Raw genomic sequence first — 57671 nt, forward strand, 5'->3', positions numbered from 1 at the left:
GTTTTTCAATTCCAACTTTGCCCAGGTCTCCAAAACAGCACCTTTTTCATCAGTCCAGCCGTTGGCCCTTCCATTCATTGGTTTTCTTGGTCCCAGCCCGTTGGGCTGGGCTAGGTAAACGTCCGGGGCTTTGCCCCTAAATGCAAACTCGCAACTTCAAGGCTGTCGCGTCGCGTTGTGAAAACTGCGTAACATCAAGACGTCAGGGCTATCGCGGCGGTTGTTCGGAGCTCGATTCGAGTTCTTGTCGGTTGCTACCAAAATGGTCTTCGCAATCAGGGCACACGGTATAGCGAATCTCTGGTACCGTCTGTTCTCGATACAGTCTTAGCTTGATCGCGATGTTCTCGATTTCGAGCCAGCCGGAGGGCTCAATCAGCGATCGTTTGCAGAAGCTGCACATGGTTAGAAATGCGGCGGAGCGTTGTTGGATGGGATCCAGTAGTGCTAGTCGTCGGCTTGGCACGGCTCTCAGTAAAACGCTCTCGTAGTCCAGGTGTTGCTTGTCATGCCTGGTGATCGTTAATTGCATGTAGCGCCGCAGCGTGGGGGAATCGCAGCGAAATGGCACAGTGATCGGATTGCCTGTCACCCGCACGAAACGGTGGATTTCTTTGTACAGCTTTTGAGTCGGGGAGTCGGCAATAAAACTCCACAGCGATTTTCCGACTACGGACGCTTCATCCAAATCGAGAGAGTTGTTTTCTTTGGCAAACGCCAGCCACCATTCGTCGACGGCGACAATTGTGTCCGAAGCGTCGACACGGTAGCGATAGATATGAGAAGTTTGAGTGACCACCCTACTAATTCCCGAAACGCGTGGATCGCCAAATGGCTTAGCTCTGATCCGATTAATGGTAACACTGTTTAAGCTGATATTGCCAGGAAATCGCAGTCCGTGCCCCACTTATTGGGTGTTTCCTGCCCCCGATGGCGCAATCGAGACGTAAAGTGGTCACTAGACTTGGTCTTAGCTCGCTCGATTGCCCATTTTCGCAGCGATATTTTTCATGGATTCGCAGAATTCGCAGCAGGCAGACGAAGGTCGAGACAGCGAAGGATCGCGTGATAAATGATCGCAAGCTCTTTTGGCTGCCGGTTTTCGGAAGTAGAAAATCACCTTGCTATCACCGCGTCGTCGTTCGCGATGAACTATGATATCGCTCGATATTCCCCCTCCCCGTTTCCTCAACAATCGAGAAAATTACGATGCAAATTTGCCGTCGATCCCTTGTGAAGTCGCTGTTGCTAGCAGCCTTTCTGGCTTCCCCCGTGTCCGCTCAAGAGACGTTAGTTGAGCATGATGCGATCAGACCGGTCCCGCGCGACAGTCGCTGGATGAAACGCCACGAATCAATGAATGAACGAGTCAAGCAGGGCAATGTCGACCTTGTGTTTATTGGGGATTCAATCACCCAGGGTTGGGAAGGCCGAGGCAAGAATGTGTGGGCCAAATTCTACGGTGATCGGAACGCGGTGAATTTGGGCATCGGCGGCGATCGTACTCAACACGTGATTTGGCGACTCGATAACGGCAACCTCGAAGGCATCTCGCCCAAAGTCGCCGTGATCATGATTGGCACGAACAATTCGGGCAGCAACTCGCCTGAGCAAATCGCCGAAGGGGTGACTGCGATCGTTCGCCAACTGCAGCAAAAAACGCCTGACACCGAGATCTTGCTATTGGGTACATTCCCGCGGGGTGCGGATCCATCGGACAAAAAGCGTCAAGTGAACGAGAAGAGCAACGAGATTGTCGCGAAACTTGCAGCCGACGATAATGTTCATTACTTGGATATTGGTGAAAAGTTTCTAAGTGATGATGGAAAACTTTCCAAAGAGATCATGCCTGACCTGCTGCACCTTAGCGAGCAGGGATACACCATTTGGGCCGAATCGATCGAACCCACTGTGAAAAAGTTGATGGCTAAGTAGGTCGGCTGCGGCCGCTATCACTCGCGTGCGAGTAGGACCAGCACGCAGCTGCCGTCATCGATGACATTGATTCCGGCGTCGCGAGCCGCTTGGCTTGCTTGAGCGTCTTCGGCGCCGGGTTGCATCCAAATATTCTTAACTCCCGCTGCCACCGCATCGGCAACCACTTTCCGGGTCACTTCCGGGGGCGTGATGATCGACAGCGACTCGGGGACGAGCGGCAAATCCGCGATTCGCGGGTACGCCTTGTGTCCCTCGATCTCTTCGCTGATCGGGTTCAGTGGATAGACCTCGCGGCCTGAATCGAGCAGCGCACGAAACACCTTGTTGCCATATTTGTGCCGCCGTGCCGACGCACCGGCGACGGCATAGGTTTGGGACGAGAGGAATGATTCGATCGGTTGTGACATCAGTTTTTCCTGTGAAAAGTGCAGGTGAGAACAGGGTGCGTAGACCCCCATTGGAAAGAAGTGCTAGCGAATTAGGTGCCGGTGAATTAGGTGCCGTTAGCGTAAGCGTTGGCCATTACGATGTTGGTCTCGCGGCCTTCGTTTCCGTCAACGCGAGGGGGGCGATTGTTGCGTATCGCATCGGCGAAATCGGCAATCAAGGGTTCACAAAAATTGGCCGCTGGCGGCAACGTTTCGACGGTTACTTTGCCGTCGATCTCGATGTTCAGTTTGTCGCCGTTCAGCGGGCATGCTCTGAGTCGTCCTCGCGTACCAATAATCGTAAATTCATCAGGATCTTCGGCACCAAAATGGCATTGTAACGTTCCGATTGGTCCCCGCTGGAAACGCAGTAATACGGTCGCGGTGTCTTCGACTTCGTAGTCGGCCGCGACGGTCCCGCAAATCGATTTGACCTCTGCGATTGGCCCGAACAGGTGCAGGAAAACGTTGATGCGGTGGCTGCCGACATCCATTAACGCTCCGCCGCCACTTTCGGCCATCGCTGTTCGCCAATAGCCTTCATCGCCCGATTGCATGGCAAGCGGCGTGGCCGTGACCGCGGAAATCGCCATCGGAGTGCCGATTGCATTGCTTTTTAGCAGCGTTTCGATGCGATCGATGATGGGATAAAAACGTCGATAGTAGGCGACACCAAGTTTGACATCCGCCTTGGTGCAAGCGTCAATCATTTCGTCGCACTCGGCGACATTCATGCCCATCGGTTTTTCGACCAGGACATGTTTTCCCGAACTCGCGGCCATTCGGGTTAGAGGCAGGTGTGCTCGCACCGGCGTGGCAATATAGACGGCATCGACGTCGGCGTCGTTCATCAATTCGCGGGCATCGGTGTAGCGACGAGCGATCGAGAGCGAGTCACAGAATTCCTGCAGGCGGACGGGATCGCGGCGGCAGGCGGCTACGAGCTCGTTGCCCGGAGCGTCGAGGATGGCTTGCGCGACTCGTTTTCGCGAAACGTCGCCACATCCAATCAGTCCCCAGCGAATCGTTTTCATCAATGTCTCGTTGTTAATACGTGGTAGAAAAAAAATCGGCTTTCATTAAAAACGTGGTTCGCGGTGTCAGGCAATCCAGACATGGCGATCGAAAAGCATGGCAGTCTAAAAGCGACGGGTAAACCAGTGGTCGTTGGCTTCTTGCCATCCGTCCGAGCAGCGTCCTGGCGAAAATCGTGTTTGCCAGTGATAATACGGAGCTTGGGACGTCTGCGAAGGTGTTTTTCCATTTTTACGTCCCCAATCCGTTTCCTTGCCTTCTTGTTTTGACTCTGATTTTCCTATGCCGATTAAAACGCTTTCATTGACTGTCGACGAAGAGAAGGCGGGGCGGATCGATTTGATCGTCCGCGATTTGGCGGGGGTTTCTCGCAGCCAGGTGCGGGGGATGTTTGATCACGGTTGTGTTTCCGTGAACGGACATCCTTGCAAAGGGATTGCGGGTTCGGTGAAGGTCGGTGACGTGGTTTCTTTGCGGTTTGATCCACACCAACGCTATCGCGAAAAGAAGCGAACCTGGGACGATCGCACGTTTAGCGTCGTGTTCGAAGACGAGCACCTGATCGTGGTCGACAAGGCGGCCGGCACTTTGACGGTGCCGACGGACAATGGAGAGCCGAATTCGTTGGTCGACCGTGTCTCGATTTACCTCAGCCATTCGCGAAGCCAAAAGGAAGCGTGCGTCGTCCATCGGCTTGATCGCGAAGTCAGCGGCTTGTTGGTTTTTGGAAAGCACGAAGCGATCGCGAAGCAGCTGATCGAACAGTTCAAGCAGCGAAAGCCGCAGCGTGTCTACACCGCGATTGTGGCCGGAGTGATTGCGGACGACGAAGGAACCTATCATTCCCATCTGGCGACCGGCAGCAATTTGGATCGATACGTGACCAAGCCATCGCGTGATACCGAAACGGCGATCACGCATTTTCGCGTCGTCCGGCGGATGGCTGATACCACGTTGGTCGAAGTTCAGTTGGAAACGGGAAAGCGAAACCAGATCCGCGTTCAGTTTGCTGACGCCGGTCACCCGGTTTTGGGAGATCCTCGCTATCAAGCGAAACGAGCATCGCATCCATTTTGGGTTCGCAAACGAATCGCCTTGCACGCCCGCTCGTTGGCGTTTACCCATCCCGTGACGGGCGAGGAGGTCCAGTTCGAGTCGCCGCTGCCATCGGCAATCCAGAAATTCGTCAACGCTGCCCGCTGATCACGCTGAGGACAAAGGTTCATTTGCTTCGAGCAAATATCTCGATGCCCGATCGCGGAGGTGCTGACCAGTCGGCGTGGCAATGCGGGCACGTGGCGTCGTCCACCCGTTTCCTTTTCCCACACTGGTCGCAAACCGCAGTGGCAACTCGCGAGTGTAGCGACAGCACCGCCAACGGAACCGCGACGCCGAGCAGCGGAGCGATCGCGAGCCAGCGCAGCTGATCGCGTCGGCAAAGTGAACGCCGGCGACACGCGGCTAGCGTCAGCCCGATTGCAACCAGGATATGCAAAACAGTCGCGACGATGAGCCAACCGACATAACGTTTTGTAACATGGCTGGTGTAGGTTCCCCCATTCGCTTTCGTGCGAAACATCGATTCTGCGGCTAACGCCAACTGAACCAGCGGAGGGAGGCAGCCTTGGGCCATCGCAATCGTTGGCGAATCAGCGGGGAAATTGCCAAGCATATACTGCTTGATCTCTCCTACTTTACCGTCGGGGCCGATGCGAATGGTGACTGCGCGATAAAACCAATTGCTCTTCACTAGCAGAAACCCGTCGTCACCAAAATCAACGATTTGGCCGACCGGATTACCGGGAACTTCAAACCATATCGAGGGCAGCTGAATGGTTTGGAACTTTTCCAATTCAAGTTTCGGTATGCCAAGTCGGGTTACATGGAAATACTCGTTCCGTTGTGGTGACTTCAACCACTGCGCGACATCGGCATTGGTACTGTGGATGTGGAAAAGCGACATTTCATTTCCACTGGTTACGACGGCGGTCGGACCATGGCCTGCCAAGTCGCCAAACGAGCAAACAGCATCGATGTTCTGCAACAACAGCGGATTGGCATCGAGCGGAGCATCTTGAATTTGATAAATGCCGTTGTGGTCGACAAGAACGTCGACATAGGGAATCGCGGAATTTCCCCACAGTGATGGGTCAGACGCATCAAACGGTTGCGCGCCTGATCTTATGCCGCCACGATCAAACGATCCCGCAAGTTTAGAAGTCGATCGGTTGCTTTGGTCGCTGGAATACAGCAAGAAGTATCCGTCGCCATGATAGATCCAAGTGTAGCCATAATTCAGTTGGTTATATTGTTGGTCAGAAATCGGCTGAAAAAGCAAGTGACTATTGGAATCAGGGTCCGACGCAATTTGTGTTTCCTCGATCCAAGTAAGCCCTATACCAGCCGATATCTGATCGGCTTCGGTGGGGCGAACATAGGGCGATTCAAGTGGCGCTTCGACTGCGGCCCTCGCTTGTACCACCACGTAATCGTTGCGTTGTTTTTCAGGATCCCAACGATACTCCTCCACCGTTTGATACAGATCACCGCTTGAATCCACTCGGGTTTGCCGCACGTCACCGGGGAGCTGATAGGCAAAATCACGCGAAAACGAAAAGAAGACGAAGCTGATGATTGTCCAGGCTAAGAGCACGCTAAGAGTCAGACCAATTGCCGAAATACGACTGCCGGGGCCATCGGATGCAAGTCGCGGTGACTGGTCGCTAAGTGCCACATAGGCATGATGAGCAATCGTGAGCAACGCAGCCAAGATGACTCCGACAGGTAACATCCAGTACCCGAATGTCGTCCACGTTCCTGCAAAACAAGCAGCGAAAGCTAAGCCGACGGCCAAAGCGGCAGTCAGCAACGGCAACGGGCGGGAGCCAACCCAACGGGCCCGGCGAGAAACCATCCAGATGGTGGCAGGATAAAACGAAAACCCGGCAATCCAAATGAAAACGCCTGCAGCAAGCGATATTGGTGTTGCAGGGCGTGTCTCCGGTGCAACCGAAGCGAGCCAGCCCCATGCAATTAGCATTGGAATGGCCATCGCGAGACTATGAACCGCGATCGCGGCAAATGTTTTGGCAAAGTAAATTCGCGTCCTCGAGATTGGCTGCGAAAAGAGCAGTCCGCGGACTTCACTGCGCTGTTCGGGCAAGGTCTGCATCAACCCTATGGCAATCGCATAGAGTGCCGAAACAACCATCATGGCCGAGCTGATCTGTCGTGCCAACGGAGTCAGTAAGACGTCGCCGATCGGCAAATTTATCCACAACAAAACCGCAACGGCGATCATTGCAATGGGGAGAAAGCGAACCGCTTCACGCCACTCTTTCCAGAACATCATCGCGATCGCTCCAACGTTGAAACTAAGAAATCGTTATCGATACAGTCTTTGCCGTGGTGAGTCCGCGTCACAAACGAATGCTCTGCCCGCTCGCGTGAAAGATACGCCACTACCAAATCGTCAAGCGACGTCGTCAGTCGCTCGACATCGCCATGGGCAAGCGATTTTAACTTTTCCGCAAAATCGTTCGGCGCGTCCGCGACGCAGATCAAAACATGTTTTCCGACCATCCGGGCTTCAATGATTCCCGACGCGATCGCTTGCAATTTGGATAACAGGGCGGCGGGATCTTCGTCGGGCGACACCTCCATGGCATAGCGGTCAACTCTAATTTGGAAATCGGCAAGCGACGTGTGGATCAGCAGTCGGCCTGCGATCATGACTGCGATTTCGTCGGCAATTCGCTCCACATCGTCGATCAGGTGAGTGCTCAATAGAACGGTTCTCGGTTGGCCGTCACGAGTGGTTTGACCCGCGAAATCAATCAGCGTTTCGTTCAGCGACCGGCGGCTGACCGGGTCAAGTCCAAGAGCGGGATCGTCCATGATCAACAATTCGGGATCGGCGGCCAGGGTGGCGGCAAGGCTGACGCCAGCGCGCTGACCACGACTCAATTCGCCCGCGCGTTGCCGAGCATCGATGGCAAAGTGGGCGACAATTTCCGCGAACCGCTGTTGGTCCCAGTGGTCATTGAATGAGCGAGTGAATTTCGCAATCTCGCTGACTCGCATCCATGGGTACAAGTAGTGTCCTTCGACGAGGTAGCCGATCCGCCGACGATTCTCGGGCGATAGCGACTGTGAATCGACGCCAAGCGTTTTGCAGCGTCCGCGAGTCGGCGCTAATAACCCCATCATCATGCGAATTGATGTTGTCTTTCCCGCGCCATTTAGTCCCAGCAAAGCAGTGACTTTGCCCGCAGGAACGTCAAAATCTAATTGGTTCACGACGCAGCGAAGATCAAAGTAGCGAGTTAATCCCGTCGCTGAAATCGCCGGAGCTGCTGTATCACTCATGATGTCTTTCCTTGGGGATCACTCATCACTTTTGCGAATTGCTTCTGTACCAGCGATACCAGCTCTGGTTCGGAAAAACCCAACAGCACGGCTTCGCTGACCAAAGGGGCCACCAGGGCGTTGACGCGACGCACTCGTTCCGCTTTGGTGAAAATTTCTCGTCGCTGGACGACGAAGTAGCCGCGGCCCTGCTGGCTCTCGATCACCCCATCGCGAGTCAGTTGCGAATAAGCTTTGGCGACCGTGTTGTGATTGATCACCAATTCGTTGGCCAATCCGCGAACGCTCGGTAACGGGGCTCCGGTGCGGAGTTTTCCGCCGGCGATCGCCGCTCGAATCTGTTCGACAATCTGCCGAAAGATGGGAACGTCACTGCCGGTCGTAATTTGTATGGTTAACATCGAGCCTCTCGAACTGACCTGCTGTACCGCGACATGTAGTACAGTAGACGCAGCGTGTTGGAAAAGCAAGTTTTATTTTTGCGAGTTTTTGAGCCAGCCTAGAAACGGTTCGCCAATCGGGCGGCGAATCAACCGTGGTGATGCCACTCTAGTGTTCTGCGAACCAGCGAAATCGCAGCGAAAAAGAATTATCGCGACTTGGGTCGCTTGATCGATTGGAATTTGCTTCCCAGAAAACGGGTCGCTCTGCCGAATCGGTCCACAATCGTTCGCATCGGTGTTCGGCGTGCGTGGCCGTGGCGATCGGTTTGGATTGTTTCGCCGGTCGCGGGTTCGATCGCGGTTAGGTAGCCTCCGCCGAAGCAGTAGGTATCGATGCAAACAAAGTAGCCCGAGTCCAATACGTTGCCTCCGGGCTGAGGCGTGTGCCCGAGGAAGACGCGTTTGCCGCTGCAGTGTGGTAGCGGAAGCGGAAAGTCGAGATGCTTCCAGAACATCGTCGCTTCGTCTTGCAGCGGCATTGCGACGCTGTGCACGTAATTCGCGTGAACAAAGATTGATTCTTCGACTTCGTAAAATGCTCGAAGCGAGCGAAAGAAGTCGATGTGATCGTCGGGGATTTTTTGCAGTGAACCGCCATAGCTGGCCAGCGTCGCGTGGCCGCCGCTGTTTCGCCAAATGGTATCGTCGAGTCCTGCGGTGACCCCCATTAGCATGATCTCGTGATTGCCTCGTAGGGCGATCACGCGGCAGCGGTTTTGCAGTTCCAGGATCTGGTCGATCACATTTTTGCTGTCGGGGCCGCGGTCAATGTAATCGCCCAGGAAGATCAGTTCGTCGTCCGCAGTGGGGGCAATCGTCTCGATCAGTGACCTGAGTGCCTTGGCACATCCATGGATATCACCGATCGCAAATTGTCGCATTGAGGAGGCTCGAGGATAGGATCAATTTCAGTCATACGCTCAGGTTGGATGGCCGCTGTGAGCACCCAAATTAGAGTGATTCCGCAGCGAAAAATTCCAGCAAATCCGATCGAAACGACGCTCAATTCAAATTAGGGTCACCGAAGTGCACGCCGGGGGCCATCGAGTGGAGAATGTCGTGGCCGCATCGGCGAACTGCCAGTTCCCAGGATTTGTCTGCGTCGCCAAACAGGATATCGCTATCGGGCTTGCCGACCAACCAGCCTCCGACTCGCATCTCTTCGTCGAGCTGTTGGGGGCCCCAGCCGCTGTAGTTGGCAATGTACCGCACCTTGGCATCACGGCGATGGAGCAGGATTCGCAGGTGGTCGTCGTCGCCGGTGATCCAGGCGGGCGGATTCCCCAGGTCGATCGACATGCTTCCGAATGGGTCGGCGGGGTGGTCTTCGATCGTAAACTTGGCTCCGCCGGTGACCGATTCTCCGGGGCCCAGCGGCGCACCCGGATCGGCCAACGAGACGGGGCCGCAGGGATCGCCGATCCCGGCTAGGTTGTGCAGTGCAAGCAGCGGGCCTTCGACGGGGCCGCCCCGGTAAATAAAGTCGTCCTCGCGAGGCTCGCCTCCTGCGGTGGTGCTCAGTGCCACGACGTCTCGAAACCGGTTCTCGGTGGGCCGATTGATCGCAAGTCCAAAGGCGCCCTCGGGATCATGCCGAACGATAAAAATGACCGAACGGAGGAAATTTCCATCGCCCAAATACGGTGACGCAATCAGCAGTCGCCCTGAAAGATTTTCTGGCATCGTGGATTTCTCCGTTTTGCGACAAGCGAGCAGGTCGCAAGGGTATTGAAAAAAACGGGCATTTCACGGCCCCCAGCTGAGGATGCAGGCATTGGTGCAGCGCTGGCAAGTTGCCCCGCTAATAGCATCGGGGGGTAGCGGTGTTGAGCTTGGCAAATTCAGTGGCTTGGCGAAAGCGTCTGGCCGCAGTGTGTCAGTCGAGATGCGTTTGCCGTGGCTCCCCCTCCCTCACTTGTCATTTTAGGCCGAGTAGACGTCTCGCCAAAGCCCGCCGGCCCAAGACAATCCCACTCCGAATCCTACCAGCATATTAACCGATTCTGGTTTCAATTCGCCGCGACTTCGTAGTCGATCGATCAAAATCGGCAAGGTTGACGAGACGGTGTTGCCCACATCGGCAAGTTCGATCGGGATTCGTTCGGGGGCGACGTCCATACGCCCGCGAAGTTGGTCGAGCATTTTCCAGGTCGCTTGGTGCATCAAATAGCGATCGATATCGGCATCGGTCAGCCCGTTGTCGGACAAGATTTCTGCGATCAATCGCGGAACCGCTTCGACAGTAAAATTGATCAGACTCGGGCCGTCCATATAGAGGCGGCTTTTCCAGCGTTTGCGGTGTCGTGGCTTGATCGCGTCTTCGCTTGGCCGGCTGCCGCCGTCACCGACAATCAGCATATCTCCGCCGCTGCCATCGCTACCAAACTGGAAGCCCCACAGCGATTTTTCCTCGCTGGCGGTCACCAATGTTGCTGCTGCACCGTCGCCAAAGATCGTTCGCAGGCTGCGATCATCGGCGTCGATATACTTGCTGTACGTTTCCGCCGTCAGCAGAAGGATGTTTTTGGCAACTCCGCTTTGGATCAGTCCGTCGGCCATCGCCAGGCCGTAAACAAAGCCGCTGCAGCCCAGATTGAAATCGAGGGCGCCGCAGCGAGTGGGCAAGCCGAGCCGATCTTGGATCAGACAGCAGGTGGTTGGCAGCGGGTAATCCGGCGTCTGCGTGCAGAGCATCACGAAGTCGATTGATTGGGGATCAATCGCATGTTCGGAAAAAAGTTTCGTGGCTGCTTGGATGGCTAGGTCGCTGGCGGTTTCCTTGGGCTCGGCGATATGCCGTTGATGGATACCGGTTTTTTCAGCGATCAGAGCGATGTCCCAATTGGGGAAATCGGCTTGAAGTTGTTCGTTCGTTTCGACTCGCGAAGGCAAGTGAACAGCGATCGGACCAAGTTGAGCATGCGGCACTGCGAAGGATCCACGAATGGCCGAAGGGGGAGTTGCGAGGCAAAGAAAAAAAGATAGCGGCAATCACGATAACATGAAAGTCGCCACCCGCATGAAAACTCGGATGGAAGAATCGAGTTTTAGGGGGCTTTGCGAAACGCGAAAGCAAGTGAGGGAAGATTCCACTCACGTGAAAGAAAAAGAAAGAGCGGCTGATGGGATTCGAACCCACGACAATCACGTTGGCAACGTGATGCTCTGCCAACTGAGCTACAGCCGCAAAACTTTCGACGCCAGCCAAGTTATCGATTGCAGTTTAATGTTGCAAGGTCACTCGGCGGCACTTTTTTTGTGAGGCAAAACCAACTGGCTTTGCCATCAACAGGAGCGGATTGTAGGTCTCGATCGAATTCGTTCAAGCCCAATTTGTGAAGACTTTAAAAATTGTTTTGCCGAGCGGGGATTCGGGGCCACAGGGGCGAGCGGCAGCGGGCTCATTCGAGGGTGATACGATCCCCACGGAAGCAACTTCATATTCTTCTGATTTTCCCCCATTTCCACCAAGCACCCTGACACGGTACACTACCGGGCTTGATTTATAGAAACGATGAGGCGCAGCGATCCGATGGTCGGTTTTCCTGTTTCGCCCTCACGTGCCATACGATGACGCCGTAAAGACGAGAGGTCTTACCGAAGGATGTCCACCTCCACTGAACCCGAAACAACGGAAGTTCCGGAAGAAAAGAAAACGATCCAACTGCAATCGACAGTTGAGAGCCCTTCGCCATGCGTTCGCCAGGTGATTGTGACGATCCCTCACGCTGAAGTTGAGCGGTACCTCAAAGACGCATACGACGAAATTGTGCCGGAAGCCTCCGTGCCCGGTTTTCGTGCGGGACGCGCGCCGCGAAAGTTGGTCGAAAAGCAATTCCGTGACCGTGTTCGCGAACAAGTGAAGGGCGCCCTGTTGATGGATTCGCTCTCGCAAGTGAGCGACAAAGAAGAGTTTTCCGCAATCGGCGAACCTGAGTTCGACTTCGAATCGATCGAATTGCCCGAAGACGATGGGGATTTCAAGTATCAATTCACTGTCGAGGTTCGTCCCGACTTTGAAACTCCGACTTGGAAGGGCCTCAAGCTCTCTAAGCCTGTCGAAGAAATCACCGATGCCGATGTCGATGAGTCGCTGCAACGTGTCTTGGGACGTTACGCCACGCTCGAAGCCACTGACGAAGCGGCAGCGATGGGCGACAAGTTGGTCGTGACGATTAAGTTCACCGAAAACGGCAAGCTGCTCAGCGAACTCGAAGAAGAACGAGTGACACTTAACAGTCGCCTCAGCTTCTCGGATGGTGTGATCGAAGATTTCGGCACGCTGATGACCGGTGCAATCGAAGGCGATACACGCACAGGCAAGGCTAAGATCAGCGACGGTGTTAGCAACGAAGAGACTCGTGGTAAAGAAATCGATGCTGAAATCCAAGTGATTGAAGTATTGAAATCGGAATTGCCAAAGCTGACTCCAAGCTTCTTGGAAGAGCTGGGTGATTTTGAATCCGAGCAAGAGCTTCGCGATTTCGTTCGTGATTCGCTGACTCGCCAAGCCGATTACCGCACCCAACAAGCACTTCGCCAATCGGTCGTCGATGCGTTGGCGGGTAACGCCGACTTTGAACTTCCAAAGTCTTTGGTTCAGCGTCAAACGCAACGTGAATTGCAACGTAAGGTGCTTGAGCTACGTCGTAGCGGATTCGATGAAGACAACATTCGTCGCTTCGTCAACGCTTCGCGTCAAAATGCTCAAGCGTCGACCGAAGCTGCACTTCGCGAACACTTCATCTTGGAAAAGATCGCCGAAGAAGCCGAGCTCGATGCGGAAGCTGCGGATTACGATGCCGAAGTCGCATTGATCGCTCAACAAAGCGATTCGCCAGAACGAAAAGTTCGTGCTCGCCTCGAAAAGAGCGGTCAAATGGACGCGCTTCGCAATCAAATCGTTGAGCGTAAGGTGATCGAAATGATCGTCGAAGCTGGCGAAATCAGCGAAGAAAAAGTGGAAAAGACCAAGGGTGACGACGACCAAGAGTTCGCCGTTTATCACAACATCTTGCCGACTCGTGATGACGACGCGATTCCTGCGGCCAAGTACGAAGACAACGCGCCAAAGGATGCAGAAAAGAAAGAAAAGGAATAGTTCCTTTTTGATCGGCTCGCTTCAATCATTCGACTGCCCGTTTCCACTTCTCTGTGGAAACGGGCAGTTTTTTTTTGCATTAGGCGAGGCGTCGCCCGCGAGCAGCGTGAAAAACGTTCGGATTAGACCGGGCGGCTTGTGCCGCGAGCGCTACGAAGAAAAACGTGGGGTGCCAGCGTCCATGTTCTGGCTCGCGAAATTCAAACCCCCTCGTCAGAAGCCGCTTTCATCGGACGCTGAGGCGACCGTTCGTCAAACACTAATGCGAATCTAGCACCACTGCGTAATGGCTCGGCGATACAGGTCGGTGCCTTTTTCGAGTTGTTCGATCGAAATCCATTCGTCTGCCGTGTGCGCCTGGGCAATATTGCCTGGCCCACACACCAACCGCTGATTCAATTCACCGAACAGACCGCCATCGGTGGCATAGCACTTTGTCGTGGGGACCGCACCCGCTAATTCGCACATCGTTTGGATGCACGGGGCGTTGGCATCGACCCAAATCGGATCGCAACCGATAAGGGGTTGGAATTCGAGTCCAAGTGATTGAGCGTGTCGCTGCGCTTCGTCGATCAAATCGCTGCCATCGATCTCGGGCATAGTCCGTAGACTGACCCACGCTTCACTTTTCGGTGCGGTGATGTTGATCGCGGTACCGTGATCGGTGAATCCGAAATTCCAGGATAACGTGGGCGGATCAAATCGGAGGTCCCGATAGCGTGGTTCGGTCAGCGTTCGCTCGTTCAGCTCCGCGATCTTTTGCAGCATCGGTACCATGGCGACATTCGCGTTGACGCCTTCGGCAGTACTGCTGTGGGCCGCTCGGCCGCGGCTGAGGATGCGGAATCCGGTAATGCCTTTGTGGGCATGTACCACGCCAAGTTCCGTAGGTTCTCCGATGATCGCCACCGGCTGTGCTGCTACGATTTCACGATACGCGGTCGAAGACTCAACAAGATGCCTCGCTCCTTGAAAACCCGTTTCCTCGTCGGCGGTGCAGACGACCCACAGCGGATGCTGCTGCGATGCTTGAGGGACCTGTTTGACTGCGGCCAAAAATGCAACAAGGGAACCTTTCATGTCACACGCGCCGCGTCCATACACGCGGTCGTTCGCAAGGGTCGCGGTAAACGCATCCCCAGGCGAATCGGGGTTCGGGCCGACCCAATTTTGGGCTGGGACCACATCGGTGTGGCAGAAATAGGCCAAGCCAGCGGCGGAGGAGTCGCTGGGTTCCACAGGCATTCGTTTGGCGACGATGTTGGCTTTACGAATTCCCTTGCTATCGACGTAGGTGGTTCGTTCCGTTTCGAATCCGAGTGACCGCAAAAGGGTGTCGACATATTCAGAAATGTCGACATTGCTAGCCGAGCTAACCGAAGGAAAGGCGATCAAACGCGATAGGGTATCGAGGGCTTCGCGAGTTGCGTTTTTCATGATGCAGGGGTGAAGGTAACTTCGGTTGCCGTAAACGCCGTCATTTGTCGATGTTTTGGAGTGCGGACGCAAGGGCTGTTTGCGGCGGCTAGGGTTTCAGCACGTCGCGAAGCGCTTCGGCGATGCGTTTGGGATTCGCTCCTTCGACTTCAGCCGAAAATGTTTCGAGTTTTTCGATGGCATCTTGGCGATGGATGTCGGTCGATTTTGGTGCAATGGCTTGATAGACCGCCTGGGCCGCAATCGCGGTAGGATCGCCCTCGTTGAGGGCAAATGAAGCGAGTTTGTCGGCGAGTCGCGGCGGTAATTCGTCAAAGGTGTATTCTTTGATCGTTGCATTGAAGCGAATCACCAGCTGGTCGGGACCTTTTTCGACAACGATCACGCGGAGCGTTTCGGTGAGCTCGAAATCGCTGCCGGTCTGCAACGTTGCCACGCCTCTTTCGATGGCGCCGCGATAGTAGGTTGCCAGATCAGCGGTCTCGAACAATGGCTCGGCCCGCGGTTTCTGCTCTTTGCTCAGCGGGGCATCGGCTGCGGCATCGTGCACCGCCCGCAATTGGTTCCAGTCGGCGGTCTTGATTGCCGTACGCGCCTTCGTGATCAACGCCTCGGTCTCGGCAATCATCTCGTTGCTCATCGTCTCGGCCGGCGTCGTCTCGACCGGCGTCATCTCGACCGGCGTCATCTCGGGGGCGTCGATCGGTGCTGTCAGCATCGGATCGGCAGAGGGATTGCTGGAGGAATCCGAAGTGGTCATTTCCGCTGGAATTTCGGCGGCAGGTTGGGCCACCATCGGCTCGGGCTGAGCAGGTTCGGGCTCCGTCGGCATGGACTCATTCGGCATCGGCTGATTCGGCATCGATTCAGTCGGCATCGATTCAGTCGGCATCGATTCAGTCGGTTGGGGCTGCTCGGTGCTCGGGTTTGAGTTCTGGGGGCGCCGGGTACTTCCGTCTGCGGGACGATTCGAGCCGAGGCTGCCCATAATGGGGTCGACCGGACGAGAGCTGACGCGTCCACCGGATGCTGCGGTCGCAGTCGCATTGTTCCCCGATCCGGCGGGGGTGGTCGACAAGGTAAAGCTGCCGTCTTTGGCTGTGATGGCGATGCTTCCTGGTTTTGACATCACCACCCAAACGAGAGCGCCAACCATCGCGAGGATCGCGGCGGCGCAGCCAAGGAAGACAAACAGGCCCGCCAGCGATTTACGCCGCCGTTTCGTCGGTTTCTTTTTCTTGATGGCAATCGGCGCCGCGGCCGTCACAGACGCGGGGGCCTCGGCAAACGTGGGCATTGGCGTGCCGGACGCTGGGGCCGAAACCGCAGGGATTGGGGCCGCAGCAATCTGGGGTGCGGGTACCGGAGCGGCGGGGGTTTGGGGAGGCTGTGTTTGGGAGGATGGAGGCATCTGCGGCGCCAGCGGATTGCCTTGAGGCAGCACGGCGGCAAGCGGATCCGTTTTCGGCAGCAAACCGGCGAGCGGGTCAGGATTGGTCGAGACGCCCGGGGGGGGCGGCACTGCAGCCGGTGCCGAAGCGGGCGGTACCGTGTTCTGTGGCGTGCCAGCGTCTCCGAAATCAATCACGCCGAAGCGAACGTCCAGTGCCTTCTTTTTGGCCGGATCGAGCAAGATGTCGCGAGATTGTTGGACCCATTTCGCTGCCTGTTTCCACACCGCTGGGTCCGCATTCGCTTTTGCACTTTGCAGTTTTTGGATTGTTTTCTTGATGGCGACGACAATCACCTGCGAATCTTGCTCGCCGCCGGTCAGCCCAAAGACTTGATACGGATGCGGATTCTTCGTTTCTGCAGCGACAGGTAATAGGTCCGATATTTCAGTTGCCGACATTCGTCATGGTCCGGTGGAGGTTGGGGCGGGTGCTGGCAGCAGGATTAGGGGAGGACATCTGCGAAAAACGGCAGTCGTGAGCATCCAAGTTGGGGATGCTGCAGCCACCGTCTAGTTTAATCAATCCAGGGGAAGTGACGAAAGCTTGGCTGGTCAGGTTCCGCAATGTCGGCTTGATTTGGGCGTTTTCTCACGTCGACGCACGTTATTTCCCACCCGATCTGGTTTATTCGGGACGTAGCGATCAAATCGATCGTAACCATTGGCAATAACATGCGGGATACGCAAGAGATCGGTTCTTTCGGAAACAAACCAGCCGAGATTGGACGATACCAGACCGTGGACCTGTGAAGCTACCTTTCCTTTTCAACGGCAATTCTATGTTTCCGATCATGCGAATTCGAACCGCCGCCGCGATCGCTGCGCTCGTGGGAGGCCCCTACGTCGTCTCGGAAACGGATATGGGGCAGAAAACCGTCTCTTCAATCAAGCGTCAATTCGAGACCACCGAGGCCGCGATCAGTTCGGGGGACTCGGTCTTGTCGAGCTCATCGGATTACGCGGTGCACTCGCACTACGAAGTCGAGCAGTTGCGTCGCAGTGGCGAGGCACGCTACCGCTACGACCACGAACTCGCTCGTAAACTTGGCGCGATTCCCGCCAAGCCCGAAAACGAGCCGAATCTTGTGGGGACCACCGTCCAGGATCTTCGCGAAGTGATTCGCTTTGATATCAACCCTGAATGGATCATCAACCGCTTCTCACGCGTAACGACGGTGTTGGCGGATATGAAGATGGAAGGGCTGCGAGTGCCCATCGTCACCGGAACGCAAGCCGATGATTTGGCGGGGACGCTGACTTATTACTTTGACACCAGCGGCAAGGTCCAGCGAATTACGGTTCATGGGTTTACCGGAGACCCTAGCAAAATGGCGGCGATCATGACCGAGCATTACGGTTTATCTCGCGAGCCCTCGCTCGAAGCCGGCGTGTTTACGCGTCGCTGGAACGGTTTGCCGGTTCACTTTTTGCGGCTGACTCATGCCCCGATCGTGTATAGCGATGCCATTCACCAAAAATACACGGTCTTTGTGGAACTCAATCAACCCAATCTAGCGTACGGCATCAGTCCCGAAGCCCAGCGAATCGTCAATGCGGATCACTACAGCGGTCGCTGGTAGCCCCTTTCCTCGCCTTCTCTGTACCTCCCCCCCGCTCGAGCCCCTCTCGCAGGTGTGCTTGCCCAGCGTTATTGAGCGATCTGTTTTGAACCGAGGGGCTGTGATTTTTTCCCTCAAAGTGGCTGGTTTGCTGGCAGCCAGTTTGCCAGCCCCGTACAATAACTCCAGTCAGTGCGCATGATTTGCGCGGATCTTGCAGAAAAGATTGACCGGGGATTTTTTTCGCTCGTCGCAATGTTGGCGAAGCATCGAAAGCCCGGCCATTTTTCAGGCAAGATTTTGGGGCGGAAAAATCGGCAACGGGATTGTTGCTGGGGCAATCGTAAAGATGAGGTGAACGCATGGGTGCGGGATGGTACTACATCACAAGTGGTTGGCTACGTAAAACGCGACGAATGGGGCCGATTTCGGAGGCGGATTTGCTTCATCTAATTGATGAAGGGAAAATCGTCCCAGAAACGCTGTTGTTAAGTAGTAAAACCAAAGGCAAATGGGTTCCGATGAATTCGATTGCTCCGGCAATCCAACGTTGGAATGAATCTCATTCCAAAGCGTCCTCGGATTAGAGTCCCTTCGATTCAATGCGCGTACAAATCACTACGCGTACAATCCCAGAGGGAAGTTCGGGTTTCACACGCTGCCCATCTAAGCTGTCGATCCAATTTCGTGTCTAATCGAGGGATCGCCGATCGCTGCGGGGCGTGGCTGGGCATTGCGCTGAAGCCGACGCGAACGCGGTAAGGCTCACGCGGACGCGCTGAAGCCAATGCGGACGCACTGAAGCCAATGCGGACGCGGTTCGGCACTGCCTCTCGCTGCGGAGCGTACGACATTTGAAGATGGCAATGACGACCTCATCGAAAACGCTGGCTGACTATGCGGCCATCGCTGTTGCGCCGTTGTTGATTTTTTTGATGATCAACAGCCTCGCCAATTACTTGATGCTTGTCTTGTATCACGGGGGGTATCCCGAACGCGTTTCATGGACCTTGTTCATGTACACGATGGGAGTCGTCAGCGTTGCCAGGATCGCGATTCAGCGCGACCGCAGCTACGCCATGGGCTACCTGTGCATCTTAGGGGCGGTCACCTTTTTGGCGATGATGCGATTCGTGGGGTCGCCAATCTTTAGCATCTTCATGTTGCTGTTGATCGCGTTCCTGGCGGACCGAATTGTTCACGATTGCACGTTGATTGATGATTCGATTGACGCTAGCGGACAAGGACTGATGGACTCGGGCGGCCACTTCGTCCGCAATCAAATCGAGGCGAATCGTGCTGCGGCGGACTCGCGAGCAACCGCGTCAAGCGAAGAGCCTCTCAACAAAGCTCAAACGGCTCCGACCAAACCGGGCGCGCACCAACCGGGACGCACCGTCATGTACCTCGCTTTGGCTGCGCTGCCGCTCTTTGGACTGGGGCAATTTTTTCTTCGCTCGGATCCGGCGACATCCGGGCGTGCAGTGTGGTTGTTGGCGATCTATTTGTTCTCGAGTTTTTCGCTACTTGTGACCACCAGCTTTCTAGGTCTGCGTCGCTACTTGCGGCAACGTGGCGTCGACATGCCCAATAATGTTTCGCTGGGATGGATCACAGGCGGTTTGGCAATCATCAGTCTGATCCTGTTGGTCTCGTACCTTGCTCCGCTGCCAGGACAAGTACTCGCGTCGTTTGAGTTACCGGAAATCACGAATCCTCCGGATGACCTTGTGGCAAGCCAGTATGGGCAAGGAAACGAAGCCGCGGCAAAGAAGAAGGAAGGAGCCGCAGTCACAGCGAAAGACAAAAACGCAGGCGGAAAAGAAGTCCAAGAAACCGCTAGCCAAAAGGGGGCGCCGCCGGGAGCCGCCGCTGAGGGTGAGAATGAAAAAGGGGCTGCGGGCAAACAGGACGGCGGTAACAAGCCGAGCCCCGGAGGCTCTAAGCCCGGAGAGAAAAACTCGGACAAGAGTTCCGGCGAGCAGGGGGACAAGAGCGAGCAGGGGGACAAGGCTGAATCGAAAGGCCAAAACGGCAAGCAAGAAAAAAATCAACAAGGCAATTCCGACCCACCGCCTGCGTCCGAGTCACAGGAGCCCAAGCCCAACGAATCCGCAGCCAAGCAGGCTGATACAGAACAGGCCGAAACGGAACAGTCCGAAACGGAACAGTCCGAAACGGAACAGTCCGAAACAGAGTCGACAAAATCCGAACAGGAAACATCCGAGCAGTCGGATTCACCTCCACCCGAATCGGCTTCCAGCGAACCGCCGCCGCCGGAACCGTCAACTCCAAACTCGACTCCCTCGTTGACGCAGATGTTTTCGCTGCTCGGTTCGCTCTTGAAATTTTTAATCGCGTTGGCGCTCGCGGTCGTTGTGGGGGTCTATGTCTATCGCAATCGCGATGCGATTTTGCAGTGGTTCAATGGACTTTGGGCTCGTCAATTTCCACCCTCTGGCGTTGGGGAACCGGAACCGCCGCAACGGGTCGTCGAATCGCCAGTGAAGCCGTTTTCTTCGTTCCGCAATCCGATTGGCATTGAGACGGATCCGCGTCAAATCGTGATCGTGACGTTCCAAGCGTTCGAAGCTTGGACACGCGAGCAGGGGTCGCGGCGCCGCGCTGACGAAACGCCAAGCGAATTTCTAAAGCGGATTGCCGGCTCGCTACCACAGCTTTCCTCGTCTGCTGTCCGTGTGGTTGATGCTTATAACCGGATTGTTTACGGGGGTGAACAGGCGACTCAGGCCGACATTTCGGCTGCGGACCAGATTTGGAAACAAATGAATTCCGCAGCCTCGGCAACCGCCCGCTGATCGCCGTGCTCAACGAAGATGCTGTTTTCGCTACAATAGGGTCGCGTTGCATCTTCCTATCGCTGGAACGAGTTCCTTTGTCATCTGTCTCTTTGTCGAAATTGCGAATGATCACCTTGTGGTCCACGGGACGCAGGGCTCGACGCTGGATTCTGATTTGGATTCTGCTGTTAATCATTGCGGCAACTGCGGTCGTGTTTCTGAACTATCGAGTTCGCGCCGCGATGCAAGAGATGGCGCGTCAGTCGTTGCGGTCTTTTTTGTCCGCCAAGCTAAGCGGGTTTGATCACTGGTATCAGCAGCAAACGGCGGTGGTCACCGAGGTGATGCAAAGTCCCAAGCGGAAATCGCTCGCGGTCCGTATTTTGACATCCCATGCGTCCGGTCATCCCGTGACGCCAGAGCAATGGCAGGCCGATCCCAATTCTGCTCTGTTCGCCCGGGACGTTGCCAATGGGGCGTCCCGCGACGACGTTTTAGGTTGGGCTCTGATTGATATCCAAGGGCGTGTGCTTGGCAGCGATTTGACGCCGCTACTTGCCGAAGACCTAGGGATTCCCAGTGATGCACTGGAAAAAATGATTTCGCGTCAAAGTACGTTGACACGTCCTTTTCGTTTGCCGAAACCTCTGAGTCAATCGGGACCGCTGTCCTATGCCGAGCCTCCGGTCATCGCCGTGATCACCCCCGTGGTGCAGGGCGCTCGCACGCTGGGCGGTTTTGTGTACCTGATGGATCCATTGGATGATTTCAGCGAACTGCTCTCGGCGCCTATCCCCGGTCAGTTTGCGGAATCGTATGCAATCGACCGCCGCGGCGTGATGTTAACGAGTGCGCCGAGTGAACACGTGCCGAGTGAGCGTGTGCCGCAGTCGAGCGGCGCGATTCACTCCGCCGCATCCACATCGGCTCTTTTGCATCAGGTTGTCCAAGTCCCTGGAGATCAGCGGGGGATCAAGTCCGTGGCAAGTGACCGCTTGGATGGCGGTTCTAGTTCGCGTCCGCTGACCGTGCTTGCGGACCAATTGACTCGCGGTGGGCAAGGAGAAAATGTCTCGGGGTATCGTGATTATCGCGGCGACGAAGTCATCGGAGCTTGGCGTTGGATGCCGGAGTATGGGTTTGGCGTCGCGGTCGAGATGAAGGTCGGGGATGTCTATGGACCGCTGCATACACTTTCGCGGATCCAATGGGCATTGGTGATGTTGATGATCCTGGGAGCGGTATTGTTGGGCGGACTGTATCTGTTTGGGCCACATCTTGCTCGTTCGTTCGCCCAGAACGATTCCACCCGACAGCTCGGCCAATACAAGCTCGGGCGATTGATCGGCGAAGGGGCAATGGGATCGGTCTATATCGGGTCTCACCAGATGCTCAAACGAGAGGTGGCGATCAAGGTCCTTGAAAAAGAAGAGTTGACCTCGACGACCGCTTCGCGTTTTGCTCGCGAAGTCCAATTAACGTCGCAGCTTCGTCATCCCAATACGATTGCCATTTTTGATTACGGGCGAACCGACGACGGCACGTTTTATTATGTGATGGAATACGTCCAAGGAATCACGCTACAAGCCTTGATTGATCAATATGGGCGTCAGCCTGCTGGGCGTGTGATTTCGCTGTTGATCCAAATGTGTGGTTCGCTTGCCGAAGCCCATGGCTGTGGGATCGTTCATCGCGACATCAAGCCTGCGAACATTATCTTGACCGATGTGTCGGGGGTGGGCGATCTGATCAAGGTGCTCGATTTTGGACTGGTCAAAGAAATCACGCGTGACACTGTCGAATTGACTCAAGTGGATTCGATCACGGGCACGCCGATGTACATGTCTCCCGAGGCGGTGCGAGACGCCTCGGCCGCGAACGCCCAAAGTGATCTGTACGCGGTCGGCGCGGTCGGTTATGCGTTACTAACCGGCGTGCCTCTGTTTGATGGCGGGGCGTCGGTCGACATTTGTTTGAAACAGTTGAACGAACTCCCAGTGCGTCCCGCCCAGCGAATCGGTATCCCCTTGGCCGACGATTTACAAAATGTATTGATGTCCTGCTTGCAAAAAGACACAAATCAGCGCCCTATGTCGATGGACGAACTCGCTGATACACTCCGTGGATGTGAAGATCATGGGCGCTGGACCCAAGTGGATTCGGTTCAGTGGTGGAACCATCAATTTAGAGGGTTTGGTGGATCGCAAGCTTCGGACGCTACCGCAGCTTCGCATGCTACCGCAGTGGCGGGCGTCACTGCAGCCCCAGCGACAACAGCACCTACACGCGATTTCTCGGGATAAGCGATCGGCGACACGACATGTTTGGTAAATACCGAAATCTCGAGGACGACTCGATCGATTGGCCTGGTTTGTTGTCATTGTTGGAAGACGATGATCGTCGCGCGATGGTCCAGCGAATTTATCCGAGTGAATCTCGCGAAAGTTTTTTAGCCGCGGTCCGCCGTTTGGATTTATCGTTGGCCAGCGATATTCTTGCCTCGGGGCGCCAAGTGCATTCCGCGTCTCAGCTTGTCAATTGGCCGGTCGTGGCAATCGCCGGGATGCTCAACAGCGGCAAGACCAGTTTGGTGGCCACCTATTTGAGCGAGGCGGGGCGGGCACGCACGCTGCGTGGACCGAGCAATGTCGAAGGCACGCATCGGTTTGTTCTGTGGTTGCCTCAGCAATGGCAATCCGACTCGGAATTGTTCAGTCTGCTGATGGGCCGGATCGGGGATGCGATCGGAAAACCACCCGAGATGCTGGCCGAAGATCCTGCCGCCGCTCACCAGCAATACAACAATCGCGGTGGCGACGTCAGCACGCTTGCGATTCCGCTTGTTGCCACCGATCCGGGGTTGGACGAAGCGGGGATTGGGTTGCTGGATTGTCCGGACATCGTTTCCGATGAAGCGTTTGGACTCGGATCGCCGGATATTCGTCGCGATCTGCTTGGCCGTGCCGCCACGATCTGTTCAGCGTTCTTGGTGGTCTCGTCTGCGGAATCTTCGCGTGACGCCACGCTTGGGGATCTGTTGCGAATCGCCGCCGATTTGATGCCCGGAGTCCCGCGGATGCTGGCGGTTAACAAGGTCCGTCCTCGCCAGACTCCGGATCAAGTGTTTGAAACGTTCACGCCGTTGGCGAAAACGCACGGCATCGAAACGGTGTATGCGGCGTACGATTTTGACGTGCCCGCCAGTCGGCCCTATATTCCGGCTGCCAGTGGATCGGCAGCGATCGGCGACGACGAAGATTTGTTTCCGGTTTTCTTTTCCGTTTCGGAAAACCCAGACGACAATCCGCCCGCCGCCATTTCAGAGGACCGCTTGCTCGCCGCGCTGCCGAAGCGGCTCGATCGCGCGAAATTGTTCGAGAAGTTTCGGATCGCGTTGCAATCCACGCTGCGATCAATGATTTGGGATCGCGCGGTCAGTCGGGTGGACCAGGATGCGGATCACTCGCGCAAGGCAACGCAGAGGGCCCAGGATTGCTTGTTGCAAGCGTCGCTCGAATTTTTTGCTCATCGGCAAGTGGGTGGTGAAGTGGTCGAACTGCGGCTGCATCAATCCAAACGAATCATCCACCAGTTATCCGAATCGTTCGCCGTCACGGCGCCTTGGTACGCCCGTTGGGGCGTTCGCATGAATGCCAAATTGCGTCGTTTTGTTGATGGTGCTGGCGAAATGGTGCGTCGCTTTACTCCCACGGCGATGGCTGAGAAAACGGCCAGCGAAATCAAGGACAAATTTCGCCGTGGCGAATACGGCAGCCTGATGACGCCCGAGCGACTCAACGCGGCGATCGATCGACACGGCGGTTCGGCCGCTCTGCCACACTGGTTTGGCGAAGAGGTCGATCCCAGCATGTCGAGATTAACCGAAGCGTCCGAGGCGGCGATTCTGCGATTCGAACGTGATGACTTTACGCAGCTCGACCCACGACGTCTCGATGAAGCGGTCCGCCAAATGTGGAGCGATGTACCGGTGCGTAAAAAGTTGGTCGCCGGGCTGACGCCGCTGGCGACCTTGTTGGCGGCCTTTGGGGGCGTGTTGATGATTCCGGTCGATTTTGGCACCACGGTGATCGCCGCCGCCTCGATCCCGGAACTGTTCGCCGCCTTTGGGATGGCCGCCATGGCTGCGCTGTGGGCAGGCGGTGCCAATACTCGCGATGTCGGCCAACAAGCGGCAAAACAGCAGCTTGTCGATTTTCACGCCATTCTGTGCGATACCTTTGGCGTCGAGCGGATGAGCAAAGTCACCCCCATCGAAGTCGGCCGTGTGAAAGAAAATTTGCCGATGTCGCATGTCATTCGGCGTGAAGCGATTGGTCCGACATTGCCGCTGTATCAAATCCGCGATGCGTTTCGCAAAGAGCTGCAAAAACAACTGCCCCGCGGCGGTTAAGCGGCAAAGTCGATGGCATTGGACGAACGACGTCCGCCGTAGCTTGGCCGACATCCGGATTGGCGTCCTCAGCGCCGAACCCACACTCTGCTAAGATACAATGGACGTGCGAGTGCAGCATCTCGCCGACTTTTTACTCAGCCTTCCTGGGAAATGCAAAACGTGGATCCCCGTTCGTATAAAGAGCCCTCCTGCAACCTGCCGTTTCTTCAAAACGACAGTGGTGCGAACTGTAATGCGGCCAGCGTTAGCCCCGAGCCACCGCTTTTTCCCGATCGAAATGCCCCTTCACGCGATCACGTCGATCTGCCGCGGATTGAGCAAGCGGTTCGTATCATCTTGGATGCGGTTGGCGAAGATCCCGACCGCGAGGGACTGCTAGAGACCCCCGCTCGAGTGGCTCGTATGTACGCGGAGATGTTTGCGGGGCTGAAATCCGATCCAGGACGCCATCTCGCCAAGGTTTTCACCGAAGAATATGACGAGATTGTGCTCGTTCGCGACATCAGCTTCTGCAGCATGTGTGAACATCACTTGTTGCCATTCACGGGCCGCGCCCACATTGCGTACCTGCCCAGCGGGAAAGTGGTGGGGTTGAGCAAACTGGCCCGCGTGGTCGAAGAAGTGGCTCGGCGACCGCAGGTCCAAGAGCGAATGACGCAAACGATCGCCGATCTCGTCGAAGAGCGTTTGTCTGCGACCGGAGTCGCGGTGGTTTGCGAGGCCACTCATAGCTGCATGACGATGCGGGGGGTGCGGAAACCAGGCAGTCTGTGTTTGACCAGTGCGATGCGCGGCGCGTTTCGGGACGACCCGAAATCGCGAGCCGAAGTGTTGGGGTTGATCAACCGCGAAGTTTAGGGAGCGGGCAGATTCGCTTCACGAGTTCCCTCATCTGCTGATCCGGTCCCCGTCCTCATTCTCTTGGTTTGCGAACTTGACGAACATCGGCCATCCCACTCGAAGCACACCGCATGGATAGCGAACGTCAACGAATTCAAGACGACTTGCGTGGCGTCGTGCGAGGCGAGGTTTTGTGCGATGACATTTCATGTCAATTGTATGCGACCGACGCAAGCATTTATCAGATGACCCCGCTTGGGGTTGTGCGGCCTCGCACCGCCGCCGACGTGATTGCCACTGTGCAATACGCGACCGAGCACGACTTGTCGATTCATCCTCGCGGCAGCGGCAGTGGGGTCTCGGGTGAATCGCTTGGCAATGGTTTGCTGCTCGATTTTTCATGCTTCATGCGGCGTGTGACGATCGACCGTGATGGGGCCACCGTGACGGTGCAGTGCGGTGCGGTTTTGGCGGAAGTCAACGCGGCGCTGGCGGCTTATGGACGAACCTATGGCCCTGACCCGGCAACCCGCAGCATCACCACGATGGGCAGCGTGTTGTCTACCAATGCCTCGGGCAGCCACTATCTGCGAAGTGGATCGGCCCGCGATACGATCGAGTCGATGCGAGTGGTAACGGCGGATGGGAATCTGCTAACGCTGGCGAAACATCATCCCGATGAACCCACGCCGCAAGGCCGATTGGCTCGTGGGATCGTCGAGATTGAAAATCAATTCCATTCGCTGATTGCGGCTCGCAAGGCGTCACCGAATTCACGCAGTGGCTACCGTTTTGATGGAGTGATCCTCAGCGACGGCCGCGTCGATTTGGCGAAGTTCATGGTGGGCACGCAAGGAACATTGGGGATCATCGTCGATGCGGTCGTCCGCACCGAACCGATTCCGACACACCGCGGGGTCGCGTTGTTGTTCTTTCGCCGCTTGGATTCCGCCGCCCGTTGTGCCCGTCGTGCATTGATGCATGGCTTGGTTGCATGCGATTTAATGGATCGTCGGCTGTTGCAAATTGCTCGCGAAACCGACTCGCGTTTCGCCGAGCTGTTGCCGCGTGAAGCCGAAGCGATGTTGCTGGTGGAAATCCAAGGCGAATCGCTTGGTGATTTGTACGACCGGTTGGCGATCATTCGCCAAGAATGTGCCAAGGGGCCCGATGCCGCGTTTGCCGCAGTCGATACGGTCCGCCCCTCCGAGCGTGATCTTTATTGGGCTCTTTCGCGACGCGTGATTCCGCGACTGTATCGCTTCAAAGGCAGTGATGCACCGCAGCCGTTTACCGAGGATATCGCGGTTCCGCCGGATCGTTTGCCTGCTGCTCTGATCGATATTCAAGACACGTTGCAGCGAAACCAAGCAACCGCGACCGTGTTCGCGCATGCCGGGCATGGGCAGTTGCACATCCGTCCCTTTTTGAACCTTGCCAAACCGCACGATCGTGAAAAATTAAACGACCTGTCCAATCAAATCGCGGAAGTGGTTTGGAAGCATGGCGGCGAGGTCGGTGTCGAGCATGCGGCTGGGTTGAGTCGTTCGCATTTGCTGCCTCGCCAATACGGCCAATTGTGGCAAGCGATGGGCCAGATCAAGCGTTTGTTCGATTCGGTGCATCGGCTCAACCCTGGCAAGCTGTTTGGGGCCGTCTTGCAAAAACCCAACGAGAATCTTCGGCCGCTCGATAAAACGATCGAGGTCAGCCGCGGGAATCGAACCTTGATCGCAGCCGAGAAACCGGTCGTCGAAGATTCGGGGATTGCCTCCAAGCCGCTCGCCCAATTAGAAGTGTTTCAAATTTGGCCCCCCGGTGCCTCGGTGGCTCAGGTCACACGCGAGTGCAACGGTTGTGGACGGTGCCGCACGCATTCGTCCGCCGAGCGGCAATGCCCGATGTTCCGTGCCAGCCATCGTGAAGAAGCGTCGCCGCGGGCGAAAGCGAATCTGCTGCGTGGCGTACTAAGCGGACAACTGAAGGTCGACAATCTGGCCGAGGATCGTGCCAAAGAAGTCGCCGACCTTTGTTTCAACTGTCATCAGTGTCGAGTCGAATGCCCCGCTTCGGTCAATATTCCTAAAATCGTCGGCGAGCTCAAAGCACAGTATGTTGCCACCAATGGATTGCCGCTTTCTGATTTGTTGCTCGGACGAATCGATACCATTGCGGCGATTGCGTCTCAGGTCCCTTGGCTTGCGAATTTGTTAATTCGAGGACGTTTCTCTCGCTGGCTTGCCGATCGTTTGTTCGGTTTGTCGGCCGCTCGAGAATTGCCGCTGATCGCCAGTGAAACATTCATGCGGTACGCCGCCAAACGCCGCTGGACGAAACTGAATCCGCATGGCGGTTTAAAGGTCGCCTACTTTGTTGACCATTATGCAAACTATCACGACCCCGACATCGGTCGCGCCCTAGCTGAGATTTTGCAGCACAATGGAATCGGTTTGTATGTTCCCTCGGGACAGGTCGCTAGCGGAATGGCGCGTATCTCGGCCGGTGACATCAAAGGAGCACGCCGAGTGGCTCGACGCAATTTACGCGTTCTCGCCGAAGCGGTCCGGCAAGGCTATACGATCATTGCCACCGAGCCCGCTGCGGTGCTTTGTTTGAAGCACGAGTATCCCAATTTGATGGATGACCAAGACGCGCACTTGGTCGCCGAAAACTCATTCGAAGCGTGCCAGTTTCTGTGGAATTTGCACCAGGAATCTCGGTTGTCGCTTGATCTCAACACGCTGCCAACCGAAATCGCCTACCATCAACCCTGCCATCTTCGCGTGCTCGATCCTGACGCTGCAGGCCCGAAATTGATCGGCTTGATTCCGAAATTTGAAGTCCAGCAGATCGAGGCGGGCTGTACCGGCATGGCAGGCACATGGGGGCTGCAACGCAAGAATTACCGAAACAGTCTGCGAGTCGGCTGGCCATTGATCTCCGCGATGCGTTCGGCGGGCAATCGCACCGCAGCGACCGAGTGCAGCGCCTGCAAAATGCAAATCGAGCACGGAGCGGGCCGTAAGACCTTGCATCCGATCAAGCTGTTCGCGTACGCCTACGGCCGCCTTCCCAAACTCGAAAAAGAGCTCGGCACAAAAAAGGTGTCCGACACCTTAAAGTAAGAATAGGCAAGATAAGGGGTTGCCCAGTCTGCCAAAAAGGTGTCCGACACCTTTTTTACGACGGTACCTGTTTTACGAAAAAACGGCGGCATGAAGGTCATGCCGCCGTTGGATGATGGTTTCGCGAAAGGGCGATTGCTTACTTGGTGCCGACCAAGTCCGCTTTACGCTTCGCTTCGATGATTTCGGCTTGGATGTTCGATGGAGTTTGGCGATAGGTCGCCAATTCCATGGTGAACGTTCCTTGGCCTTGCGTCATACTTCGCAGGTCGGTGGCGTAACCAAAGGTTTCTGCCAACGGGACTTCTGCCTTGATGATGCTGTTGCCTTCGACGATGTCGTTGCTTTGCATGATTCCGCGGCGGCGAATCACGTCACCCACGACGGTACCTTGGAAGTCTTCGGGGACTTCGATTTCAACGTTCATGATTGGCTCGAGCAACTTCGGATCGGCTTTCTTGAAGTACTCGCGGAAACAGCCTTGTGCGGCGGTGTAAAACGCCTTTTCCGACGAGTCAACTTCGTGGAAGCTACCGTCATCCAAGTCGATGCGTGTTCCTACCACGGGGAATTCAGCGACAGGGCCTTTGCCCAAAATGTCGCGGAAGCCCTTTTCGATCGCAGGAATGTACTGCTTCGGAATACGGCCACCGACCACGTGATCTTCGAACTCGAAGCTGTCTTCGCTGTTCGATTCGATCGGGCTGAGCTTGCCCTTGATGTGAGCGAATTGACCACTACCACCACTTTGTTTCTTGTGTTTGTAGTCGAATTCAACCATCTTGGTTGGGCTTTCGCGGTAGCTAACCTTCGGAGCACCGACGATGATCTCGACACCGTACTCACGACGAATCCGCTCGATGTAAACATCGAGGTGAAGTTCACCCATTCCGCTGATCAAGATTTCGTTGGTTTCTTCGTCGGTGGCGACTCGGAACGTCGGGTCTTCTTTGCGGAAGCGTTGCAGCGCCTTGGCCAACTTGTCTCCGTCGCTGCGGGTTGCCGGGGCGACAGCGATCTTGATTACCGGGTCGGCGATGAACATCGACTCGAGCGTACAGAAATCTCGCGATTCGGCGTACGTGTCACCACTGGCCGAATCGATTCCCATGACGGCGATAATATCACCGGCGGTCGCCTCTTCGATTTCTTCGCGTTTGTTACTGTGCATTCGCACGATACGGCTGAAACGCTCGGACTTGGTCGTACGTTGGTTGACGTAGGTTTCGCCCTTCTTGATCGTGCCTTGGTAGACACGCATGAAGGTAAGCTGACCGAACGGGTCGTCCGCGATCTTGAACGCCATGCCAACGAAGGGACGCGAGGCATCGGGCAGCAACTCGATCTTGTTGGTTTCATCTTTCGGGTCACGACCACGGATTTCACGATCGAGCGGGCTCGGCAAGTAACGGATTACCGCATCAAGCAAAGGTTGAACGCCTTTGTTTTTGTAAGCGGTGCCCATGAATACCGGCGTTGCTCCACCGAGGACCGCATCGCGAGCGACCTTGTAGATCAATTCTTTGGAGACTTCTTCTTCGCTGAGAAGCAGTTCCATCATTTTGTCGCTGTACATCGACAGCGCTTCGAGCATCTCGACGCGTGCTTCTTCGCACTCGTCTTTGATGTCGTCTGGAATTGGGGCCGAGACGACTTTTTCGCCTTCGTTGCCTTCGTGCAGGTAGGCCACCATTTCGATCAAGTCGACGGCGCCTTTGTAGTTTTCTTCAGCACCGATGGGGTACTGCATAAAGAACGCTTCGGCGCCCAATTTTTCGCGAAGTTGCTTCAGAACGCGGAACGGGTTCGCTCCGGTTCGGTCCATCTTGTTGATGAATGCCAAGCGAGGAATCTGGTAACGCTTCATTTGGCGGTCAACGGTGATCGATTGGCTTTGCACGCCACCGACGCTGCACAGAACCAAAACCGCACCATCAAGAACACGAAGCGATCGCTCGACCTCGACGGTAAAGTCAACGTGGCCCGGAGTATCGATCAAGTTGATCGGGTGGCCTTTCCACTGGACGCTGGTTGCGGCACTGGTGATCGTGATACCACGCTCTTTTTCCAGTTCCATATGGTCCATTGTCGCGCCGTCACCACCACCGCGAACTTCTTCGATCTTGTGGATTCGCCCGGTGTAAAACAGAATTCGCTCGCTGAGGGTCGTTTTTCCCGAGTCGATGTGGGCGCTAATTCCGATGTTTCTGAGTTTATCCAGCTTCATTTATCTTCACCTAAACATTGCACGCGGTATTTGAATTTCCCAAGGACATGAGTTTACAAATCATGTCTATTGTTCAGTCAGGACTTGAGAATGTGAGCACGCGGCATTTTGTACATTACCACCCGTCAACGCAGGATGACGCCTCGGATCGATTGGGAAATATGGCAAAGGTTTGGCAGATGCGAAAGGGCAAATATGCTCAATTCCCCTTGCATACATCTTTTCTTCACTGCATACTTCCCTGCTTCCCTCTAAGGCGAGTCGGCGGACCCGTATTGAGCCGTCGGCCTTCATCCGTCGCTAGCGGTACCCAATTTTGGGACGTCTGTGACGATCAAGCCCATTCGCCCTTAACAAGTTTACAGAGCAAATCCGAATGCCACCACGTCCAATGAGCACGCGTAGTCGTGCCCGCAAACGATCACGCGTCCGAACCCGGACCAAAAAGAAAGATCCAATTTTCGTCGATGGTCAACGACCACGGCCGATGTACGTCGATTACAAGGACATCGAGCTGCTGAAGAAGATGGTCAACCGTCAAGGCCGTATCGCAGGTCGTCGCAAGAGCGGCTGTACCGCTGCGAGCCAACATGCGGTAACCGCCGCGATCAAACGAGCTCGTTTTATGGCTCTTTTGCCATTCGTTGGCGAGTAAAACTCGGCATTTTTGCCGAATGTGGTCTTCTGGCTCCCCAACTGGGTGAGCCGTGGCAGGTGAGCGGCCGACTTAGAAAAATCATCACCCGACGCACAAGCGAGGGATCTAAGTTGCCCGCGTCACGTTGCCGGCAAGTCCACGCTTTCGCGCCGGTGATTGCTATGGGCGTCGGTTTTATAAGTAACGCATTTGGTCGTAGCGAAAGTCGTCAAGACTTTCGTTTTCTGGGATGACCGAAACTCTTGATGACCGGAACTCTTGAGTCTCGAAGTTTCCTAAGCCGCTCCGCTCTCCTTCCCGTGCGCATTTTTGGTCACGAAATAACGTGTTTACCACCCAACGCCGAGTCGAGTTTCGCGATACGGATGCTGCCGGAATTGTCCATTTTTCGGCATTTTTCCCGATGATGGAAGCCGCAGAGCACGCCATGCTGCGGTCTTTGGGGATCTCGGTCATGACCCGCCCTGCGGATGATGAGCATTCGAAGTCCGAGCAGAGCACTGAATCTGGGGCCGAAACGACACCGCCGGCTGATGTCACATGGCCCCGCGTTTCGGCTCACTGTGATTACCGTGCTGCCGCCCGTTTCGAGGACATCCTCGAGATCGCGGTCACGGTGCTTCGGCTCGGCAGTAGTAGCGTTGAGTATGGAATTCGGTTTTCGCGATCCGCACCAGCAGACCAACCCGGGCAACGCGACCAGCCCGAGCAACCCGGCAAATCGGGGGCAACGGTGATCGCTGAAGGCCGATTGACCGCCGTTTGCTGCACCCTCTCCCCCGGCGGTAAGCTGAAAAAGACGCCGATTCCCGAAGACTTGCGGAAGTTGCTCGCAAAGCATCTCGATTCGCAAACCTTTTCTGCTGACCACGCGTAGTACCCCGAATCCTGGCTCAAGCTACGCCCGCAGCGGCATCCGCAGCGTCGATGTTCTGCAGCGGGCTGGCGATGGATTTGAGTTTCAATGTGCTACTTTTCTGGTCGTTTTTCACCTTACGGTCGGCTCGACATGATTTCCTGTCCTGATTTCGCGGTATCCGATTTCCCAATGCCTAGCTTCGCATCTCTTCCTAGTCTTGCCTCTTCTGATAGCTTTGCATGTTCGGATCTGACCGCGATGCTGGGGCATCCCGCATTGATCATCGGTTGGGCCAAGTGGATTCCGGCCTGGATTACCCCTCTGTGGGTGCTGTCGATCGGGTTGCTGCTCGGTGCGATCGCCGTAGTGGCGGTTTACGGAGTATTGTCGCTTCTGTCGCTCGTTCCGCCGCTTGGCCAACTTGCGGACAAACCACGTCGAGGCATCACGGCGTCGCTGATTGTGGGTGGCGTGATCGCGGCCGGACTGTGTGCGACTTACATCCCGATCGCAGGCGAATATTCCAATACCTTGTTTCTGCCGCTGATCTGTATCGGATTGGTGCTCGGATTCGGCGTGATTTACGGAATGTGGCATCGCACCCGAAGCGAATGGGCCGCGATGGTGGGTGAAGGGGTGATCCCCTATCTGTTGTCGACGATGGGGGTGTTTGCAGTCATCGGTCTAGCAGGGACTCCGTTTGTTGAAAATCCGCAGTCGATCCTCGATTCGATCGTCGCGGTGAATCTGGTGGGCGACGGAACCGAGCGCGTCGTGGTCACGGTCCCGGCGTCTCCGGACCTGCCCGTAGGCGAGTCTCCCTTTGTTCCGGCGAACATTGATTACCAACTTCGCAGCGTCACAGGCATGACGATTGAGAGTGACCGTACGGTTTTGCTGGGGGATTCGGCTGATCCTGCTGGTTTTGGTCGCACGCCTCAACGCGTGAACGAAGGCGAAAAGCTAGTCTATAGTTACGAAAATCGTGATCAGCCGCCGATTCCTTCGGACCCGACTCGGTTGCACATTCAGAACCGCGAAATCGACGACGCGACCGTGGTTTTCACCTTTAACAATCAACCGATGGTCCCGCAAGCGAGTTCGATTGTGGTGATCGCCTTCACGTTCTTTCTAACGCTGACGTGCTTGATCGTGTTCCGCCAAGCGGCCCCACGCGTTTGGGCATTGGCGTTGTCGACAGCGAAGAATGAAATGGCCCAGCCGCTGTATCTGCTGCTGTTAGCGATTGGTTTGTTTGGGGTGCTGCTATTCGGAATCTATCCGTTTAACACGCTCGGTGACGACATCCGCTTGCTCAAAGACAGCGGCGTGACTTTGATCATGGTATTGGGGATGGTCCAAGCAGTGTGGAGTGCAGGGACCTCGGTCAGCGAAGAAATCGAGGGACGGACTGCATTGACGGTGCTCAGCAAACCGGTCAGCCGACGGTCCTTCATCCTTGGTAAATACGCTGGGATTATGTTGTCGGTATTGGTGCTGTTTGTGATCCTGTCGGCGGTTTTGACGGTCGTGATCAGCTACAAACCGATCTACGACGCTCGTGAAACAGCCAGTGGCGACACCGTTTGGCAGACCGGGCATGACGAAATCATGACGACGCTTCCCGTGTTGGGGTTGTACTTGATGGAAACGATGGCGATTGGTGCGATCGCAGTGGCTTTGGCAACGCGATTGCCGTTGTTGGCCAATTTTATCACCTGTTTTGTCATCTACGTGATCGGAAACTTGACCTCGCCGCTGGTGGCGTCGGCACGTGACAACAACGAATTAGTGGGGTTTGTGGGGAAATTAATTGCAGTGGTGATCCCCAACTTGAACATTTTTAACGTCCAGGCGGCGGTAGATACAGGAAATCAGATCCCGGCGATCTACTTGGCCGGTGCTTTTAATTATCTTGTATGTTTCTCGATCGCAATTTGGATGCTTGCGATGTTACTTTTTGAGGACCGCGACTTGGCTTAGCATTTGTGGGAAAGCCCTCTTTCCCACCTACGCCTTGGCTTAGTGGCGGCAGTGAAATGCTCGCCGCCAAGCAGATCCTTTCCTAAGCCAACGAGGTTCGACTGATGAGTAGACTTGCGGCACCACGAAGTGAACCCGAAGCGAGTGGTGCATGGACGACATACATCTGGGCATCGCTCGCGGGGCTGCTTGTCCCTGTGATTGTGGGCCTGGTGGGGCTGATCGCCGTACTGCTGGATTCCAAAGGTTTCGTCGGCAACCAAGTGCGGCTTGGAACTCATCTTAGTATTTATCTGCCCGAGCCGTTTACGGCCCAGCGTCCGCTCGTCCAATTGGCTCAGTTAGTCGGCATCACCTTTGTGGTGGCATGCCTGTTTTCGCTGGCGGTTTGGTTGCACCGCCGCGATGCGGACTCCAAGGCTCGCAACGTTACCAAGTCACTGCATCGCAAGGTGCTGCAGCAGAGTTTGCGTCGCGCCGAAATCGAAGGTGCTGCGGCTCAATACGTTCGTGCCGAGCAGCTGATTGGCACTCATTTACCAGCGATCCAAAAAGGGCTCTCGATGTGGTATCGAGCGGTCCCACGAAGTGTGTTGATGTTGGTGGGATGTGTTGCCGTTGCCTTGTTGGTGAACGTGTGGTTAGCGTTGCTGGCGGTCGTAAGCGGGATCATGCTTTGGCAGCTTTACCAGCGGCTGCGCTATCGCAAAGGCGACGAGATTGCCAATTGGGAAGTCCCCCGTTCGCGTCGACGGATGGCCGAGATTGTCGGACAAGCTCCGCTGCTGGCGCGTTTGCAAACGCAGGGGTTGGCCGATCGATCGTTCGAATCCGAGCTCGATTCGTTGTACCGACGGCTGACTGCCGAAGAATCGCGATCGGGGCAATTGTGGCCGCTGTTGTTTTTGGCGACCTCGGTCGCTGTGGCGGTGTTGCTGCTGGGACTCGGCGCCAATTTGTTGATTGGTGATAGTGGTTTGAGTGTGCCGTCGGCACTCGTCTTAGGGTTGGCCCTAGGCGGTGCGATCGTCAGCGCTGATCGACTCGCCAAACTATCCTCTCAGTTGAAGGAAAGCGAACCGTCGAGCGATGCGATCTATTTGTATCTGCAGCGCAGCGATGATGTCGCGCCGAGCGAGCAGCGAGTGGGGTTGGCGGGACTTCGTGACTCGGTTCGTATCGATGATGTGACATTAAAGGATTCGACCGGCAAAGCGATCCTCCGAAATTTGAGCTTGCAGCTGACTCCCAAAAGTTTTGTGGCGTTACTCGGCACGGAAACAGTGTCGACCCGAGCGCTGACGGAATTGATTATGGGGTTCGGTCGTCCGACCGAAGGCCAAGTGTCGATCGATGGGATCCCCTTGCTGGACGTTCATCCGCAGGCGCTCGCGCGTAACGTGATGTGGGTCGAGCCGTCCGGTCCGCTGTGGGACGGAACGATCGCGGAAAACATTCGCGGTGGCGACGAGGACATCAACAACCGCGATTTGGTCGAGGTGCTCGAGAGTCTGAATGTATACGAGCAATTGCAGCGGTTGTCCGAAGGGCTCAACACCTACGTGACCGTGGGCGATTCGTTGTTGTCGCCCGAGATTACGTTCGCAATCGGAATTGCCCGTGCGATTTTGCATAAACCTGCTGTCGTGATTGCGATGGAGCCGCCTCCGCCCGCAGAGCATTTGCCGGACGACCCAAGTTTGGCGGGGCTAAAGCGATTGTCCGAATCAGGGGCTTTGGTGGTGGTGTTGCCACGACGTTTGCAAACATTGCGGTCGGCCGATCGTGTTGTCTTGCTAAACGGGCCACGCATTGCCGGCGAAGGCAAGCATGCCGAGTTGTTGTCGAACAGCGATCTGTATCGCCATCTGAATTACTTGCTATTCAATCCGTATCGGCATCAAAAATAGGTGATTTTTCCAGCGAACCTGCGGGGAATCTCGCCCGCCGGTTCCGCCGTTACAAGCGACCCTTGAAATCCGTTATGCTACCCGCCTACCTTGGTTCATCGGACGTTTTTGGGTCGACACGTGTTTGATTTTTGGCTCACGCTCTCACTGAATTTACGATTAGCGTTGCTGGCGATTTTCGGGTTGCTCAGCGGCGCGTTGGCGAACCATGTGATCTACACGTGGTGTTGGTTCGCACGTCCTATTTCACCTTGGGCACCTCCGTCGCCTAAATCGCCAAGGCGTCTTGCCAGTGATCGCATTCCGCTAGTGGGTTGGTTGTCGCTTCGCCGCGAAGCGGCGCTTCATGGTCGTGGATTTTGGATCCGGCCGTTGTTGATCGAGATCGGATTGGCAATTGCGATTCCGGCGTTGTACATGTTCGAGACACAAAATGGCGGTCTGCTTGCTGAATCGCTGCGTGTGCCGCAGGTGCTCAGCATGCCGTGGCTGATCACAAGTGGGCACCGAGTTTTCCTCGGGCACGCCGTGTTGTTGGTGTTGATGGTGGCGGCCACCTTCATTGACTTTGACGAGCAAACGATCCCGGACGAAATCACAATCCCCGGCACGCTGTTCGCCTTGTTGCTGGGATCGATTTCCGACTGGGGGTTCATGCCGATATCGCTACCGATTGGCGGTCCTGCAATCGAGCTGGCTCGTGCCACGTTCGAGGCGCCTTGGTTCCCCGCGTTAGAAAAATGGTGGACCAGTACCGGGCTGTTAACGGGATTGGCGATTTGGAGCGGTTGGTGCTTTGCCTTGGCGGATCGTCGTTTGATTTTGCGAAAAGGGGTTGGCAAAGCGATCGAGTTTTTCTTGGCAGGGCTAGTGCGTCATTCGACTTGGAAATTGCTGCTCGCTATTTGGGTCGCGGGTTTGATCGCGATTTCGATCGTTTTCCAGCTCGGCGGCGTTCATTGGCATGGGCTGTTTTCCTCGTTGGTCGGTTTAGCGGTGGGTGGCGGCGTGATTTGGGCGATCCGCATCATTGCGTCTGGCGCGATGGGAATGGAAGCGATGGGGTTTGGCGATGTGACGTTGATGGCCATGATCGGAGCGTTTCTGGGATGGCAGGCTGCCGTCGCCGCCTTTTTTCTCTCTCCCTTTGCTGCCATTGTGATCGTGGTGTTCCAGTTCATCATCACGCGTGAACCTCGAGTGCCGTTTGGCCCCTATCTGTGTGCCGGCGCGGCAATGACCGTGATTGGATGGGACCGCGTGATGAACCAGTGGTTCCTGCCAAATCTGTCGATTCTGGGCGGTTTTATCCTCTGGCTCTGTTTGGCGATGCTCGGTCTAATGGGGATCATGTTGTTTGTTTGGCGGCAGATTAAACAGCGTTTGTTTCCTTAGCTTGAACAACATCGCCACATCATTGAAGCGGCGAATGTGTTGCGGCTGAGGATACGCATCCCCAACAGGTGGACTGGGACAAATCGATGATTGTGATTGCCCGACGTTATGGACAACTCGGTAACCGATTGTGGCTGTATGCCCACATGATCGCTGCGGCGGCCGAGTACGGCGTGACCGTCGCCAACCCAAGCTTTGCCGAATACGCCGATCTGTTTCCCTCGACACGCAACGATTTGTGGTGCCGCTACCCGTTGGTTTCGGAGTCCGATCCGTCACCACACCAGCAGTCGGCACCGTCTCGCCGAACGCGAGATTGGTTGGCCCAGGGGGTCTATCTCTCGGCCAAGACGCTCTATACGTTGCGACTGCGAAACTATCCCGCTCACGTTCTTCGTATCAAAGGTGACCAGAGTTACGACGTAGGCAGCGATGCATTTCGCGAATTTGCTACGAGCGGCCGGCCGGTGATGGCACTGGGGTGGCAATTCCGCAGCGAATCACTACTGGCCAAACATGCGGCGGTCGTTCGTCACCATTTCCATCTTGGCCCCGAGCATGGCGAGCCGGTGGGGGAGTGTCTGTACCAAGCACGGCAAAGCAGCGACGTCGTGATTGGCATCCACATTCGCCAAGGCGACTATGCGACGTTTTTGGATGGCCGTTATTACTATGAAGTCCGTGACTACGTGGCCACGATGCGTGAAGTGCAAGCTCAGCTCGCCCCTCGCCGTGTGGCGTTCCTCGTTTGCACCAACGTGCCTTATAACGAATCGGACTTTGCCGGATTAAACGTGCAATTTGGTCCCGGCGTTGCGCTGCAAGACATGTACGCATTGGCGGAAACTGACATGATCATCGGACCGCCGAGTACGTTTACGATGTGGGCGTCTTTTTATGGCGGTGCACCGCTGGCAATGATGAAGCGGTGTGACGACAAGATCGAAGTCGAGTCGGTCGCACCCGAGTTGTTCCAGTCCAATCCAAGCAGCACGAAGTATCAAATCGTGCAAGGGAAGTTGTCCGAGTTGAGTCCGAGTGAGCTCGCCGATGTTTTCGGTTTCAGCCAGCCAAGCGAACGTTTCCCAAGCGAAGCGAAGTCACTCAAATCGAATCCGTAGGCGTAGGCCGGATCAAGTCGTGGTAGCGACGCAGATCCGGCAGAACACTTCACCTCCCCAAAACTTGTTTGTGGGGAGTCCGTTCACTAGTGAGTCATCAGAGGGGGGAGAATCAGGCAGTGTAAGTTCAGCGCAACCAGTGGTCTCCATTAGGCGTTTAGGAACCGCCCGTTACCTCGCCCGAGCGTCAGCTTGGGAGAGGTCGGACGGGCCCCACAGGCCTCGTCCGGGTGAGGGCCGACCGCGCAAGCTTGATGCGGCGTTCGACTCGGATTGCTCGGTCGCCCCTCACCCGAGCAATCGCTAAAGGCTCTGCTCGACCTCTCCCAAACTGCGTTTGGGAGAGGTGACAGTACGCCAGCGGAATTCTGGATGTTGCCTCGGCAGTCTTATCCAGGTCGGAGGGTAAATACCGCCGCCGCGCCGAAACTCCGCTCCGCTCCGCTGCGGTCTGGCCTACGAAAAGAACGCAAATTTTAGGCGTCGCTATCGCGTCATCACTTCGCGGCAGACGTCCGATACGGCATCGGCCGACGCCAAGTGAAACGTCGGAATGCGGCTGGCGATCAAGGGGCCTGCGGCTGCGGAATAATCGTTGATATCCAGTGCATTGATGATCACCGCAACAGCTCGGCCACGACGTGACAACCCGATCAATGCCGCCAACGACTCAGGCGGACAGCTTTGCAGGATCACCAGCACCGTGGTCTCGGACGATATCTTCGATTCCGCTTCGACCAACAACTCGGCCAGCGTTAGCCCATCGGTCCGCTCGAGTCGTGCCAGCGTGCGGATCATTTCACGCAGCGCCACGGGGCCTCGTGTCGCAGGCTGTGCCACCGGCATCAAACGATCACTTTCGTTTCGCATCGACGCGGCTGCAGTGACTTGGTCGCGGACTCGATAATCACCCACCCAGCCTTCGGTGCGGATGCGGTCGGCGGCGTCGCGTCCATTAGTAACCAAGCCAAACGGTTCTCCCGCATCATGTAGTGCATGGGCAATCGAAGCGGCTGCAGTCACCGCCAAATCACTTCGCACCGGTTCATGCTTGGATGGATTGGTCGCGACATGCAAATCTAAAACCAACGTCGCTCCGGCAATCGACGAAGGCTCATAAATTTTGCTGTGCAGCGTACCGGTCCTCGCCGTGGCGGCCCAGTGAACACTGCGAAGCGGATCGCCGGTCTGCCATCGACGAATGCCTCGCAACCGCGTGGGATCGTCCATTACATTGTCCCGCATTCGGATCTCGCCGATCGGGCGTCGTGACCCGATATCGTATGTCGATAACGGAACCACATTGGGAAGCACCGTAACATACTGAGGCTCGGTGCCAACGCGATAGCGTCGATACAGCCCCATCAGATCGCCAGTTTCCAGTACCGTCGGTCCGATTTGAAAGTAGCCTCGTCGACGACATGTCACTTTGTAAGACAGCGATTTTGATTGGCCTGCCCACAACATCATCACCTGAACTCGGTCGCCTTCGATCTCGAGCGCCGACGTCGAAACCGCGCCTACCTGGATCGCTGGCCGCGGCAACAAGTCTTCGACCAAGATCCATAAGATCGGCAACCGGCTTTGGTTGGTAAGCATGATTTCGACGTCGATCACCGAGCCCAGTTTGTGTTCGACATTCCCGCTGTGCCGCACCGCGATAGTGGAATCGGTCCAGGTGTTGGCAAGAAACCAATTGACTCCGACAAGAATCGCTGCGGCCACCGCTGCCAGAACCCACAGCGACGCACCAAACAACATGCCAAACATCAGCACCGCACAAATCCCCGCCACCATCCCAAAGCTCAGCTTGGGTGAATCGGAATGCGATTGGACAGCAGTCGTGGAGGACATTGTTCGATCAACGCTTTTAATTTCACCTCCCCTTTGGGGAGGTCAGAGTCGGCGGTAGCCAGCTCTGGGTGGGGCTCGTTGTGTTAGGAATAGACGGTACAAGTTCAGTGTCACCAGCCCTCCCGGCCGCTCCAACCCGCTCTGGCTAGCGGCCGTCGCCGGTGTAGATAATCGTTGCTCCTTGAGGAGCTTGAGGCCAAGGTGTCGTCCCAGGGGGCCACTCGGTTGGCTGGGTTTTGCGAACCTCGTTCACCGATTCGATCAACCAGTCCGGAGCCGACTTGTTTTCCTGCATTCCGTAAACGTACGGAAGCGGTGGGTCCATCAACAACGCCTTCTTGCCCAGCGGTGGTCGCTCGCTGCCCGCCTGCTTTAACCGCGCCGACAAGCGAGCCACCACATCAGGATGTTGCTCCGCGACATCAGTCGTTTCACTCGGATCGTTTGCGACGTTGAAAAGCATCTCGCCCATCAATTTGAAATCACCCGAGCGAATCGTTGGCAAACGAACACTGCCGCTGACTTCGAAAATGATCTCGTCTCGCGGACTCGGCTCTCCATGGACAATCGTCTCGGTCATGTCGATCCCATCAATCGGATAGGGACCGCTTGCGTCACCGCCGGCGATGTTGGCAAACGTGGGTAACAGGTCAACAATGTGAATCATCGCGTCGTTGGTCGAGCCGGGGTGAATGTGTCCAGGCCACCGCATCACGCAGGGAACTCGCACACCGCCTTCGAAGGTTGTGTTCTTGGTTCCGCGGTAAGGCCGATTCATCTCTTCGGTCAAACCGCCATTATCGTTGGCAAAGATCACCAATGTATTCTGAGTAAACCCATGCTGATCCACCGCTCCGATGATTCGCCCGATCGCATCATCCAAGCACTTCAGCGCTGCTTCACGCGGTGTGTATTTGTCGGTGTATCGTGGCACTTGTTCGATCGGTCCGTGGACCGCGTTAAACGGCACATAAATAAAGAACGGTTGTTTAGCAGTATTTGCATCCGCTTGGCCCGCTCGCTCCGAGATCAACCGCGCCGCTTCGTTCGCAATCAAATCGGTGGTGTACCCTTGCTCTTGAATCGGTTGCTGATTGCGGTGCCAATCGTAAACCGCATAGCGTGCCGGGGCGTTGTGAGGAATGGTGTAGTTGTTGTAGTCGATCCCCCAAGCGTAGTGACCGTATTGATGATCAAAACCTTGTCCCATTGGCAAGTGTTCGGGCAACCATTCGCCACAATGCCACTTGCCTGTGATCGCTGTGAAATAGCCAACGTCCGACAATACCTCCGCCACGGTACGTTCTTTGGTATCCAGTGCATGGATGCGCCGCGTTTCCTCGCCGCGTTCGTTTATTGCGAGCGTCAACCCAAGTTTCGCCAGGTAGCTCGGTTTGCCAAAATCTTCGCTTCGCCAATCCATCCAATTGCGAAACGCGTAGCGTCCCGTCATCAACGCACCGCGGCTCGGTGCACAAACTGAATGCGTATAGAACTGCGTCAGTTTCACACCTTGGTTCGCCAAACGGTCCATGTTGGGTGTCAACTCGGCATTACCGCCATTGAACCCAGGCTCGGCCCAGCCCATGTCGTCAGACAACATGAACACAATATTGGCACGCTCGGCGGATTGAGCACTCAGCTGCGGCATTTCGATGACAAGAACCCAGGCGACCAACGTCATCGCGACGGCAAGTCGAGCACCGCAGCGTAAGACTGCCCGCCAGCGTTTTGCTGGGCCACCAGCCGGACGTGTTGACGGGCACGACGTGCGAGCTAGCGAGTGAATCATTTCAGTTCCGTTGGTCGAGGGGCGACAAAAGACAATTTGTATCACGACGCGTGATCGGGATTCACGCTGCCTGTCTATTCTCTTTGCCGAGGTTTCGTAGGTCAATTGCCCGCTGCCTCAGTAGTTAATTCGACGTCCCTCATGAACCACTCTCACTCAGGAAGGCAATCAGGTCCGCCAATTCGTCGAGCGTCATGCTGTCTTCGAGTCCGACGGGCATGATCGATTTTTCACTGGGTTGCAGTTGCTCGATCTCTTCTCGTGGCACTTCAAAAATATTGCCGTCGGCTCCCTGCAGACGCAGTCGATTCTTAGCCCCAGGACGATCCATTTTTAATCCCGTCAAAACATGACCATCGCTCGTCAGCACGGTCCAGGGAACGTACAGCGGCCCCACTTCTTTGCTAGGGTTCAAAATCGATTCGAGCATTCGAGGGCGAGTCATCTGCCCCGCCACTCGCGTCAGGTCGGGCCCCGTGTTGGTCCCGCGTCCAGAGTGCATGTGGCAATTCGAGCATCCGCGGCGATAGAACACACGGCGTCCGGCGTCCACCTGTTGGCTGTGGCCGACCAATTGCATCCATCCCTCGATGTTTTCTCGGCTCGGGCGAGCCGCATTGTCGCGGCGAACGTTCGTGTTGCGAACTCGCTTCGCTTCCGCCCGCAATATTGCAGGTTGTTTGGGCAATGACAAACGATTGATGATCGCCGCGTAACTCGCCGCCTTGGGAGACAATCCCGCAATCGCGTCGGCACGCGTCTGTTCGTCGACCATCTCGTTCGCTGCAATGTTTGCCAGTTCATCAAAAGAGTGGTCGGTCCCGCGAGCGACCAACAATCGAACCACTTCAAGGGACAGTTCGCGGCCGGTATTCCCATCGACGTATCCGCCGAGTTCTTGATCACTTGGCGAGGTTGCATCGGATGGCAGTCGCTGTAACGCAAGACCACGAAGACGAGCCGAGCGGGTGGTATCGCCTGCGAATTCGATCAACCGCTTCTCGATCGCGGGATCGCGGCTCTTTCCCGATGCGCCCCCCGTTTCCAAGTAAGCGATCGTCGCAATCGTCGCCGAGAAAACGGGCGGCGATAAACGATCCTGTTTTAATAACGCCGTGATCGCGGGCAGTTGGTCTTTGCACATCCGCTCTGCCGCCCAACGCAACGCCGTCAACACCACGGCATCCGAATCGGCCTCTAATCCAGCGGTGATCAACGCGTCACGCGTCGTCGCAGGAACACTCGCCGGATCACACAGTTCTCTCCATCGCCACGCTAACATCTGTCCCACTCGCTGCTGGGCATCGGGCAACGTTTTTTGACCGAGTGCCGTCAGTTGATCGTGCCGGACCAAGCCCGTGATCGCGGCTTGGCGAATCCACGGATCCTTACTTTTCAGTGCGGTCAATCGCCCGTCGAGTGTGGTGGTCGACGATTCCGCCAACTGCGATGCTTCATTTTCCGCTGGCGTGAATCCGGGCAGCGAGTTGGTTTCAATCGGTGCGTCCGCAACACGACTCAGTCGCCACAATCGACCCTTACCATGCACCGGGTAACTGCGGTCGACCCAATCGGTAAAGTAGATCGAACCGTCATTGGCGATTGCCATCGCAACGGGGCGGAAGTTTTCGTCGCCTTGGACAACGACTTCGGTTTTGCTGGTCCACGACGCTCCGCGAGGATCAAGTGAGTAGCGTTCGATGCGATTGTCACCCCAGCTAGTGACCCACAAATGCGAACCGTGCTGGATCACCGCACAGGCCGCTTCGCCGGTTCCCGCCGTCATCGGCAATGTGCCGGGGAATTCGCCGTTCCATGATTGCAGTGGATGAATTCCCGCACGCCCAAAACGAAACTGGAATCCATAATCGCCTCCGAACACGACATGCATCAAGCGATTGGGCGGCATCGAGTCGGGATCGTTCCCGGCGCCCCACAGCCGATTGGCCGAATCAAAACACAAGCCAAATGGATTCCAGAATCCGGTCGCAACACGTTCTACGCGGGTGCCATCGGTTTTGCAGCGAAACACGTTGCCTCCTTCGCCGCCGCCGACTTGTCTTGATCCGTCGCTGCCGATTAGTTGGTAGGGTTCGCCAAAGTTTTCGCCTTGCCCCACGTACAGCCATCCGTCGGGTCCGAGCGTTAGTCCGCCGAGTCCATTGTGTGGGTAGTTTGCCGACGTTTCATGCGTCAGCAGCACCACGCGTTGATCGGCAATGCCATCGTCATCCGAGTCACGAAGTTTCACCAATTCGCTACGCGTCGAAACGGCAAACCACCCTTCGCCTAAATTTACAATGTTCATCGTTGCCACGCCTCCTTCGTAGAAGAGACGTTGTCGGTCAAGCACCCCGTCGCTGTCGCTATCGTCAAAGCGGTAGATGCGATCCGTTTTTGGACCGTCGTAATCGTCGGGTGGGAAATGGGTATGGCATTCGATCACCATCAGTCTCCCTTGGTCGTCGAGACAGCATCCCGTGGGCGTCACCAAATCAGGCTCGAACGCTATCTGTGTTAACTGCCAATTGGAGTCCAGCACCCGAGGCGTTTCCTCGGCGAATGATGGCAAACTGCAAATTCCGAGGACTAGGCCAAGCGTGGTTGTAGCGGAGTGGATCCGCAAGATGCTCCACACACTCTGACAAATTCGAAGTTTGTTGAAACACATTTGCATGGATGGCTTTGCAAGAAAGAGGGTGGGGGCGGGGCGGGCGGAAAGAGGGACGTTGGCGAAGTCGTCGATTATACCGTCCCCCGTCCTAGCGTGCTTTGCGGCGAAAACGGCAAGCGAATTTGCGTCACGCAAAAAAAATGTCACTAATGCACACGACCAGCTTGCCATTGCGTGTGTCGTATTCGCACACATGGACGAAAAGATGGGCGTCGGTGCCCGACCGCCTCGCGACGTATGCGGGAGGAACACGCTGCTGCGCCGGACATTGTCGCGTTTGGGCGACTGGGAGGTCGCTTTGGTACGTGTCTTGCTTTTGCGAGAAGGTGAAGTTGTTAAGAAACAATCGACACACAAGGAACCTAGCCAATGACCATCAGTGTTAACTCCGCCGCCGAATCTCACGCCGATCATCGTCATTGGAAAAGTGACGTCGAGTGCTGGAGTGAAGACATCCAGAATTGGCGAATGGAACATTGTGCAGCGATTGTGCAATTGCAGGAGGCGGTCAAACGGATCAACGAGCATGGGAAAGCACTCGACGAGCATGCCAACGCCGTGGCATCACTGGAAACGTCACTCGAGGCTCATGAAAAGAATTTGGCGGCCAGTTTGCAACACGGTTCTGACGCGGCGATTGACGGCAGAATGAACGACCAGCACGCGAAGCAGTCCGAATTACATCTGCGTCAACAGAATGCTCACGAGCGAATGAAAAAGCATCATCATCAGGCGATGGCGAAAGTCGCGATGCTGAAGAACGCACTCGAGGAAGCGTGTTAGATGAGGAGGCCTGTTAGGGTCCCTGTCGTCACAGCGTGATGCCGGGCCGCCGCAGATTGGAGTTCTGGCGATACGACGGTTGCGAATTTGCCATCACTTTCGCATCCAGCGGATCGGCACCACTTAATCGTCTTCGCCGACGCGGTGTGACCGACGGATGGAACGGGTGATTCCGTACCCCATCATCACGGCGGCTGCACATCCGATAAAACCGGGGACGGAGATGCCCAGTAGCAGCGGCGGCACAAGGCTACTGCATAACGAGGCTGAGCCCATGAACAATGCGGCCGTCAAAATTCCCAGCACTAATCGGTTGACGATGGGTTCGAGCCGTCGATGTTGCAAGTGAACGTCAAACTTTCCACGTTTGAAATTGTGCAAAATGTCTGCCGCATCTTTGGGCAATACACTCATCAGATGTTCCCAGTCGTCGACGTTTGACTTGATCCGAGCGTAGACTTTTTTGGGAGAAAAACGACGCAACATCGCTTTTTTGCCATACGGTTCGATCAATTCAGCCAAACAAAAGGTGGGGCTCAACTGATGCGCCGTCCCCTCTAACATCACCAACACCTTTAGCAACATCGCCACTTTGGCGGGCAGATAGATACGGTGTTCGCGAATAATCTCGACAATCTCGTGCAGACAGCCACTCAAATCGAACTCGCCAAGTGATTGATACGCGTATTCGTCGATCAATTCTTGGATCGCCGACATCAACTCAGGTTCATCAAACCCGATCGGAACTTCGCCGACACTTGCAACCACTTCGGTGATCTTGGCCGCGTCTTGTCCGACCGCGGCAATCAAACCCAGTTCAAGATGGTTTCGTAATTCATTGTCGATGCGTCCTACCATGCCACAATCGAGGATGCCTAATTCAACGGAGCCATGGCTGCTGAGGACGCCATCGCTGCCGGGGGCTGCGGGAAGCGGATTGGCCAACACCATCAAGTTTCCTGGGTGTGGATCGGCGTGGTAGAAACCGTCGCGAAAGATCATCTCTACAAACAGACTGGCACCGCGGCGAGCCACCGCGTCCAAATCGATCCCGGATGCTTCGAGTTGCGATTTCTCTGACAGACTGATCCCTTCGAAACGCTCCATCGTCAGCACGCGACGCGAGCTGAGGTGAGGGTAGGCTTTGGCGAATCGAATCCCCGGTTCGTCGGCAAAGTTGCGTCGAAATCGCTCCATGTTTCGCAACTCACGATCAAAGTTCAACTCCTTCATCAAGGTTCGTTGGAACTCTCGCATCGTATGCACAGGACGATATTGACGCAGTCGTGTCGATTGTTGTTCGGCGATCTCGGCCAATTTTGTCATGATTTCCAAGTCATTGACAATGCGTTGTTCGATGCCGGCATGTTGAACCTTGACGACGACCGATTGACCCTCGTGCAGCGTCGCCCGATGGACTTGCCCGATCGAAGCGGACGCCATCGCCGCCGGTTCAAACTCGGCAAACAGAGTGTCGATCGTGGCCCCCAGTTCCGATTCGATCATCGCCACCACCACATTGGCTTCGTCGGCGGGAGTGTTCGCACGCAGTTGAGCCAGTTCATCGGCGAGCGGTTTTCCCACCAAATCAGGACGTGTACTGAGGACTTGCCCAAGTTTAATAAACGTGGTTCCAAGCTCGGTCATCGCGACACGAATCCGCTGCTCGGTCGTCAGTTCCTCGTCCTCGCAATGGCCTCGAATGCGGTTGAGCCAAGGGATCGGGATGTTGGACAACCAGTCGGCCAATCCGTGTTTGGCAAGCACCGCCACGACTTCGCGAAATCGGTCGGCGTTACGGACGAGCTGCGGGACGTCGATTAAATCCATGTGCGTGTGTTCGGTAACGTTTTTAAATATAACAAAGGGAGCGTCGGCAAGGATGCAATCATAGCAACGCAACCGACGTGCCGCCGGTGGTGATTCATAGACCGGATCAAGTCGCGGCAAGCGACGCAGATCCTGCGAGTTGCGAAATTCACTGCGACAATATTCGCCTTCGGCTGGCACCCGGTTTGCTCGTTTGCTGGTGCGATGACAGTACGACTGCCATCGCAAGCTCATTCGCAATCAAGAAATTCAACAAGGAACTTCCACCGTGAATCTCGTCTGTTCGGAATGTGGATCCGTCAATCGGGTGCCCGAGTCAAAGCTCACGGACAAACCGGTTTGTGGCAAATGCAAAACCTCGCTACTGCCAAATCACCCTGTGGACTTGTCTGCAGATTTGTTTGCGAAGTTTATCACACGCACCGAGCTGCCGGTGCTTGTCGATTTTTGGGCACCATGGTGTGGCCCGTGTCGGATGATGGCCCCTGCGTTTGCGACGGCGGCCGAAGAGTTATCGCCTCAGATGATCCTGGCCAAGCTGAACACGGAAGACGCTCCGCAAATTTCGTCTCAGTTTGGAATTTCGGGCATCCCGACCATGATTCTGTTCCAACGCGGCAACGAATTGAATCGCCAATCCGGAGCGGTCAACACGCAACAAATCGTTGCGTTTGCGCGTCGAGGTTGATCTTCGCGGGGATGTAGTTATCGCATCGGCTTTCTGCGAGAATATGTTTTCGCAGTCGTAAAACCATCGCAATTCCTGTGAGGCTACCCGCATGACCAAGCGATTTATTCTTGTCAGCTTGTTCATTGGCGTGCTTGTCGCCTTGGTGTTTTACAGTAAATGGTCGCCTGAGCCCGCCCGCGTTTCAGGAGTTATCGAAGCCGACGAGATTCGGCTCGGCTCTCGCGTTGGCGGACGTGTCGCTCGCGTGCTGGTCGAGGAAGGTGAATCGGTACAAAGCGGCGATGTGCTGGTGGAACTGGAGCCTTTTGATCTTTTGGAACGCGAAGCCCAGTTGGAATTTGCACTGGCGGCACGCGAATCCGAGTTGGCTCGTTTTGTCACAGGTTTTCGAGAAGAAGAAAAGCTGCAAGCCAAAGCGAAATTGGATCAATTGCAAGCGAGATTCGATCTGTTGACCCAGGGGCCTCGCAAGGAGGAAATCGAAGCCGCGCGAGGCCGATTGGTGCTCGCTGAAACCGCCAAACGACTTGCGGAACAAACCTTCGAGCGACAATCAAAGCTGGCTCGCAATAATGCGGTTTCCACTCAGGAGCTCGACAATGCTAAAGAGGCACTCGAGGCGGCTTCGGCGAACGTCGTCGTTCGACAGCAGGAACTCCGTCTGCTGGAAGCTGGCACTCGCGAAGAAGAGCTGCGCGAGGCGGCGGCGAATGTCGAACAGGCACGTCAAGCTTGGCAACTGATGCTGCACGGTTATCGTCCTGAGGAAATTGAACAAGCCAAAGCATCACGAGATGCGGCACAAGCAGAGCTCGATGCGATCCGGCGTCAAAAAGAAGAATTGCGTATCAAAAGCCCGATTGATGGGGTGATCGAAGCACTCGATTTGCAACCCGGCGACATGGTGGCCGCCGGAGCACCGGTGTTGTCGATGTTGGACCGAGATGAACTTTGGGTCCGAGCCTATGTGCCTCAAAATCGTGTCCGTGTCAGCATCGGGCAGAAGGTGCGATTGTCACTTGATAGTTTTCCCGACGAACCGCTGATCGGAACGATCTCGTTTGTTGCACGCCAGGCCGAATTCACGCCTAGCAATGTGCAAACGCTCGAGGAACGGTCCAAGCAAGTTTTTCGGATCAAGGTGATCATCGATGATCCCTCGGATCAATTGCGTCCCGGTTTGATGGCCGACATCTGGTTGGATTCAACGGGTGCAGACGAATGAATGTATCGTCCGTAGATCCGTTCCCAGAACAACCCGATTCCGATGCTGGTTCTGTCATTGATGTTCATTCGCTGTCGCGTTCTTTCGGTTCGCTGGTGGCCGTCCGTGACGTTAGTTTCGCGGTACAACGCGGATCCATTTTTGGTCTGTTGGGACCCAACGGCAGCGGGAAATCGACAATCATTCGCATGTTACTGGGGATTTTGCCGCCGAGTGGGGGTGATGCGCATGTGCTTGGGTTAGACATCCGCAGCGATGCTGAACGGATCAAGCCGCGTGTGGGTTACATGTCGCAACAATTTAGTCTGTATGGCGATTTGTCGGTCCAAGAGAACCTTGATTTTTACGGCCGCATTTACGGGCTCGATTCCGGTCAATTATCGCAGCGACGCGATCAAGTGCTCGGATTGACGGGGTTGGGAAATCGACTGCCTCAATTGGCGCGTACTTTGTCCGGCGGTTGGAAACAGCGATTGGCATTGGCGTGTTCGTTGATTCACGAACCCGAAGTGTTATTTCTCGATGAGCCGACCGCAGGTATTGATCCCGTCGCCCGCCGACAGCTGTGGGATTTGTTGTTCGAATTGTCGGGTCGCGGGGTGACGCTGTTTGTCACGACACACTACATGGATGAGGCCGAACGATGCAGCGAAGTCGGTTATATCTATCAGTCGAGGCTATTGGTCCTTGGTAAGCCTCATCAATTGAAAGAGTTACCCGAGGTGAACCCGGCAGGAACGAGGCGGTTCGAAATCCGGTTGCCTAGCCCCGCGCGTCACCTCGTGCCGCTTCGTCAGGTCCCCGAAGTCCACGATGCAACCTTGTTCGGCGAGACGATCCACGTGTTGATGGATCAAACTCGTTCGCCCGCGGAGGTACTGCGTCAACTCAACATCTCTCCCGCGGAAGAGACACGTGAAATTGCTCCCAGTTTGGAGGATGTCTTTGTCACGTTGACTCGCAACGCCGAGCGGCGATCGAGTCTGCAAGCCGAATCAGACGAAGTCTCGACACCTATTGCTCCCGATGCGACTGGTTCGCCTGCAACGTCCCGCAAACCTGCTGTTACAAGTCAATTGCAGGATTCGGTTGCTGAGCCGGCCGCCCCCACGCACGGGACGTGGGCCGGGTTGTGGGCCGTGTTGATCAAAGAACTGGTGCACATTCGCCGCCAACCGACAACGCTGTTTTTCATGCTGGTGATCCCAGCGATGCAAACGATCATTTTTGGCTACGCGATTGATACTCAGATCGAACACATCCCGACGGTCGTCTTTAACATGGATGGCCGTCAAATGTCGCGAGAGCTAACGGCTGCGTTTGAAAATACGCGTCGATTCCAAATCAATGGTCACGTCGGAGACGAAGAATCATTTCAGCGATCGCTTTCATCGGGAAATGCAAAGGTAGGTATCCGCATCCCACCAAATTATGTCGACCAATTGTTGCGAGGGGAACAAACACGTTTGCAGGTCTTGATCGATGGCAGTGATTCACAGGTGGCGACGACGGCACAAAGCACTGCGCAACTGTTGGGAATGAATTTGTCGATCCAGCTGGCACGTAAAAAAGGAGACGCGTTGCAATTGGCTCCCGCTCGCGACGCGTTCGGTACCGGCGCGCTGCCGATCGATGTGCGAACACGCATGTTATACAACCCTGACTTGGATAGCTCGCACTTCTTTGTCCCTGGGTTGGTCGGAATCATCCTGCAGTTGGTCACGCTGTTCCTGACCTCGTTCGCCGTTGTCCGCGAACGGGAACTTGGCACACTCGAGCAATTATTCGTTACTCCGGTGGGACGCACTGGATTGTTACTCGGCAAGTTGCTTCCGTATGCGTTGGTGGGCTTCGCTTCGCTACTGACCGTGATGGTCGTGATGATCTATGTGTTCGGAGTCGAGATCCGCGGTAGCATCACGCTGCTGCTGGCGCTGTCGATGTTGTTTATGGTTTGCTCGTTGGCGTTGGGGTTATTGGTTTCGACGATCGCGAAAACCCAACTCGAAGCGTTCCAGTTTGCTTTTGTGATTATGTTGCCCTCGGTGTTGTTGTCGGGCTTTGTGTTTCCCCGCAGCGAGATGCCGTTGCCGATTTACTTGGTGACGTTTGCGATCCCCGTGACCTACTACATCGAAATTCTTCGTGGCGTGGTGCTGCGGGGGGCGGACCTCATCGATCTGATGCCTTGGGTGATCGGGCTCAGCATTTGTGGAGTGGTTGTCCTCACTTTGAGCGTCGCCCGCTTCCAAAAACGGCTCAGTGGATAAGTTGGATGCCGTCTGCGACGTGAAAGTCATCCACGCTGGGATGACGTGTTATTGGTGGGGCCGGATTTAGGAAACCGTTGGGTGACGTCCCTTTAGTGTCGGCTGCATTTGGCGTGGTGCTTGCAGCCAGCCCTGCTCGACATACCACTGAGCGGTTTGGGCAAGTCGTTGATACAGCGATTGGTCAGGGACAAAACCGGTGTCGCGATTCAATGCTTCACTGGAACAGGTCCATGAACCCGCCGTCGCTTCGCGGGCTTTATCCAGATTGAGAATATTAGGGTGGCGAGTCACTTGGGAAACAAGTTCGTTGAACGTTGCGATACACCACACCGCCGTTTTGGGGCTGCGGATCACCCAGGCATGGTAACGTCCGAGCGTCCGCCCGATCATGCGTCCGAGTTCGGCATACGTCGGATTCTCGCCATCGGCGGCAAAATAGATACCGGTCGCGTCACTGGGATTCGTTGAGACGCGACGGCCTTGGCTGGCCGCTAACATCAGTGCTTTGCTCAGATCCTCGGCATGGATCACCGAGACTCGGTCGTCGTGAAATCCAGGAGCCAAGTGGAAACCAAACTTTGCGATCGTTTTGAACATTTCTAATCCGTCACGATCGCCAGAGCCCAATACGATGGGGGGCCGTACAATCGTCGTTGGCACATCCGCGGCGAATCGCATCGCCGCTCGTTCGCCTGCCAATTTGCTGCGTCCGTAATTTGATACTGGGTTCGGAGTGTCCGACTCGGTGCGAGGCTTCGATTCAGACGAGGGGCCCGCCGCGGCGAGTGACGATACGACCACTAAAACCGGCGGCTGGTCTCGTTCGGCGCAACACTTGGACACATTCGCAACCCCGTCTTCGTTAATTCGAGCGTAGTTGCGCACATGTAGACACTTCGTCACCCCGGCAAGATGATAAACCTCGTCCACACCATCGAGGGCACGCGAGATTGAGGTGGGGTCCGTGACATCACCGGTTACAAAACGCGGTGCAAATGGTTCGAGTCGGCTGCGGTCGGAATGTTCACGGACCAAGCAGGAAACCTCATGCCCCCGTCGCATCAGTTCGCGAACCAAGTGAGCGCCAATAAACCCGGACGCACCTGTCACCAAAGCATGAGTCATGATCCGCCCTCTTCGATTGAAGTTAAACTTGAAGATTCCAACACTGGCCAAGGGCTCCACCTCGGCTCGCACGTGACAGCACCGTCCGCGATGCATTGCTACGTCTGCAAACGCAAAATGCAGACGCAAAGTATGTGCCAATGATGGGGGACAACCCGCAAATGACCGCTTGTTTAGCGAGTCTTCGTTGTCGCATCGGTTTTTAATCCCATCGCGAGAATGGTCCCGCAGCGGCATTGGCACTATTGAGTGTACTCCCCCAATTGGACTGGCCCCAGTTTTTTCTGCAAATTTCTGAGGAACGCGTGACAAGTTCGATGGGGTCATGCCACGTGTTTCGCGCGGTGGAGGTCCGGCGGAGACGAGATTGCTGGAAAGTTTTTTTCCGCCGCGGTGTTGGAACGTCGCTCCAGCCTACGATTCTCGCTTGGCTTTCCAAACCGTTGCCGTGCTACTGAGGGCGGTTGATGGATGGTTTATCGATCAAGCCAATCGGACCTAAGATCAACGCGACGGGGATGCCAAAACAGGCTCCGTAGATTCCGCCCTTCAGCATCCACTGCGCGCTGCCCGGGGGGAGCATTTCGGCGCTCGCGATTGCAAAAAAGCAGGCGACCATCGAACCGATGGCGCTAGCAATCATCGACGGGGGCGACTCGAGACGGCTTCGCATCCCGACTGCGGCCAGAGCCGAAACCGCCGTGCCGATCGCAATGCCTTGGACACCCTTCGCCATCGGCCACGACAGATAACCCACCGCCAGCACGACGAGTAATCCGGTGGTTGTGGCCGCGACCGTCGCTAGCTCTATTTTTATAATGCGATGTTTCATCATGGGTTCCTGCCTACCCAGAGCCTAATTGGTACGATGGGGTGCGCGAATTTCCTAGGCGAATTCGACGCTGTTCCCTCCACTTTATTGGATGACATCCCTTGATACGTTTGCAACCTACCATGGCTCTATCGGCATTGATCATCTTCGCGATGGTTGATCGCCCCGCGTTTTGTCAATCGACCGTCGCACCGCCGCTCTCGTTAGCTCATGCCCACAATGATTATGCGCACACGCGTCCTTTGCTGGATGCGCTGGATCATGGTTTTACCAGCGTCGAAGCGGACATCTATCTCGTTGATGGGGAATTGTGGGTCGCTCATTCCCAAGATGAACTGAAACCCGAACGCACGCTTCAATCACTTTACTTGAACCCACTGCGCAAACGAGTGCAGCAGAACAATGGATCGGTGCATGGTACAAACGATCCGTTTTATCTGCTGATTGATATTAAGAGTGCTGCCGAGCCCACGTATGCGGCACTCGCAAAAACTCTCGCTCGCTATCCCGAAATGATCTCGGTGGTTCGTGACGGGCAACTGCAACGCAAAGCGATCAATGTGATCGTCTCTGGCAATCGGCCGTTTGAATTGATGACCGCAGAATCCGTACGTTACGCAGGGGTGGATGGCCGGTTAAGCGATCTGGATTCGCCACTGCCAAGCCATTTGATGCCGCTGATCAGCGACAATTGGCGTAAACATTTTCGCTGGAACGGCAAAGGAACGATCAGCACCGAGGACCAGCAGAAGTTGGATCAAACGATCGCATCTGCCCATGCTCAGGGCAGACGCGTTCGTTTCTGGGCGACCCCCGACACCACAGCGATGTGGCGTGTCCTGCACGACAGCGGTGTCGATATGATCAACACCGACGATCTAGCAGGACTGGAAACGTTTCTTCGCCAAGCGGGCAAAGACCGTTAGTCCACTAGCGTTGGCTGTACTTAGCGATTTCCGTAAACCGGAGCCTTCCAATCTTTGGGCAATCGGCCTTGCGGTCTCACTCCGTAGGCATCGCTGGGGATCGGATGATCCTCGGCCTTCAGCAGCGGCAGATCGTCGGGAAGATGCTTGATCTTGAAATCTTTGTACTGGATCTTCATCGCGGGACCGACATGCACTTGCACGGCCAGCACTCCTTCGAGTGAACGTCCCTTCTCGTCCAAGTCGATTAGGTCGGCGGTCGGATGCCCGTCGATCCAATGTTGATGGTGATTGCCTTGGACCAACACGCGGTAGTCGTGCCAGGATTCGGTATTGAAGTCTTTGATCGCATCACTTCCCGCCAATTGGCCAACGACCCACGGTTGTCCGCTGCTGTCGATGATCACTTTCTCGCCGGTATGCGACAGGATCCGTCGTCCCTTTTCTTCGTAAAGCATGCCGTTGTAGTTAGGGTTGTCGGCAACGACATCACACTGGTATCCGGTTACGATGTCCAAACCGAGATCAGGACGCGATGTGCCGCGATACTGAAGTCCACTGTTGCCGCCGGCGGTGACTTTGACTTTAACTCGCAAATCGAAGTTGCGGATCGTCGAGTTCTTCCAGGTGATGAAGCGATTCATCTTTAGCGAGCCATCGGTCACACCGGTCAACGCACCGTCTTGAACCGACCAATACTTCGAGTCGCCCGACCATTGACGCAGCGTCTTGCCGTCAAACACGCGGACGAAACCGTCTTGGTCCGCTCGCGTGCCGACTGCGGCCGAAGCCTCGGGATGAGGCACCGTGGACGGAGAGAAGTTTTTCAGCGGATCGAGCGGGCCACCCAGTTCTGCGACACGCTCGGTCGTCCGCTGACGCATCGCTTTAAGTGTTTCGGCATGCTCAGGATCCGAGGCCAAATTGACCAATTCGTCGGGATCGTTTTTCAGATCGTGCAAGAATTCATGGTTGCCGTGATCAAAATAGCGAACGTACTTGTACCGCTCGTTACGGATGCCTTCGTAGGCTGGAATGCGATTGCGAACCGCAAAATGCTCATGGAATGACTCGGTTCGCCAATCCGCTGGTTTTTGCGATTCGACGATCGGTTTTAGGCTGTGCCCCTGGTAACGCTTCGGCACTTCGACGTTAGCCCAATCCAAAAACGTGGCTGGCAGATCCAAGTTCAATGCAATCGCATCAGCAACTTTGCCTTGCTGAGTTTTAGGGACCCGCGGATCCGCAACGATCATCGGCACGCGGAGTGCCTCTTCGTAATGCGACCACTTGCCGGCAAACCCGCGATTGCCCATGTAGTAGCCGTTGTCGGCCGAGTAGACGATGATCGTGTTGTCGGCCAATCCGGCTTCTTCCAATGCGGCCATGAAACGGCCGATCGCACCATCGATACCGCTGACCATGCGGTAATAGGCACGCATGTTGGTTTGATATTTTTCGTCGGTATTCCATCGCCAAAAATAACGTTCGCGATTGATCGTGGTTTTCAGAAAGTCGGGTTGTCCGTCAAAGATCGCAGGGGCACCCAGACGCGGCGGAGCGATTTGGACGTCTTCGTACATCCCGTCGACGGCGCGAGGCCAAGGGAAATGCCCGATCCCCGGGCGACGATCGCCGTCTTCGGCGTGACAGGCGTTGAACCACATGTTCAGTGCGAACGGTTTGTCTTTGGGCTGATTTTTAACGAATTCAATACCGCGATCGACGATCAATTCGGTTTCGTGACGCAGGCTGCCATCGGCTTGTTTTTTGTAATACGGGTTTCGCCCGATTGCCTCGAACTCGTCAAAGTGATCTTGATTTCGGTACCCTGCTGGCATCTTGGCGTGCCATTTACCGAAGTAGCCGGTGCGGTATCCGTTTTCTCGCAACAGGTCGCTGTACAAGGACTCCACTGCATCGGCTCGCGCCGTGTCTGGATTCGCGGAGGTACCGAAGCTGCGCCCTGTTAATCCCGACAGGATGGTGGTGCGGCTGACCCAGCAAATGGCTTGGCTGACAAACGCGTTTTCGAATCGCGTGCCTCGCGCGGCCAAGCCGTCGATGTTCGGCGTCTGAATGACGTCGTTGCCGTAGCAGCCCAGCGTGCTGGTGGTTTGATCATCGGCAAAGAAGAACACGATATTGGGACGCTCGTCGGCACGCGATCGTCCAGGCATTAGCAGCAATGCGGTAACGACAACAAGCGATAACACAGGGAGATGTTTTTTCATCATGGCGGTTGGGAAAGGGGGGAGAGGGGATTTTAGAAGTGGGGATGCATGACTTGGCTATTCAAAGTCACTTGTCATCTCGGCTCGCAATTTCAGCAACCGCTGTGTGATATCGGGTCGAGATTCTGCAACATTATTTGTCTCGCCAATGTCCTGGTTCAGATCCACAAGAAACAATTTATCCTTCAATCGGCCACCCTCTTTACGCTGGGTTTCGTTGAGCGAGGTGTCACGGGGATTGCCAATCAGTTTCCAGTTCTGGTCGCGGACTGCCCACTGAGAGTTTTTGCCGCCACCGCCGAACTGCCAATAAAACGTTTCGCGTGGCGGCTTTGCA

Annotated in this window: 41 protein-coding genes and 1 tRNA gene (1 of these 42 running past the window's edge); 21 read left to right on the forward strand and 21 right to left on the reverse strand. The window is 55.6% G+C overall.

Annotated features, from left to right (window positions below):
* Positions 1 to 208: 208 nt before the first annotated feature.
* Positions 209 to 799, reverse strand: a complete 591-nt coding sequence (locus tag ABD971_RS32360; RefSeq protein ID WP_345327841.1) for a hypothetical protein — start codon at positions 797 to 799, stop codon at positions 209 to 211.
* 557 nt (positions 800 to 1356) lie between these two features.
* Between ABD971_RS32360 and ABD971_RS32365 the strand changes: the two genes are divergently transcribed.
* A complete protein-coding gene (locus ABD971_RS32365) occupies positions 1357 to 1935 on the forward strand; it encodes a platelet-activating factor acetylhydrolase IB subunit (RefSeq protein ID WP_345327842.1) in 579 nt (192 codons plus the stop codon).
* A 17-nt stretch (positions 1936 to 1952) separates the two neighbouring features.
* On the opposite strand, the gene ABD971_RS32370 is transcribed toward ABD971_RS32365, so the two are convergent.
* The gene (locus tag ABD971_RS32370) at positions 1953 to 2345 is read right to left on the reverse strand and encodes a CoA-binding protein (RefSeq protein WP_345327843.1); all 393 of its coding nucleotides are present in this window, start codon (positions 2343 to 2345) and stop codon (positions 1953 to 1955) included.
* Positions 2346 to 2431: 86 nt separating this feature from the next.
* Positions 2432 to 3400: a Gfo/Idh/MocA family protein gene (locus tag ABD971_RS32375; RefSeq protein WP_345327844.1), complete on the reverse strand. Its 969-nt coding sequence runs from the start codon at positions 3398 to 3400 to the stop codon at positions 2432 to 2434.
* 283 nt (positions 3401 to 3683) lie between these two features.
* Between ABD971_RS32375 and ABD971_RS32380 the strand changes: the two genes are divergently transcribed.
* Positions 3684 to 4604 carry an RluA family pseudouridine synthase gene (locus ABD971_RS32380; protein ID WP_339942955.1) on the forward strand — a complete coding sequence of 307 codons (921 nt, stop codon included), beginning with the start codon at positions 3684 to 3686 and terminating at the stop codon, positions 4602 to 4604.
* Between the two features lie 19 nt (positions 4605 to 4623).
* On the opposite strand, the gene ABD971_RS32385 is transcribed toward ABD971_RS32380, so the two are convergent.
* From ABD971_RS32385 to ABD971_RS32415, 7 genes are all read right to left on the reverse strand, one after another.
* On the reverse strand, positions 4624 to 6753 hold the full coding sequence (locus ABD971_RS32385) for an ABC transporter permease (RefSeq protein WP_345327845.1): 2130 nt from the start codon (positions 6751 to 6753) through the stop codon (positions 4624 to 4626).
* Positions 6750 to 7769, reverse strand: coding sequence for an ABC transporter ATP-binding protein (locus ABD971_RS32390; protein ID WP_345327846.1), 1020 nt, complete (start codon positions 7767 to 7769; stop codon positions 6750 to 6752). The genes ABD971_RS32385 and ABD971_RS32390 overlap by 4 nt, the downstream gene beginning before the upstream one ends.
* On the reverse strand, positions 7766 to 8170 hold the full coding sequence (locus ABD971_RS32395; RefSeq protein WP_345327847.1) for a GntR family transcriptional regulator: 405 nt from the start codon (positions 8168 to 8170) through the stop codon (positions 7766 to 7768). Before ABD971_RS32395 ends, ABD971_RS32390 begins: the two co-directional genes overlap by 4 nt.
* 188 nt (positions 8171 to 8358) lie before the next feature.
* Complete coding sequence (locus ABD971_RS32400; RefSeq protein WP_339942947.1) at positions 8359 to 9093, reverse strand: metallophosphoesterase family protein; 735 nt, start codon at positions 9091 to 9093, stop codon at positions 8359 to 8361.
* A 121-nt stretch (positions 9094 to 9214) separates the two neighbouring features.
* On the reverse strand, positions 9215 to 9895 hold the full coding sequence (locus ABD971_RS32405) for a YqgE/AlgH family protein (RefSeq protein ID WP_339942945.1): 681 nt from the start codon (positions 9893 to 9895) through the stop codon (positions 9215 to 9217).
* 240 nt (positions 9896 to 10135) lie between these two features.
* On the reverse strand, positions 10136 to 11140 hold the full coding sequence (locus ABD971_RS32410) for a ketoacyl-ACP synthase III (protein ID WP_339942943.1): 1005 nt from the start codon (positions 11138 to 11140) through the stop codon (positions 10136 to 10138).
* Between the two features lie 186 nt (positions 11141 to 11326).
* Positions 11327 to 11399, reverse strand: a tRNA-Gly gene (locus tag ABD971_RS32415).
* 417 nt (positions 11400 to 11816) lie between these two features.
* On the opposite strand from ABD971_RS32415, the gene tig reads away from it, so the two are divergent.
* Positions 11817 to 13313: a trigger factor gene (gene tig / locus ABD971_RS32420; RefSeq protein ID WP_339942941.1), complete on the forward strand. Its 1497-nt coding sequence runs from the start codon at positions 11817 to 11819 to the stop codon at positions 13311 to 13313.
* A 270-nt stretch (positions 13314 to 13583) separates the two neighbouring features.
* Here the strand turns inward: tig and ABD971_RS32425 are convergent, their stop codons facing one another.
* Both ABD971_RS32425 and ABD971_RS32430 read right to left on the reverse strand, forming a co-directional pair.
* On the reverse strand, positions 13584 to 14750 hold the full coding sequence (locus ABD971_RS32425; RefSeq protein ID WP_345327848.1) for a M20 family metallopeptidase: 1167 nt from the start codon (positions 14748 to 14750) through the stop codon (positions 13584 to 13586).
* An 88-nt stretch (positions 14751 to 14838) separates the two neighbouring features.
* Positions 14839 to 16602 carry a hypothetical protein gene (locus ABD971_RS32430; protein ID WP_345327849.1) on the reverse strand — a complete coding sequence of 588 codons (1764 nt, stop codon included), beginning with the start codon at positions 16600 to 16602 and terminating at the stop codon, positions 14839 to 14841.
* A 392-nt stretch (positions 16603 to 16994) separates the two neighbouring features.
* Here ABD971_RS32430 and ABD971_RS32435 point away from each other — a divergent pair, with 392 nt between their 5' ends.
* The 7 genes from ABD971_RS32435 to ABD971_RS32465 all read left to right on the forward strand — a co-directional run bounded on the left by ABD971_RS32435 (position 16995) and on the right by ABD971_RS32465 (position 28942).
* Positions 16995 to 17783, forward strand: coding sequence for a DUF6690 family protein (locus tag ABD971_RS32435; RefSeq protein WP_339942938.1), 789 nt, complete (start codon positions 16995 to 16997; stop codon positions 17781 to 17783).
* Between the two features lie 341 nt (positions 17784 to 18124).
* Positions 18125 to 18349, forward strand: a complete 225-nt coding sequence (locus tag ABD971_RS32440) for a DUF4339 domain-containing protein (protein WP_339942935.1) — start codon at positions 18125 to 18127, stop codon at positions 18347 to 18349.
* 279 nt (positions 18350 to 18628) lie between these two features.
* Entirely contained in the window at positions 18629 to 20581 is a 1953-nt protein-coding gene (locus tag ABD971_RS32445; RefSeq protein ID WP_345327850.1) for a DUF4129 domain-containing protein, read from the forward strand.
* Positions 20582 to 20658: 77 nt separating this feature from the next.
* On the forward strand, positions 20659 to 22866 hold the full coding sequence (locus ABD971_RS32450) for a serine/threonine protein kinase (RefSeq protein ID WP_345327851.1): 2208 nt from the start codon (positions 20659 to 20661) through the stop codon (positions 22864 to 22866).
* A gap of 17 nt (positions 22867 to 22883) precedes the next feature.
* A complete protein-coding gene (locus ABD971_RS32455) occupies positions 22884 to 24974 on the forward strand; it encodes a hypothetical protein (protein ID WP_339942929.1) in 2091 nt (696 codons plus the stop codon).
* Between the two features lie 153 nt (positions 24975 to 25127).
* Positions 25128 to 25835, forward strand: coding sequence for a GTP cyclohydrolase I FolE (gene folE, locus ABD971_RS32460; RefSeq protein WP_339942927.1), 708 nt, complete (start codon positions 25128 to 25130; stop codon positions 25833 to 25835).
* Positions 25836 to 25948: 113 nt separating this feature from the next.
* Positions 25949 to 28942 (forward strand): FAD-linked oxidase C-terminal domain-containing protein, encoded by a 2994-nt coding sequence (locus ABD971_RS32465; RefSeq protein WP_339942925.1) that lies wholly within the window; start codon positions 25949 to 25951, stop codon positions 28940 to 28942.
* 139 nt (positions 28943 to 29081) lie between these two features.
* On the opposite strand, the gene fusA is transcribed toward ABD971_RS32465, so the two are convergent.
* Entirely contained in the window at positions 29082 to 31169 is a 2088-nt protein-coding gene (gene fusA / locus ABD971_RS32470; protein ID WP_339942923.1) for an elongation factor G, read from the reverse strand.
* 391 nt (positions 31170 to 31560) lie between these two features.
* Between fusA and rpsR the strand changes: the two genes are divergently transcribed.
* The 6 genes from rpsR (at position 31561) to ABD971_RS32500 (ending at position 39095) form a co-directional block, all read left to right on the forward strand.
* Positions 31561 to 31824 (forward strand): 30S ribosomal protein S18, encoded by a 264-nt coding sequence (rpsR, locus tag ABD971_RS32475; RefSeq protein WP_040770973.1) that lies wholly within the window; start codon positions 31561 to 31563, stop codon positions 31822 to 31824.
* 328 nt (positions 31825 to 32152) lie between these two features.
* Positions 32153 to 32704, forward strand: a complete 552-nt coding sequence (locus ABD971_RS32480; protein ID WP_345327852.1) for an acyl-CoA thioesterase — start codon at positions 32153 to 32155, stop codon at positions 32702 to 32704.
* A gap of 171 nt (positions 32705 to 32875) precedes the next feature.
* Entirely contained in the window at positions 32876 to 34669 is a 1794-nt protein-coding gene (locus tag ABD971_RS32485) for an ABC transporter permease (protein ID WP_345327853.1), read from the forward strand.
* A 104-nt stretch (positions 34670 to 34773) separates the two neighbouring features.
* On the forward strand, positions 34774 to 36579 hold the full coding sequence (locus ABD971_RS32490) for an ATP-binding cassette domain-containing protein (protein ID WP_345327854.1): 1806 nt from the start codon (positions 34774 to 34776) through the stop codon (positions 36577 to 36579).
* A 120-nt stretch (positions 36580 to 36699) separates the two neighbouring features.
* The gene (locus tag ABD971_RS32495) at positions 36700 to 37974 is read left to right on the forward strand and encodes a prepilin peptidase (RefSeq protein WP_345327855.1); all 1275 of its coding nucleotides are present in this window, start codon (positions 36700 to 36702) and stop codon (positions 37972 to 37974) included.
* Positions 37975 to 38060: 86 nt separating this feature from the next.
* Positions 38061 to 39095 carry an O-fucosyltransferase family protein gene (locus ABD971_RS32500; protein WP_345327856.1) on the forward strand — a complete coding sequence of 345 codons (1035 nt, stop codon included), beginning with the start codon at positions 38061 to 38063 and terminating at the stop codon, positions 39093 to 39095.
* Between the two features lie 486 nt (positions 39096 to 39581).
* Here the strand turns inward: ABD971_RS32500 and ABD971_RS32505 are convergent, their stop codons facing one another.
* The 3 genes from ABD971_RS32505 to ABD971_RS32515 all read right to left on the reverse strand — a co-directional run bounded on the left by ABD971_RS32505 (position 39582) and on the right by ABD971_RS32515 (position 45313).
* Entirely contained in the window at positions 39582 to 40949 is a 1368-nt protein-coding gene (locus ABD971_RS32505; protein ID WP_345327857.1) for a DUF58 domain-containing protein, read from the reverse strand.
* Between the two features lie 145 nt (positions 40950 to 41094).
* The gene (locus ABD971_RS32510; RefSeq protein WP_345327858.1) at positions 41095 to 42741 is read right to left on the reverse strand and encodes an arylsulfatase B; all 1647 of its coding nucleotides are present in this window, start codon (positions 42739 to 42741) and stop codon (positions 41095 to 41097) included.
* 139 nt (positions 42742 to 42880) lie between these two features.
* Positions 42881 to 45313 carry a PVC-type heme-binding CxxCH protein gene (locus ABD971_RS32515; RefSeq protein ID WP_345327859.1) on the reverse strand — a complete coding sequence of 811 codons (2433 nt, stop codon included), beginning with the start codon at positions 45311 to 45313 and terminating at the stop codon, positions 42881 to 42883.
* Between the two features lie 471 nt (positions 45314 to 45784).
* Between ABD971_RS32515 and ABD971_RS32520 the strand changes: the two genes are divergently transcribed.
* Positions 45785 to 46198, forward strand: coding sequence for a hypothetical protein (locus ABD971_RS32520; RefSeq protein WP_339942903.1), 414 nt, complete (start codon positions 45785 to 45787; stop codon positions 46196 to 46198).
* A gap of 123 nt (positions 46199 to 46321) precedes the next feature.
* On the opposite strand, the gene ABD971_RS32525 is transcribed toward ABD971_RS32520, so the two are convergent.
* A complete protein-coding gene (locus tag ABD971_RS32525; protein WP_345328514.1) occupies positions 46322 to 48028 on the reverse strand; it encodes an ABC1 kinase family protein in 1707 nt (568 codons plus the stop codon).
* A 268-nt stretch (positions 48029 to 48296) separates the two neighbouring features.
* On the opposite strand from ABD971_RS32525, the gene trxC reads away from it, so the two are divergent.
* From trxC to ABD971_RS32540, 3 genes are all read left to right on the forward strand, one after another.
* On the forward strand, positions 48297 to 48716 hold the full coding sequence (gene trxC / locus ABD971_RS32530; protein ID WP_339942902.1) for a thioredoxin TrxC: 420 nt from the start codon (positions 48297 to 48299) through the stop codon (positions 48714 to 48716).
* Positions 48717 to 48807: 91 nt separating this feature from the next.
* Positions 48808 to 49944, forward strand: coding sequence for an HlyD family secretion protein (locus ABD971_RS32535; RefSeq protein ID WP_345327860.1), 1137 nt, complete (start codon positions 48808 to 48810; stop codon positions 49942 to 49944).
* On the forward strand, positions 49941 to 52214 hold the full coding sequence (locus ABD971_RS32540) for an ABC transporter permease (protein ID WP_345327861.1): 2274 nt from the start codon (positions 49941 to 49943) through the stop codon (positions 52212 to 52214). The genes ABD971_RS32535 and ABD971_RS32540 overlap by 4 nt, the downstream gene beginning before the upstream one ends.
* A gap of 66 nt (positions 52215 to 52280) precedes the next feature.
* Here ABD971_RS32540 and ABD971_RS32545 read toward each other — a convergent pair whose 3' ends face one another.
* A complete protein-coding gene (locus tag ABD971_RS32545; RefSeq protein WP_345327862.1) occupies positions 52281 to 53342 on the reverse strand; it encodes an NAD-dependent epimerase/dehydratase family protein in 1062 nt (353 codons plus the stop codon).
* Positions 53343 to 53793: 451 nt separating this feature from the next.
* Entirely contained in the window at positions 53794 to 54174 is a 381-nt protein-coding gene (locus ABD971_RS32550; RefSeq protein ID WP_345327863.1) for a hypothetical protein, read from the reverse strand.
* A 122-nt stretch (positions 54175 to 54296) separates the two neighbouring features.
* Between ABD971_RS32550 and ABD971_RS32555 the strand changes: the two genes are divergently transcribed.
* A complete protein-coding gene (locus ABD971_RS32555) occupies positions 54297 to 55100 on the forward strand; it encodes a phosphatidylinositol-specific phospholipase C/glycerophosphodiester phosphodiesterase family protein (protein ID WP_345327864.1) in 804 nt (267 codons plus the stop codon).
* 20 nt (positions 55101 to 55120) lie between these two features.
* Here the strand turns inward: ABD971_RS32555 and ABD971_RS32560 are convergent, their stop codons facing one another.
* Both ABD971_RS32560 and ABD971_RS32565 read right to left on the reverse strand, forming a co-directional pair.
* Positions 55121 to 57334, reverse strand: coding sequence for a sulfatase-like hydrolase/transferase (locus tag ABD971_RS32560; protein WP_345327865.1), 2214 nt, complete (start codon positions 57332 to 57334; stop codon positions 55121 to 55123).
* Positions 57335 to 57391: 57 nt separating this feature from the next.
* A protein-coding gene (locus ABD971_RS32565) for a sulfatase family protein (RefSeq protein WP_345327866.1) crosses the window boundary here: on the reverse strand, positions 57392 to 57671 show its 3' portion. 1067 nt of this gene lie beyond the right edge of the window; only the last 280 of its 1347 coding nucleotides appear in the window; its start codon lies beyond the right edge, outside the window; its stop codon occupies positions 57392 to 57394.

Source organism: Novipirellula rosea (assembly GCF_039541335.1).
Taxonomy (GTDB): domain Bacteria; phylum Planctomycetota; class Planctomycetia; order Pirellulales; family Pirellulaceae; genus Novipirellula; species Novipirellula rosea.

Coding starts and splice junctions, on each gene's coding strand:
- ABD971_RS32365 (WP_345327842.1), top strand. CDS start 1,357: ATGAATGAACGAGTCAAGCAGGGCAATGTCGACCTTGTGTTTATTGGG.
- ABD971_RS32370 (WP_345327843.1), bottom strand. CDS start 2,345: ATGTCACAACCGATCGAATCATTCCTCTCGTCCCAAACCTATGCCGTC.
- ABD971_RS32375 (WP_345327844.1), bottom strand. CDS start 3,400: ATGAAAACGATTCGCTGGGGACTGATTGGATGTGGCGACGTTTCGCGA.
- ABD971_RS32380 (WP_339942955.1), top strand. CDS start 3,684: ATGCCGATTAAAACGCTTTCATTGACTGTCGACGAAGAGAAGGCGGGG.
- ABD971_RS32385 (WP_345327845.1), bottom strand. CDS start 6,753: ATGATGTTCTGGAAAGAGTGGCGTGAAGCGGTTCGCTTTCTCCCCATT.
- ABD971_RS32390 (WP_345327846.1), bottom strand. CDS start 7,769: ATGAGTGATACAGCAGCTCCGGCGATTTCAGCGACGGGATTAACTCGC.
- ABD971_RS32395 (WP_345327847.1), bottom strand. CDS start 8,170: ATGTTAACCATACAAATTACGACCGGCAGTGACGTTCCCATCTTTCGG.
- ABD971_RS32400 (WP_339942947.1), bottom strand. CDS start 9,093: ATGCGACAATTTGCGATCGGTGATATCCATGGATGTGCCAAGGCACTC.
- ABD971_RS32405 (WP_339942945.1), bottom strand. CDS start 9,895: ATGCCAGAAAATCTTTCAGGGCGACTGCTGATTGCGTCACCGTATTTG.
- tig (WP_339942941.1), top strand. CDS start 11,817: ATGTCCACCTCCACTGAACCCGAAACAACGGAAGTTCCGGAAGAAAAG.
- ABD971_RS32425 (WP_345327848.1), bottom strand. CDS start 14,750: ATGAAAAACGCAACTCGCGAAGCCCTCGATACCCTATCGCGTTTGATC.
- ABD971_RS32430 (WP_345327849.1), bottom strand. CDS start 16,602: ATGTCGGCAACTGAAATATCGGACCTATTACCTGTCGCTGCAGAAACG.
- ABD971_RS32435 (WP_339942938.1), top strand. CDS start 16,995: ATGCGAATTCGAACCGCCGCCGCGATCGCTGCGCTCGTGGGAGGCCCC.
- ABD971_RS32440 (WP_339942935.1), top strand. CDS start 18,125: ATGGGTGCGGGATGGTACTACATCACAAGTGGTTGGCTACGTAAAACG.
- ABD971_RS32445 (WP_345327850.1), top strand. CDS start 18,629: ATGACGACCTCATCGAAAACGCTGGCTGACTATGCGGCCATCGCTGTT.
- ABD971_RS32455 (WP_339942929.1), top strand. CDS start 22,884: ATGTTTGGTAAATACCGAAATCTCGAGGACGACTCGATCGATTGGCCT.
- folE (WP_339942927.1), top strand. CDS start 25,128: ATGCAAAACGTGGATCCCCGTTCGTATAAAGAGCCCTCCTGCAACCTG.
- ABD971_RS32465 (WP_339942925.1), top strand. CDS start 25,949: ATGGATAGCGAACGTCAACGAATTCAAGACGACTTGCGTGGCGTCGTG.
- fusA (WP_339942923.1), bottom strand. CDS start 31,169: ATGAAGCTGGATAAACTCAGAAACATCGGAATTAGCGCCCACATCGAC.
- rpsR (WP_040770973.1), top strand. CDS start 31,561: ATGAGCACGCGTAGTCGTGCCCGCAAACGATCACGCGTCCGAACCCGG.
- ABD971_RS32485 (WP_345327853.1), top strand. CDS start 32,876: ATGCCTAGCTTCGCATCTCTTCCTAGTCTTGCCTCTTCTGATAGCTTT.
- ABD971_RS32490 (WP_345327854.1), top strand. CDS start 34,774: ATGAGTAGACTTGCGGCACCACGAAGTGAACCCGAAGCGAGTGGTGCA.
- ABD971_RS32500 (WP_345327856.1), top strand. CDS start 38,061: ATGATTGTGATTGCCCGACGTTATGGACAACTCGGTAACCGATTGTGG.
- ABD971_RS32505 (WP_345327857.1), bottom strand. CDS start 40,949: ATGTCCTCCACGACTGCTGTCCAATCGCATTCCGATTCACCCAAGCTG.
- ABD971_RS32510 (WP_345327858.1), bottom strand. CDS start 42,741: ATGATTCACTCGCTAGCTCGCACGTCGTGCCCGTCAACACGTCCGGCT.
- ABD971_RS32520 (WP_339942903.1), top strand. CDS start 45,785: ATGACCATCAGTGTTAACTCCGCCGCCGAATCTCACGCCGATCATCGT.
- ABD971_RS32525 (WP_345328514.1), bottom strand. CDS start 48,028: ATGGATTTAATCGACGTCCCGCAGCTCGTCCGTAACGCCGACCGATTT.
- ABD971_RS32535 (WP_345327860.1), top strand. CDS start 48,808: ATGACCAAGCGATTTATTCTTGTCAGCTTGTTCATTGGCGTGCTTGTC.
- ABD971_RS32540 (WP_345327861.1), top strand. CDS start 49,941: ATGAATGTATCGTCCGTAGATCCGTTCCCAGAACAACCCGATTCCGAT.
- ABD971_RS32545 (WP_345327862.1), bottom strand. CDS start 53,342: ATGACTCATGCTTTGGTGACAGGTGCGTCCGGGTTTATTGGCGCTCAC.
- ABD971_RS32550 (WP_345327863.1), bottom strand. CDS start 54,174: ATGAAACATCGCATTATAAAAATAGAGCTAGCGACGGTCGCGGCCACA.
- ABD971_RS32555 (WP_345327864.1), top strand. CDS start 54,297: ATGGCTCTATCGGCATTGATCATCTTCGCGATGGTTGATCGCCCCGCG.
- ABD971_RS32560 (WP_345327865.1), bottom strand. CDS start 57,334: ATGAAAAAACATCTCCCTGTGTTATCGCTTGTTGTCGTTACCGCATTG.